Source organism: Synechococcus sp. H55.7, from assembly GCF_047462395.1.
In the GTDB taxonomy this organism is placed as follows: domain Bacteria; phylum Cyanobacteriota; class Cyanobacteriia; order Thermostichales; family Thermostichaceae; genus Thermostichus.
In genome coordinates this window covers 1-57,332 of sequence record NZ_JANSJD010000008.1, presented here as the reverse complement: position 1 = coordinate 57,332, position 57,332 = coordinate 1, and the positions used below count along the sequence as shown (strand labels likewise).

The 57,332-nt window shown below is 61.1% G+C and carries 46 protein-coding genes (1 of these 46 running past the window's edge); 17 read left to right on the top strand and 29 right to left on the bottom strand.

Annotated features, from left to right (window positions below; translation table 11 throughout):
- Positions 1-794 carry the final stretch of an alpha-D-glucose phosphate-specific phosphoglucomutase gene (locus tag NW851_RS05555; protein WP_414333096.1) on the top strand. Its footprint begins 838 nt before the window's first position, so 794 of the gene's 1,632 nt are visible here — the last part of the coding sequence; its start codon lies beyond the left edge, outside the window; it ends in the stop codon at positions 792-794.
- 23 nt (positions 795-817) lie between these two features.
- Here the strand turns inward: NW851_RS05555 and NW851_RS05550 are convergent, their stop codons facing one another.
- The 4 genes from NW851_RS05550 to menA all read right to left on the bottom strand — a co-directional run bounded on the left by NW851_RS05550 (position 818) and on the right by menA (position 8,202).
- Positions 818-4,075, bottom strand: a complete 3,258-nt coding sequence (locus tag NW851_RS05550) for a hypothetical protein (RefSeq protein ID WP_414337248.1) — start codon at positions 4,073-4,075, stop codon at positions 818-820.
- Positions 4,076-4,155: 80 nt separating this feature from the next.
- Positions 4,156-5,334, bottom strand: a complete 1,179-nt coding sequence (locus NW851_RS05545; protein WP_414337247.1) for an LptF/LptG family permease — start codon at positions 5,332-5,334, stop codon at positions 4,156-4,158.
- 77 nt (positions 5,335-5,411) lie between these two features.
- A complete protein-coding gene (locus tag NW851_RS05540) occupies positions 5,412-7,205 on the bottom strand; it encodes an LptA/OstA family protein (protein ID WP_414333089.1) in 1,794 nt (597 codons plus the stop codon).
- Positions 7,206-7,335: 130 nt separating this feature from the next.
- Positions 7,336-8,202: a 2-carboxy-1,4-naphthoquinone phytyltransferase gene (gene menA, locus NW851_RS05535; RefSeq protein WP_414333088.1), complete on the bottom strand. Its 867-nt coding sequence runs from the start codon at positions 8,200-8,202 to the stop codon at positions 7,336-7,338.
- A 375-nt stretch (positions 8,203-8,577) separates the two neighbouring features.
- Between menA and NW851_RS05530 the strand changes: the two genes are divergently transcribed.
- Positions 8,578-10,131, top strand: a complete 1,554-nt coding sequence (locus NW851_RS05530) for an isochorismate synthase (RefSeq protein ID WP_414337246.1) — start codon at positions 8,578-8,580, stop codon at positions 10,129-10,131.
- Positions 10,132-10,262: 131 nt separating this feature from the next.
- On the top strand, positions 10,263-11,342 hold the full coding sequence (thrC, locus tag NW851_RS05525) for a threonine synthase (RefSeq protein WP_414333101.1): 1,080 nt from the start codon (positions 10,263-10,265) through the stop codon (positions 11,340-11,342).
- A gap of 17 nt (positions 11,343-11,359) precedes the next feature.
- Here the strand turns inward: thrC and NW851_RS05520 are convergent, their stop codons facing one another.
- The 5 genes from NW851_RS05520 to NW851_RS05500 all read right to left on the bottom strand — a co-directional run bounded on the left by NW851_RS05520 (position 11,360) and on the right by NW851_RS05500 (position 15,831).
- Positions 11,360-12,244 (bottom strand): hypothetical protein, encoded by an 885-nt coding sequence (locus NW851_RS05520; RefSeq protein WP_414333086.1) that lies wholly within the window; start codon positions 12,242-12,244, stop codon positions 11,360-11,362.
- Positions 12,245-12,554: 310 nt separating this feature from the next.
- On the bottom strand, positions 12,555-13,955 hold the full coding sequence (locus tag NW851_RS05515) for an AtzE family amidohydrolase (RefSeq protein ID WP_414337245.1): 1,401 nt from the start codon (positions 13,953-13,955) through the stop codon (positions 12,555-12,557).
- Positions 13,952-14,140: a DUF4089 domain-containing protein gene (locus tag NW851_RS05510; protein ID WP_414333082.1), complete on the bottom strand. Its 189-nt coding sequence runs from the start codon at positions 14,138-14,140 to the stop codon at positions 13,952-13,954. Before NW851_RS05510 ends, NW851_RS05515 begins: the two co-directional genes overlap by 4 nt.
- Positions 14,141-14,240: 100 nt before the next feature.
- The gene (locus NW851_RS05505) at positions 14,241-14,822 is read right to left on the bottom strand and encodes a hemerythrin domain-containing protein (protein WP_414337244.1); all 582 of its coding nucleotides are present in this window, start codon (positions 14,820-14,822) and stop codon (positions 14,241-14,243) included.
- 136 nt (positions 14,823-14,958) lie between these two features.
- Positions 14,959-15,831 carry a tRNA (5-methylaminomethyl-2-thiouridine)(34)-methyltransferase MnmD gene (locus tag NW851_RS05500; RefSeq protein ID WP_414337243.1) on the bottom strand — a complete coding sequence of 291 codons (873 nt, stop codon included), beginning with the start codon at positions 15,829-15,831 and terminating at the stop codon, positions 14,959-14,961.
- 136 nt (positions 15,832-15,967) lie between these two features.
- Here NW851_RS05500 and accD point away from each other — a divergent pair, with 136 nt between their 5' ends.
- The 3 genes from accD to NW851_RS05485 all read left to right on the top strand — a co-directional run bounded on the left by accD (position 15,968) and on the right by NW851_RS05485 (position 18,395).
- Entirely contained in the window at positions 15,968-16,912 is a 945-nt protein-coding gene (gene accD, locus NW851_RS05495; protein WP_414333078.1) for an acetyl-CoA carboxylase, carboxyltransferase subunit beta, read from the top strand.
- A 332-nt stretch (positions 16,913-17,244) separates the two neighbouring features.
- Positions 17,245-17,619 (top strand): STAS domain-containing protein, encoded by a 375-nt coding sequence (locus NW851_RS05490; protein ID WP_414333076.1) that lies wholly within the window; start codon positions 17,245-17,247, stop codon positions 17,617-17,619.
- Between the two features lie 77 nt (positions 17,620-17,696).
- Positions 17,697-18,395 carry a class I SAM-dependent methyltransferase gene (locus NW851_RS05485; RefSeq protein ID WP_414333075.1) on the top strand — a complete coding sequence of 233 codons (699 nt, stop codon included), beginning with the start codon at positions 17,697-17,699 and terminating at the stop codon, positions 18,393-18,395.
- Here NW851_RS05485 and NW851_RS05480 read toward each other — a convergent pair.
- On the bottom strand, positions 18,392-20,581 hold the full coding sequence (locus NW851_RS05480) for an NAD-binding protein (protein ID WP_414333074.1): 2,190 nt from the start codon (positions 20,579-20,581) through the stop codon (positions 18,392-18,394). The two genes, NW851_RS05485 and NW851_RS05480, sit on opposite strands and share 4 nt — an antisense overlap.
- Before the next feature lie 401 nt (positions 20,582-20,982).
- Between NW851_RS05480 and NW851_RS05475 the strand changes: the two genes are divergently transcribed.
- A complete protein-coding gene (locus tag NW851_RS05475) occupies positions 20,983-22,035 on the top strand; it encodes a Fe(3+) ABC transporter substrate-binding protein (protein ID WP_414337242.1) in 1,053 nt (350 codons plus the stop codon).
- Between the two features lie 187 nt (positions 22,036-22,222).
- The gene (locus NW851_RS05470) at positions 22,223-23,941 is read left to right on the top strand and encodes an ABC transporter permease (RefSeq protein ID WP_414337241.1); all 1,719 of its coding nucleotides are present in this window, start codon (positions 22,223-22,225) and stop codon (positions 23,939-23,941) included.
- A 50-nt stretch (positions 23,942-23,991) separates the two neighbouring features.
- On the opposite strand, the gene NW851_RS05465 is transcribed toward NW851_RS05470, so the two are convergent.
- From NW851_RS05465 to NW851_RS05430, 8 genes are all read right to left on the bottom strand, one after another.
- Positions 23,992-24,936, bottom strand: coding sequence for a F0F1 ATP synthase subunit gamma (locus NW851_RS05465; protein ID WP_414333069.1), 945 nt, complete (start codon positions 24,934-24,936; stop codon positions 23,992-23,994).
- 60 nt (positions 24,937-24,996) lie between these two features.
- A complete protein-coding gene (gene atpA, locus NW851_RS05460; protein ID WP_414333068.1) occupies positions 24,997-26,517 on the bottom strand; it encodes a F0F1 ATP synthase subunit alpha in 1,521 nt (506 codons plus the stop codon).
- Positions 26,518-26,581: 64 nt separating this feature from the next.
- On the bottom strand, positions 26,582-27,130 hold the full coding sequence (gene atpH / locus NW851_RS05455; protein WP_414337240.1) for an ATP synthase F1 subunit delta: 549 nt from the start codon (positions 27,128-27,130) through the stop codon (positions 26,582-26,584).
- Between the two features lie 19 nt (positions 27,131-27,149).
- Positions 27,150-27,698, bottom strand: coding sequence for a F0F1 ATP synthase subunit B (locus NW851_RS05450; RefSeq protein WP_414337239.1), 549 nt, complete (start codon positions 27,696-27,698; stop codon positions 27,150-27,152).
- Positions 27,699-27,733: 35 nt separating this feature from the next.
- The gene (locus tag NW851_RS05445; RefSeq protein ID WP_414333062.1) at positions 27,734-28,207 is read right to left on the bottom strand and encodes a F0F1 ATP synthase subunit B'; all 474 of its coding nucleotides are present in this window, start codon (positions 28,205-28,207) and stop codon (positions 27,734-27,736) included.
- 88 nt (positions 28,208-28,295) lie between these two features.
- Positions 28,296-28,541, bottom strand: a complete 246-nt coding sequence (atpE, locus tag NW851_RS05440; RefSeq protein WP_011430931.1) for an ATP synthase F0 subunit C — start codon at positions 28,539-28,541, stop codon at positions 28,296-28,298.
- A gap of 216 nt (positions 28,542-28,757) precedes the next feature.
- Positions 28,758-29,504, bottom strand: coding sequence for a F0F1 ATP synthase subunit A (atpB, locus tag NW851_RS05435; RefSeq protein WP_414337278.1), 747 nt, complete (start codon positions 29,502-29,504; stop codon positions 28,758-28,760).
- A gap of 5 nt (positions 29,505-29,509) precedes the next feature.
- Positions 29,510-29,872, bottom strand: a complete 363-nt coding sequence (locus NW851_RS05430) for a hypothetical protein (protein WP_414333058.1) — start codon at positions 29,870-29,872, stop codon at positions 29,510-29,512.
- Positions 29,873-30,406: 534 nt separating this feature from the next.
- Between NW851_RS05430 and NW851_RS05425 the strand changes: the two genes are divergently transcribed.
- A complete protein-coding gene (locus NW851_RS05425) occupies positions 30,407-30,991 on the top strand; it encodes a DUF3177 family protein (protein WP_414333057.1) in 585 nt (194 codons plus the stop codon).
- Positions 30,988-31,302 carry a hypothetical protein gene (locus NW851_RS05420; protein WP_414333055.1) on the top strand — a complete coding sequence of 105 codons (315 nt, stop codon included), beginning with the start codon at positions 30,988-30,990 and terminating at the stop codon, positions 31,300-31,302. The genes NW851_RS05425 and NW851_RS05420 overlap by 4 nt, the downstream gene beginning before the upstream one ends.
- Positions 31,303-31,315: 13 nt before the next feature.
- Here NW851_RS05420 and gpmI read toward each other — a convergent pair whose 3' ends face one another.
- From gpmI to mnmE, 4 genes are all read right to left on the bottom strand, one after another.
- Positions 31,316-32,908, bottom strand: coding sequence for a 2,3-bisphosphoglycerate-independent phosphoglycerate mutase (gene gpmI, locus NW851_RS05415; protein WP_414337238.1), 1,593 nt, complete (start codon positions 32,906-32,908; stop codon positions 31,316-31,318).
- A gap of 222 nt (positions 32,909-33,130) precedes the next feature.
- Complete coding sequence (locus NW851_RS05410) at positions 33,131-33,637, bottom strand: tetratricopeptide repeat protein (RefSeq protein WP_414333052.1); 507 nt, start codon at positions 33,635-33,637, stop codon at positions 33,131-33,133.
- Positions 33,638-33,680: 43 nt separating this feature from the next.
- Entirely contained in the window at positions 33,681-34,181 is a 501-nt protein-coding gene (dps, locus tag NW851_RS05405; RefSeq protein ID WP_414337237.1) for a DNA starvation/stationary phase protection protein Dps, read from the bottom strand.
- 105 nt (positions 34,182-34,286) lie between these two features.
- Positions 34,287-35,666 carry a tRNA uridine-5-carboxymethylaminomethyl(34) synthesis GTPase MnmE gene (mnmE, locus tag NW851_RS05400; protein WP_414333048.1) on the bottom strand — a complete coding sequence of 460 codons (1,380 nt, stop codon included), beginning with the start codon at positions 35,664-35,666 and terminating at the stop codon, positions 34,287-34,289.
- Positions 35,667-35,822: 156 nt separating this feature from the next.
- On the opposite strand from mnmE, the gene glgP reads away from it, so the two are divergent.
- Positions 35,823-38,423 (top strand): alpha-glucan family phosphorylase, encoded by a 2,601-nt coding sequence (glgP, locus tag NW851_RS05395; protein ID WP_414337236.1) that lies wholly within the window; start codon positions 35,823-35,825, stop codon positions 38,421-38,423.
- A 334-nt stretch (positions 38,424-38,757) separates the two neighbouring features.
- Entirely contained in the window at positions 38,758-39,822 is a 1,065-nt protein-coding gene (locus NW851_RS05390; RefSeq protein ID WP_414337235.1) for a tetratricopeptide repeat protein, read from the top strand.
- Here NW851_RS05390 and NW851_RS05385 read toward each other — a convergent pair.
- Positions 39,722-40,561 carry a response regulator transcription factor gene (locus tag NW851_RS05385; RefSeq protein WP_414333043.1) on the bottom strand — a complete coding sequence of 280 codons (840 nt, stop codon included), beginning with the start codon at positions 40,559-40,561 and terminating at the stop codon, positions 39,722-39,724. The genes NW851_RS05390 and NW851_RS05385 overlap by 101 nt on opposite strands.
- 109 nt (positions 40,562-40,670) lie before the next feature.
- On the opposite strand from NW851_RS05385, the gene fni reads away from it, so the two are divergent.
- The gene (gene fni / locus NW851_RS05380) at positions 40,671-41,726 is read left to right on the top strand and encodes a type 2 isopentenyl-diphosphate Delta-isomerase (RefSeq protein WP_414337234.1); all 1,056 of its coding nucleotides are present in this window, start codon (positions 40,671-40,673) and stop codon (positions 41,724-41,726) included.
- Positions 41,727-41,788: 62 nt separating this feature from the next.
- Here the strand turns inward: fni and glyS are convergent, their stop codons facing one another.
- Positions 41,789-43,981, bottom strand: a complete 2,193-nt coding sequence (gene glyS, locus NW851_RS05375) for a glycine--tRNA ligase subunit beta (RefSeq protein WP_414337233.1) — start codon at positions 43,979-43,981, stop codon at positions 41,789-41,791.
- Between the two features lie 89 nt (positions 43,982-44,070).
- Positions 44,071-46,107 (bottom strand): cation:proton antiporter, encoded by a 2,037-nt coding sequence (locus NW851_RS05370; protein ID WP_414337232.1) that lies wholly within the window; start codon positions 46,105-46,107, stop codon positions 44,071-44,073.
- A 303-nt stretch (positions 46,108-46,410) separates the two neighbouring features.
- On the opposite strand from NW851_RS05370, the gene NW851_RS05365 reads away from it, so the two are divergent.
- Complete coding sequence (locus NW851_RS05365; protein WP_414337231.1) at positions 46,411-47,940, top strand: serine/threonine-protein kinase; 1,530 nt, start codon at positions 46,411-46,413, stop codon at positions 47,938-47,940.
- A 98-nt stretch (positions 47,941-48,038) separates the two neighbouring features.
- On the opposite strand, the gene NW851_RS05360 is transcribed toward NW851_RS05365, so the two are convergent.
- The 3 genes from NW851_RS05360 to NW851_RS05350 form a co-directional block, all read right to left on the bottom strand.
- Positions 48,039-48,638: a superoxide dismutase gene (locus NW851_RS05360; RefSeq protein ID WP_414335503.1), complete on the bottom strand. Its 600-nt coding sequence runs from the start codon at positions 48,636-48,638 to the stop codon at positions 48,039-48,041.
- A gap of 156 nt (positions 48,639-48,794) precedes the next feature.
- The gene (locus tag NW851_RS05355) at positions 48,795-49,154 is read right to left on the bottom strand and encodes a hypothetical protein (RefSeq protein WP_414337230.1); all 360 of its coding nucleotides are present in this window, start codon (positions 49,152-49,154) and stop codon (positions 48,795-48,797) included.
- Positions 49,151-51,115, bottom strand: a complete 1,965-nt coding sequence (locus tag NW851_RS05350) for a transglycosylase domain-containing protein (RefSeq protein ID WP_414335507.1) — start codon at positions 51,113-51,115, stop codon at positions 49,151-49,153. Before NW851_RS05350 ends, NW851_RS05355 begins: the two co-directional genes overlap by 4 nt.
- Before the next feature lie 157 nt (positions 51,116-51,272).
- Between NW851_RS05350 and tyrS the strand changes: the two genes are divergently transcribed.
- Positions 51,273-52,526, top strand: coding sequence for a tyrosine--tRNA ligase (gene tyrS / locus NW851_RS05345; RefSeq protein ID WP_414335509.1), 1,254 nt, complete (start codon positions 51,273-51,275; stop codon positions 52,524-52,526).
- A 51-nt stretch (positions 52,527-52,577) separates the two neighbouring features.
- On the opposite strand, the gene NW851_RS05340 is transcribed toward tyrS, so the two are convergent.
- Entirely contained in the window at positions 52,578-53,294 is a 717-nt protein-coding gene (locus tag NW851_RS05340) for a hypothetical protein (protein ID WP_414337229.1), read from the bottom strand.
- A 328-nt stretch (positions 53,295-53,622) separates the two neighbouring features.
- Here NW851_RS05340 and NW851_RS05335 point away from each other — a divergent pair, with 328 nt between their 5' ends.
- Together NW851_RS05335 and NW851_RS05330 are read left to right on the top strand one after the other, a co-directional pair.
- Complete coding sequence (locus NW851_RS05335; RefSeq protein ID WP_414335512.1) at positions 53,623-54,738, top strand: vWA domain-containing protein; 1,116 nt, start codon at positions 53,623-53,625, stop codon at positions 54,736-54,738.
- Positions 54,739-55,851: 1,113 nt separating this feature from the next.
- On the top strand, positions 55,852-57,332 hold a 1,481-nt coding region (locus NW851_RS05330), incomplete at its 3' end, for a DUF4347 domain-containing protein (RefSeq protein WP_414337228.1).

The following is a 57,332-nucleotide window of genomic DNA, read 5'->3' as shown; positions in this document are numbered from 1 at the left end:
GGGATCGCAACCTCATCCTGGGCCGCCAATTCTACGTCACCCCCAGCGACAGCTTGGCCGTGCTGGCAGCCAATGCCCACCTGGTGCCCGGCTACCGGGAGGGCTTGGTGGGAATTGCCCGCTCCATGCCCACCAGCCAAGCGGCGGATCGGGTGGCAGCCAAGTTGGGGATCCCTTGCTACGAAACCCCCACCGGCTGGAAATTCTTCGGCAACCTATTGGATGCCGGCAAAGTGACCCTCTGCGGGGAAGAGAGCTTCGGCACCGGATCCCACCACATCCGCGAAAAAGATGGGCTCTGGGCCGTCCTGTTTTGGCTGAACATTCTGGCCGTCCGACGGCAGCCGGTGCGGCAGATCGTGGAGGAACATTGGCACATCTACGGACGCAACGTCTACTCCCGCCACGACTACGAGGGCCTGCCGGTGGAAGTGGCCGAGGCCCTTATGGAAAACCTGCAGCGCTCCCTGCCCGGGTGGGTGGGCCAGCGTTTGGGATCCCACAGGGTGACCTATGCCGACAACTTCAGCTATACCGATCCCGTGGACGGCAGCACCACCCGTAACCAAGGGATCCGCATCGGCTTTGAAGATGGATCCCGTGTTATTTACCGTCTCTCGGGAACGGGCACCCAAGGAGCCACTCTGCGGGTATACCTAGAGCGACTGGAGCTGGATCCCGCCCGGCATGGCTTGGATCCCCAGGTGGCCCTGGCTGAGCAGATTCAACTGGCCGATCACCTTGCCCAGATTCGCGCCCGCACGGGTCGGCAGCAGCCAGACGTCGTTACCTAGTCCTTACCTAAGAGAACTCCGGATCAGCGGGCCAGACTATCCAGGCTGAATGCACCCACCGGAGAGGTCAGTTGAAACTCCCCCCGCTCCTGGGTCAGGCCCACCGGACGGCTGGGGAAAGCCACCAGGATCCCCTCCAGGCGCAGCGACTCCGCCAGCGGATCGTAGGCCAAGCGCAGCTCGAAATCCCGCAGGTCGCGGCGCACCTCAATGCGGCGGATCCCTGCCTCCGTCAGGCCCAGGCGGAGCCGCCAGTGGTTTTGCCACTGCGTGCCGAGGGTGGCATCCAACTCCAGTCCATAGGTAGAGATCTGGCCTAGCCGCGGATCGTAAACCGCCTGCAGCGCGTAGCTGATCCCCGGCTCATAGCTATCTAGACCCGAGCGCTGCTCCCGGTTGAAGGTGGTGCTGCTGCGCCCTCGATATTCCAGACGGATCGGTTGTAACTGCCCCTCGTTGAGGTCGTAGGAGGTTTGGACCTGGATGTTGAATAGCTCAGGGGTGGTGTTCCAGGTAAAGTTGGCGTTGAGGGTGTCCCACCTTTGGGCGACAAAGTCGTAGCCAAGGGTGGTGTCGAAGCGCAACAGGTTTTTTACTTCCGCCTGCAGCTCCTGCAAGTTGCGGGAGGCAATCGCTTCCAAGTCCTCCGGGGTGTCGTCCGGGAAGGTCAGAGCTATGGGCAGCTCGCCGGGCAGGTCATCTTCAAAGGCAATGTAGCCGGGGGGCACGTTGGGCAGGAAGTCGCGCGGCGTAAAGAAGCTGATGTTAGCGTTGAGGCGATCGACATCCTTGGGGCTGACGGAAAGGGTTTGAAAAGGAGCGGAATTGTTGCCGTAAAAGGTGCGGCTGTAGCGCAGGTCGATGGTGTTCCAGTCGGCGGGCTTGAGGCTGAGGCGGGGGTTGAGGCTGACGGTGGATTCCTGGTCGGGGGTTGAGTACAGGACTTGGGTGTAGTCGATCGAGCCGGGCATGAAGGTGATCCAGGGAGCCGGTTGAATGTCGTTGAATTGAAGGCTGGAGCGCAGCTCGTAGCGATTGAAAAAGTTAAGGCCGGATCCCACTTCTCGATCTGGCTGTTGCTCTTGGGTCAGGGTGAGGGCGTTGCTGAGGAAGATATCGGGAGTGATGCGGAGGAGATCGGGATTGAAGGCCAGCTCGAAGTTGCGGCGCGGCTCGGTGTCGCCGTTGGAGCTGCTGTAGGCGCGGTAGTTGAGGCGGTAGGTGCCTCCCCAGCCGGGTGGGGTGAGTTGGGCACCCAGCGTCAGCCGCGCATCAGCGAAATCCGGCCCATCTTTGACGCTCACCCGCTGGTTGTAGTCCAGGCGCAGATCCGATTGCAGCCAAGGCACGCCCCCGTAGCGCTGGATGTGGCTGAGGGTGAGGGGAAAGCTATAGGTGCCGTTTTCCTGGGATCCACTGCGGCTGATGTTGAGGGTGGTGGTGGAGAGATCCCCCTGAAAGGTGGTGTTGAGGCGCAGGTCGGCGTTGTCGTTACGCCCGCCGGCAGGGCGGTAGGTGTTGTCCAGGTTGAGGTTGAGCTGGCCCCGCAGTTGGCCCTCTTGGCCGAGGAGGTTGGCGGCGTAGAAGTCGAAGTTGTGGTCGAGGCGGAAGCGGCTGGAGAAGCGCCGCTGGTCGGCCTCGGTTACCAGGTAAAACTGGGCCCGCCCGTAGTTGACGCTGTCGGGGATGGGGAGGATGTAGTCGTGTAGAAAGCCGATGCCCAGGCCTTTCTTCTGCAGGACATCCAGCCGCAGGCCACCGAAGTTGTACTCGTCGAAGCGATAGGCCCAACTGGATTTGACAAACACCCCTTCCGCCTCACTGCGCCCCGGCAGCACCCACTGGTGATCCCGCAGGCTGTAAATGAAAAGAGGCAAGTAGGCAATCTGCAGCCCCGCCCGCAGATCGCCCTCTTCGCTGAGCTCGCCGCCGGCAAAGACGCGGGCGTCGTAAACGATGACCCGGTCATCGGGAAACACCTCCACCCGATCCCCTTGCACGTAGTGGGTGATGGGCGGCTTCGGCGAGGTGGTGACGGTGGCCTTCTCAAAAAAAATCTGATCCCCCAACAGGGCGGTGGTCTCTTGGCTGCGCACAAAAACCTGGGTGCCCGGCTCCTCCCCCGGCAGGATCACCAGCGAGTTTTCAAATTGGGCAGACCGCCTGGGGATGTCCAGATCCAAGTTGCGCCCCTCGATTTGCCGGATGCCGCGACCCTGGGGGCCAGGGGGCTGTTCCATCCGGAAGGGGCCCTCGCTGCGCAGGCGCCGTTCCCGCCGGTAAAACAACAGCCGCTCGCCAGTGATGCGGGTGCCGTCCGCCAGTTGGATCTGGGCGTTTCCCTCGGCAATGCCCAGGTCTTGTTCGGCGATGTAGCTGAGCACATCCCCACTGACGTTGATCTGATCCGGGTCGAGGGGGATCTGCCGTTGGCTGGTGGCGGTGGCCGCCAGCTGCTGGCGAATCTGGGATCCCCCCACTCGGCCTAGGTCAACGTTCCCCGCCGTCTCGGTGCTCAGATCCCGTAGAAGCGGGAACTGCTCCAGCAGTTGAGGGGCCAGGGGGGAACCGACAGTAGGAACAAAAGCTTCTGTTCCGGTTTCGCTTCCCCCTTGAGTGGTTCCCGTCCCTCCCGACGCAGGGATCGCCAAGCTCCCACCGGCTTGCGAGATCAAGGAAGGAACGGTCTGGGGGAAAGGCGGGATCCGGTTGGTTGGCGACAGCGGGCCGGAGGCCTCACCCAGCTCCGCTTGCCCTTGAGCAGTGGCCGGGCTCTCGACAGTGGATCCTAGGGCGCGCGTAGCCTCGGTGGGACGCAGCCGGAGTTCTTCTTCCATCCGCAGGGCAGCAGCTTGGGAACGGGGGGAGCCGAGGGAGTCCAGAGTCGGAACGGTTGCAGGGGGCGTCGCTGCTGAAGCGGGCCGGGAAGACGGCGTTGCCTGGGCCTGTTGTGCCTGCCGCCGGGCGTGGGCCGCCGCCCCTTCGGCCAAAAGCCGTTGCAGCCGCTGCCGGTTTAGCTCTTCTGGCGTGAGGGCCTTTTCAGGAGGGGTGCTGGGTGGCAGGGATCCAGAAGCTCCAGGATCAGAACCAGAGGCCGCAGGAGATCCAGTTGCCGTCGTCAAGGGCACAGCAGGCGGGGAGGATTGGGCCTCGGCCAAGGTGATGGGATCCCCCAATCGGCTGGCACCGGGATCCCGCCTTTGCTGGGCCGCCCAAAAGCGCTGGTAGCCCTCCAGATCGGTGGGCAGGGGATCCAACTGGGCAAAGACCGCCTCCCCCATCCCCACCCACAGGGAGCTGCCCCAGCAAAGGGCTAGCCACCTTGCCCAAGGGCTGAAGCCATGTGGGAAGTTGCCGAATCTCACCGTAAAAACCGCCACAGTAGAGAGAAGCCCACCCCGCCGAAAATCATATTCGGCAACCAGGCGGCCAGCCAGGGATCGATCTGCTCAACTCGACCCATCGCGCGTCCCAGGCTCATCAGTACATAGTAAATAAACACCAGGACAATCGCCAGCGCCACACTACCATAGCGCCCGGTCTGCCGCACCGTTTGCAGGCCCAAGGGCGCAGCCACCAAGATGGCGAAAAAGCTGGCCAAGGGAATGGCGAACTTGAGGTGGTACTCCGTCAGGCAGCGGGCTACATCGGCAGAAGGACGTTGCTCCGCTCGATATCGCTGGCATTGCTCCCACAGCTCTGCCGCCCGTTGCTCCTGGGGCACCTTTTCGGCGTACACCAGGCCCACCAACTTGTTGACGATGTTCAGCTCCATCTCCGCCACCTGGCCCTCGTAGTAGGTGCTCCCCCGCTCGTCGTAGCGACGGATCACCACGTCTTGCAGGTGCCACGCTTGGCCCACCTGCTGCGCAGTTTGGGCCGAGATCACCTGCGGGTAGCGTAGGTGGCCGGTCTCGGCCTTGCGATCCAAAATCAGCAGATCGTGCATCAAGCCGGTCTTCGGGTCAATGGATCCCACATGAAACCAAAGGTCGTCGTCCACCCGCACAATTTCTTCGGAGTCAAACGGAAGGGCATCCTGAGCCAGGATGAGGTTGGTGTTCAGGGTTTTCACCTTTTGGTTGGTTTGGGGCACGATCACTTCATTGGTCAACAGCGCCAGGCCGCTGATCAGTAGACCGATGCAGAGCACCGGAATCAGCACCTTGCGATAGGGGATCCCGGCGGCCCGCAGAGCCGTGATCTCGCTGTCGGCCCCCATCCTGCCCAGGGTGAGCAGGGTGGCAAAGAGGCCGGCAATGGGGAAGGTGACCACCAAAATGGCGGGCAAGTTGAGAAGGAGAATGTGCAAAATCGTGAGGGGAGGGGCGCCTTTTTTCACCAGCAAATCGGCGTAGATAAAAAGCTGGTTGCCCAGCATCATCACCGTGCCCCCCGCCACGCCCAAAAAGAAGGGGCGGATCATCTCTTTGCAGAGATAAAACTCCAAAAAAAAGCCCCCCAACTTCAGGGATCCCCAAAAGCTTCCCGTCTGGGCAGAAGTTCCGCGCCGTTGACCCTTGGCCAGTGGGGTGGTCATTTGGCTCTGTTACCTCAGGTGCACAACCTCAGCCAGCTTTCGAGATCTAGACGACCCCCAGCCAGGATGGGATCCCGTCAGAGAGCATCGGTGATGCGAAATTGAAACATCCCCTGCTGCTGCTCGTCCCCCTCGACAGTGTACTCATCCTGTTCCAAGTTCAGGGTGACCAGCCTGCCGCTGAGGCGGTTGGCGCCCCGGCACATCTGATCCAGAGCATCGCGACCGGGCAGCGGTGCGCCGCTCTCGCGGGGAATCGGATTGATCTCGCCGCGATCGCAGAGGAGGACGGGAGCCTGGTCGGCGGTGATCCTGAAAATCTGCCCTTGGTCAGAGTAGTCGGCGCGATCCCCTTCGATGGCGCGGTTGGCCTGCACGATGACCACATTGCCGAAGAAGCGGGCATCGCTGCTGGCCTGGTCGATCTCCACCCGGTCGGCGTAGATCACGGTCGGCTGGTCCACATCGGCCTGGGTCTGCGGGTTTTGCAGACGCCGCGCCAGCCAGTCCCCCTCGATCTGCTCAATCACCACCTCCCCCCGCAGCTCCACCTTTTCAGGGGTGATGGTGGCCTGGTTGGCCTTGGCCTTGCGCCCCCGCTGGATGAACTCGACGGCCTCGCTGAACTCCGAGGTGCCGGTGCGGGAGTTGTAAACCAGGCGGGCGGCCCGCACTTCCGTTTCGGCTTGGCGCAGCTCCTCCGTCAGGGATCCGCCGCCGGCGGCTGGGGTAGAGGCGGCCATCTGCCGGTAGAGAACGTTTTCCTCGAAGAAGAAGATCTTGTCGCGGTGGTTGCCCTCCAGGCGGGCGGAGGTGAGCACCCGCCCCGGCTCGCGCAGGGTAACTCCCCCCGTCAGCAGGCTTTGGGATTCGCGACGGCGGTAGGTGCCCTGGGCCGACTGGATGACGGTTTCCCCCTGGCGGATTTCCAGGTTGCCTTCCCCGCGGGCAACTTGCGTGTTGCGGTCGTAGGTGAGGCGGTCGGCGATGATGGTGACCTCCTGATCCGGTTGGTTGGAAGTAGCCTGTGGGCCAGCCTGGGCCAAGCGCAGATCCGCCAAGAGGGGATCCCGGCTGCCAGGGTCGGCCACCTCCTGCAACACGACGCCGCCGGAGAGAATGCTCTGGGCCTGTCGGCGCAGGTAGGTGCCCTGAGGGGCGCGGATCTCGAGGCCGCCTTCGCGGATGCGCAGGTTCCCTTTCCCTTCGGCCACCTGTTGGGTGCGGTCGTAGGTGATCTGGTCGGCGGTGATGGTGGTGGAAGCGGGATCCGCCGCCGCCGAATCCAAGGGCAGCACAGTTAGCTTGCCCTGCTGGGCGCTGAGGAGGGCAAATTGGAAGTTAAACGAGCCGGAGCGGCCCTCTAGGATCATTTCTTGCCCTTTGAGGGTGAAGGCCTCCGGCACCTCGATGCGCTCTTCGGGGGTGATTCGCAGAGCGCGGGTCAGGAGCAGGCTGCCATCCTCGCTCCTCACCTCCACCCCCTCATCCAGATACAGCGCGTCGGCGCTGGCATCGTAGCGGGCACGCTTGGCCTGCCAAGTCATCTGCTCGCTGCTGGCAAAAAACGGATCCGGCACTCCTTCCAGCTGATCGGCACTTTCTCCGTAGAAGTAGCCGTGCGCCCCCTGCTCAAACACCTGTTGTCCAGTGGCCAGCTCCACCTGCTCGGCGATCAGCCGCCAACGCCGATAGCCCCCCCGCCGCCCCACAATATCCACCCTGCGGCTGACCGAAAGGGGCTGATCCGGGGGGGGAGACTCCACCTTCACTTCTTCGATATCGATGGACAAGGCCCAACCGACCAAAGCAGCTAAGAGGCTGCTCCCCAAGAGCGTCACCCCCAGATTGGAATTGAAAAATCGCCGCATCCTGTTCTCGCTGCTTCTCCACGTCGATCCTTAGCCCACGACCGGTAGCGGGGCCCGGCAACCTAGGCTGTAGCTTACCGCAATTTACAGGCCGCCGCGGCGGGATCTGGAGCATTTCTAAGGTTCTGGTTTATCCCAGACGGCTGAGGATAAAGCCCAACCCCAGAAACAGCCCCAGCCAAAAATGGAGGTTGACGGCGATGAACTTGGAGTGGCTGATCCGCTGCGGCTGGTCGTGGTAAGCCCACAGCAGGCGGGAAAGCTGCACCGCAAACGGGATCCCGGCCAAGCTCAGCAGCGTCCAGGCCGGAAAAGCCCCCAGCCCCACAAACAGCAGCATCAGGCCGAACAGACTGCCGCAGATCCAAGGGATGAGGCGGGCGGAGCGCAAGGTGCCCAGGCGGGCCACCGGCGAGCGCTTGCCGGCAGCCAGATCGTCCTCCACCTGATGGAAATGGGAGCAAAACAAAATCAAACTGGTTACCATCCCCACCACCAGTGAGGCCGCCAGCCCCGGCAGCGACCAGCTTCGGCTTTGGCTGTAGTGGGCGGCCAAAACCGCCAGCGGCCCGAAGCTCAAAAAACAGAGGAGCTCCCCCAGGCCCTGGTAGCCCAGGCGCAGGGGCGGCCCCTGGTAGGCGTAGCCCAGCCCGCAGGCCAGCAGCACCAATAGCAGCACCGTCGGATCCGATTGCCGCCAGCTCAGCCACAGGATCCCTGCCAGCCCCAAGGCCAAAAAGGCATTCCCCACCCAAAATACCTGCCCCGGCTTGCCCGTCAGGTTGACCAGCGAGTGGAGCTTGTTTTTGTCCACCCCTGTCTGGGCATCGAACACGTCGTTGCTGAGGTTGACCCAAGCCAAAAGACAGATGGCTGCTCCCAGAAATACGGCCAAAACTCCTACATCCATCGCCCCTGCCTGGGCATAGGCGATGGCGGATCCCACCCAGATGGGCATGATCGCCACGCTGTACATGGGGGGCTTAAGGGCGGCCATCCACAATTGCCGCCGCGAGGGACGATCCCAAGTGCTCTTTTCGGCAAGCTGTACTGGGCTGGCCTCTGGACTCCTGCGCGTTCTCTTGGACGGTTCCGGCTGTGCGAGCATGTTGGCCCTGGCTCTCTCTGGTTCTGTGTATGCTCTGTATTTGTTAGGTTAGGATGCTTCCGTTCCCATCCCCAGGGATGCTAAGAAACTTTGCAATCCGTGAAGAAGTTCCTCAGGTTTTGCCCCTGAAGGCCCAAGCAACCGGCCTGTCTCCTGATCTCGTATAATTTTGTATCCTGAAGTACCCTGCTGGCGGTTCCCCTCCGGGTCGACGCTCGTCCTGTTTTCGGCCAAGGTGGGATCGGCTTCTGTACTCTTTTTTGCATGACCTCCTCTCTTTTTTCTTGGAATGCCCCCAGTGCGGAGCGGCCGAGAGCCTGGCCGTCGATCACTTCCGCCTCTGTTGGGACAGACCAGGAGGGGGAGCGGCTCTGCTGGCATTCCCTTCTGGCCGCCTGCCAAGAGAGGGCGCGGGCGCAGGGGATCCCTCAAATCCTCAGCCTGTCGCGGCCTGTCCCAGGGCTAGATCCGCTGGCGGCGCTGGCCCGGCAGTTGAGCTGGCTTCCCCCAAACCGCTTCTCCCACCATTGCTATCTCTCCCACCAGACCCAGGGAGAAAGGGTGCGGGTGCTGGGGTGGGGATCCCTGCGGCAGGTGGATCTTTCGGGGGAGGAGCGATTTCAGACGGCACGGGCTTTTGTACAAGCGTTGCAGCCTCATGTCCATGTCGCTCCCGTCAGCGGCAGCGAGTCTCCGCCAAGGGGTGGCAGCCGACAAGAACGCCCCTTGTGCTTCTGCCGCTTTGGCTTCGGCCCCGGGAGCGGTGGCGCAGCGGCGTTGGTTCTGCCCCGCTGGCAACTGTTGCAGGTGGGGGGGGAGCTGACGGTGGCGCGGCTCAATCTGGAAATCGGTCCCGACAGTGACCCGGCGGCCTTGGCCGGCCAGATCGCCGCTTTTTTTGCCCACATGCAGCGCCTTTCCCAAGCGCCCTTGCCCCGCTGGGAGCTGCAGCCCCCTCTGGAGGTGGCGGTGGCGGAAGCAGCCCTCTTGGCGCGGATTCAAAAAGCCCTGCAGGCCATTGAGGCGGGATCCCTGCAAAAAGTGGTGCTGGCGGAAGCCGTGGATCTGGCGTTGCCCTCCCCTCCCCCGCTCCCCTCCCTGTTGGCCTATCTGGAGGCCCATCACCCCGATTGCAGCGTCTTCGCCTTTGCCTCAGAGAGCCAAGGGATCCCAGAGGAGTCCCCGCTTCCCGCTCAGGTTTTCGTGGGGGCCAGCCCGGAGCGGCTGCTTTCGGTGTGGCAAGGCCGGGTGCAGATCGATGCGCTGGCTGGCTCCATCGCCCGCGGCGCCAACGGCCACCAGGATCGGATGTTGGCCGAGCAATTGCTCCGCAGCGCCAAAGACCGCCGCGAACACCAGTGGGTGGTGCGCTCGATTCAAGAGGCTTTGGGCCGGCTGGGGATGGATCCTCAGATCTCCCCGCAACCGCGGCTGCTCCGCCTGGCCAACATCCAGCATCTGCAAACGGTCATCGAGGTGGAGCTCCCCGCCGACGTGCATCTGTTCGACCTGTTGGCCCAACTGCACCCGACGGCAGCCGTGGGAGGCTATCCCCAACAGGCGGCGCTGCAGTGGCTGGAGCAGGTGGAGCCCTTCGATCGCGCCAGCTATGCCGCCCCGCTAGGCTGGGTGGACTTGCAGGGCAATGGCGAGCTGGTGGTCGGGATCCGCTCGGCCCTGATCGAGGGGGAGCGGGCCCGCCTGTATGCTGGTGCCGGCATCGTGGCCGATTCCAACCCCGTCCAGGAGTTGGCCGAGATCCGCCTCAAGCTGCACGCCCTGGCCCAAGCCCTGGCCCTGCAGCCCTTGCCCGGATAGGCTCCCCCCTGCCGGCATGGGGCAGAGCCGATACAAGCGCTCCCCAAACAGTTACAGTTAAAAAGCCAGTTCTTCGATGGCCTCGACTTCTCGGCAGCATGGTCACCCTCAATTCCACCCATCCCTCCCGTATGGCCGGATCCCGCGCCCAAGTGGGGCTCTGGCCCGGCCTCATCGAGTACTACCGGGAGTGGCTCCCCGTCGGCCCCGGCACCCCTGTAATTACGCTGCACGAGGGCAACACCCCTCTAGTCCCCTCTCCCGCGCTGAGCCGACGGCTGGGGCGGGGCTGCCAGGTTTACCTGAAGCTGGAGGGCCTCAACCCCACCGGCAGCTTCAAGGATCGCGGCATGACCATGGCTGTATCCAAGGCCAAAGAGGCGGGGGCGGAAGCCGTCATCTGCGCCAGCACCGGCAACACCTCGGCGGCAGCCGCCGCCTATGCGGCCAAAGGGGGCCTGCGGGCCTACGTGCTGATCCCAGATGGCTATGTGGCCAAGGGCAAGTTGGCCCAAACCCTGATGTACGGGGCCGAGATCATCGCCATCCAGGGCAACTTCGACCGAGCACTGGCCATGGTGCGGCAACTGGCGGAAACCTACCCGGTGGCGCTGGTCAATTCTGTCAACCGCTTCCGGCTGGAGGGGCAAAAAACCGCTGCCTTCGAGGTGGTGGATGCGTTGGGGGATGCCCCCGACTGGCTCTGCATCCCCGTGGGCAATGCCGGCAACATCACCGCCTACTGGATGGGCTTTTGCCAGTACCGCCAACAGGGCAAGGCCAGCCGCCGCCCGCGCCTCTACGGCTTTGAGGCGGCCGGCGCCGCCCCCATCGTCCTCGATCGCGTGGTGGAACATCCGGAAACGGTGGCCACGGCCATTCGCATCGGCAACCCTGCCAGTTGGGCGAAGGCCAAGGCGGCAGTCCAGGTCAGCGGTGGCCGGGTGGACAGCGTGACCGACGAAGAGATCTTGGCGGCCTATCGTCTGCTGGCGGCAGAGGAAGGGATCTTCTGCGAGCCGGCCAGTGCCGCCTCGGTGGCCGGGTTGCTGAAATGGCGGGAGCAGGTGCCCGCCGGCGCCCAGGTGGTATGCGTTCTCACCGGCAACGGCCTCAAGGATCCCGACACGGCCACCCAACAGGGAGCCGCTCCCGTCCACACGGGGGTTGCCCCCGAGCTGGCCGCTGTTGCCCGTCTGATGGGTTTTTAGCTAATCCGCTTGCCCGCTCAGGCAGCCTGCGACTGCAGGGGCCCTGAACAAGCCAAAATGAACTGGTCGATCTCCAGCAGAATGCCTTCCGCCTCGGCCAAAGCCTCCGGCAGGGTTGCCAGCACCTGGGCATCCGCTTGTGCAGCCTGCTCTGCTTCTTGCAAAAGATTGATCGAATTATGGTCGAGCAAGAGCTCTAGCTCGTTTAGGGCCACCACTGCCAGTTGCTGTTCGGCTTGATGGAGCTTGTTTCGTAAAGTCTGAACTTGGTCGGTTTGCGCTTTCAGCCCGGCTTCCGCCTGCTCAGCGCGAGCGATGGCCTCATCCCGTTGAGCTTTCAACAAGGCCATCTCTTGCTCCAGTTGGGCCAGTTGCTTTTGCAGGCTGTAAATGTGCTGATCCCGATCTCCCAAAGCTCGTTCCAGCTCGCGGTTTTGAACTTCCATCTGCTGACGAGCTGCGTTCGCTTGGGCTAGCTGTTCTGCCAAGTTTGCCATTTCCTCTTCCATGCGGGTCAGCCGACTCAAGCGTTCCAAAACCTGAGTGTTTTCCGCCTCGAGTTTTTCGATCAACGCTTGAGCGCCCAACAGCTCTGCTTTGGTAGAGTCCAGCTCACCACAAACTTGGTCATAGTTGGCGATCAGCTCGCTCAGCCGAGCCTCTTTGGCCTGTAGCTCTTCCCGCAGGGAATGAAGCCGGCGGTCGCTCTGCTCGATGCGCTGCTGCAAGAGCGGCAGTTGAACCAAAGCCTGCTGAGCGGCGCTGAAATAGCCGAACAGTTGTTTGAAGTGGCGCTGCAGACGGCTGTGGGATTGATCCAATTTGTCGAAGGCTTCGTTGAGAGAAAGATAAGCCTCGCACAGTTTCATGTAGCGCTGGGCCACAGAATCAAGGTGCTTCATAGCGACTAAGATCCAGGTGGGGGTGCCGTGTCTATTTTATGCCGTTCATTCTATCGACCCAACCCGGAAAAGAGGTTATTCGCTACAACAACTGGGGGATTAATTTTACTTTAAGATTTTCCTCTCTCTAGGCAAGCAGCTCACGTCCTGCCCCAACCAGATTCAAACTCTCTGGCAAAAACGGCCCTTAAGAGTAGCACATTTTTACCCCCATTGAGGGGATCACACATTTAGCGTCTGGAGCGGAGCATTTAAAATTAAAAAACACTAGATATGGTTCAAACGCGCCTGAAAGGGGGCCTCTGCTGGCTCAGGCAGGCCGCGCCTCCGGGATCCCCAGCGCTTCCAGATGGGCGGCGGCCCGCAACAGGTTGGCCTCTTGGTAGGGGGCAGCCACCAGTTGGACGCCAAAGGGCAGGGATCCGCTCTCGCGCAGCGGCACCGACAGCACCGGCAGGCCGACAAACGAGAGGGGCTGGGTGTAGAGACCCAGGTTGGGCCGGGTGAGGACTTCCACCCCAGCGATCACCATCTTCTCTTGGCCAAGCAAGGGGGCAGAGCAGGGGGTGGTGGGGGCGATGAACAGGTCGATCTCTTGAAAGAGGGCCTGAAGCTGCTGGCGATACCAGCGGCGCAAGCGCTGCGCCTGCACGATCCAACTGGCGGGCAGCAGAGCGCCAGCCAAAAGGCGATCCCGGGTCGCCGGGTCGAAGTCGTGGGGACGAGTTCGCAGGTGATGCAGGTGCAGGTTGGCTCCCTCGGCAGCCGTGATCAGGAAGGCAGCGGCGCGGGCGCGCTCGGCCTCCGGGATCCGCACCGTTTGCTGGGCTCCCAGGGCCTGGGCCACTTTTTCCACGCCGGCCAGGATGTGGGGCTCTGCTCCCCGCAGGAAGTAGTCGTCGGCCACGGCAATGCGCAAGCCTTGGATCCCTTGCCCCAATTGCCCAAAGGTGGGATCCGCAGGGCGGCGAGCGCAGACGGGATCCTGGGGATCCGGCCCTTGCATGGCATCGAAGCTGAGGGCGAGATCGGCCACCGAACGGGCCAAGGGGCCCACGTGGTCGAAACTGGGAGCCAACAGGGCCACCCCTGCCCGCGACAGACGGCCATAGGTGGGCTTGAGGCCGTAGATGCCGCACAAGGCGGCGGGCACCCGAATCGAGCCGTTGGTGTCGCTGCCCAGGCTGAGGGGTACCAAGCCCCCGGCCACGGCTGCTGCCGAGCCACCCGAAGAGCCGCCGGCACTGCGGCTGAGATCGTGGGGGTTGCGGGTGGGGCCGTAGTGGCTATTTTCGGTTACAAAGCCGTAGGCGTACTCGTCCATGTTGAGGGTGCCCACCAGGATTGCCCCTGCCTGCTTGAGGCGGGCCACCACCGTGGCATCTTGGGTGGCCGGGGGGTTCTCGCGGTTGATCGCCGAACCGGCTAGGGTGGTGAGGCCAGCCACGTCGAAGAGGTTCTTGACGGCAAAAGGCACCCCCGCCAGGGGGCCCACCGGGATCCCTTTGGCCACCTGTCGATCCAGCCGCTCCGCCGCCTGCAGGGCCGATGCTTCCAGCACGGCTGTAAAGGCATTGAGCTGGGGATCCCGCTGGCGAATCCGCTCCAGACAGGCGGCCACCACTGACTGGGCGCTCACGGATCCCCGGCGGACGGCCCTGGAAATCGCGAACCCGTCGGCGCTGCCGAGAAGAGGGGGATCCGGGGTCATGGCTGGGGGTTGAAGGTAGGATCTGGCTCAACCGTCGGTGGCAGCGGAAACTCCAGTACCTGTTGAGCAAGGGGCAAAAAGCGGGCGAAGTTTGCGATCACCCCCGCTCGATGGTCGGGATGCAGGGGCAGTTGCAGCAGTTGGGCCATCGAGTCGACGTAGGTTTCGGGATCCCAGGGTTGCATCGGTTCGAGGGGTCGTCTGGGGAAAAAATACCACAGGCCAGCTTGCCAAAACCAGCAGAAAGTTACCCAAGGCAGAATCCAAAGACAAGACCGTCCTCGGTTAAGGGGTGGCCGTCGACGCCGTGCTACCTGGCGGGGGCCAAAGGCGTTCGCGGGGCAAGACAGGGCGAGTCACGGCCTGCCGCTCCCATTCCTCTAAATTGAGGCGACGACCGGCAGAACTGGGGGCACTGGCCTGCAGGCGCTTGCGGAACAGGCGCAACTGCTGCTGCTCGGCGGCGGGAGAAACACGCTGGGCAAAGAGGGAGGGCAAGAGCTGCTCTTCCTGCGCAAACTGGGCCCGCAACTGCCGATAAAAGTGAAGGGCAGCAGAGGGATCCAACTGCTGCGGCTCACGCTCCGCCTGGTGCAAAAAGCGGGTCAGCTCCGGGATCTGATCCCGCAACTGTTGCTCCAGCCCATTGACCTGGCTGCTGAGCTGGGGATCCGCTGCCAGAGCCGTCCTGAGCAGCGGGTAGAGGACATGGCGCTCCAATTGAATGTGGCGGGAGAGGCGCTGCCGCAACCTTTGCACCCAGAGACGCCGCTGCTCCAGATCCAACTCCGAGGCCCGAGAGAGACGAGCCAAGAACTGCAGGATAACCCGGTGCTGTTCGGCACAAAGGGCAACCAGTGTAGACATAGCAGTTCCCTGGAGAAAAAGTTTTATCTTAGCTTAACTTTGTCAAGAGACAGCAGCGTGCGTAAGGGTACGGGACTGGTGCAGGTGTCTTGGCTACACCCCGACAGCAACCCCGGCAAAAGCTGCCCTCCGGTTGCTAGGCTTGCACAAGCCAGCGGCGTTTCCAGGCGGAAGTGGGCTCAAGGGGTGAAGTTTGCTGTTCCTGCTGGCGCTGCAGCCGAATCTGGGCTCTGTCTCCCTGCAAGGTGGGATCCCGGTAGGGCACAGCGGCGCGGGTTTTCAGGTGCTCCCGCTCCATGGGGGAGAGGGGCGGCAGGTGATCCGGTTGAGGTGAGGCCACCGTGCCCGGCCAAGGGCGACCCACCGGCGGCGTCGAGCCAATGAAAAGCCCCGCCTCCAGCAAGGCTGCTCGCACCGCCGCCGCACAGGAATAGGTGGCCAGGATCCCGCCGGGGCGCATTCGCGCCGCCACTGCCCGCAAAAAGTCCACCGTCCACAGCTCCGGGCAGACGGAAGGGGAGAAGGGATCCAAAAACACCGCATCCGCCCATCCCAGCGTCACCTGGAGCAGGGTTTGGCGGGCATCTCCCCACAGCAGCCTTCCGCGCCAGCGCGGCGATTGCCAGGATCCCTCGTTGATAAAGTGTTGCCACTCCTGGCTAAAGCTCCAAGTGGATCCCACCCCCACCTGCCAGGCCTGCCGGGGCACCTGCGGGGAGCGCTCTAGGCCAATGACTTCTACAGGGCAGTCGGGCCGCACCTGCCAGATTGTCTCCAAGGCCAGGCCAGAGTTGTAGCCAAGGCCAAAGCAAATATCCAAAAGACAAATGGGATCCTCCGGATCCCGCTCCAACGGCAGCCGATCCAGCCGGCAAGGGCGGACGAACTTCTCCAGTGCTTCCTGAGCGGCGCCGCTGACGTTGTGAAAAGCCTGCCCAAACTCCTGGGAGAAAAAGGTCAGGGATCCATCCCCTGTGGTCAACACCTGCCACTGGGTTTCTGCGGTCATGGCTACTGCAAGTTTCTATTTCCAGCTTGGCGATTCTTTGATAGCTTGAGAACGTTAAGATGAGTTTCGCAGCTCACCGGCAGGGCTTGTAGATTCAGCTCTGGCCATCCCTAGCTAGGGGGGTACCTCAGCGGCTATGTCTTTACTGGATTGGTTTGCCGAGCGGCGCAAACAGACTTCCCTCAACTTGACAGGCAGCAGCCCCTTCGACAAAGAGCGGCAAGTGCGAGAGATTGCCGACGGCCTCTGGCAGAAGTGTCCAGCTTGCGACGCTCTCACCTACAGCAAAGATCTGCAGCAGAACTGGCAGGTTTGTCCAAGCTGTGGCTACCACCATCGCATCACAGCCCCGCAGCGGCTGGAGCAGCTTTTGGATCCCGGCTCCTGGCAGCCCCTCGACGAGCACCTGGCCCCCACCGATCCGCTGCACTTTTTCGACCAAAAGCCCTACGCCGAGCGCCTGGCCGCCTACCAGGAGCGCACCCAGCTCAAGGATGCCGTCCTGACCGGGTTGGGCACTCTGGAAGGGATCCCGGTGGCGATGGGCGTGATGGATTTTCGCTTTATGGGCGGCAGCATGGGCTCGGTCGTAGGCGAGAAGATTACCCGTCTCACCGAACGCGCCACCTGCGATCACCTACCCCTGATCCTTTTTTCGGCCTCTGGGGGAGCCCGCATGCAGGAAGGGATCCTCAGCCTGATGCAGATGGCCAAAACGGCAGCCGCTCTGCAAAGGCACCGCGAAGCCGGCCAGTTGTTTATCTCCGTGCTTACCCATCCCACCTATGGGGGGGTGACCGCCAGCTTTGCCATGCTGGGAGACTTGATCCTGGCCGAGCCAGGCGCCCAGGTGGGGTTTGCCGGGCCCAATGTTATTGAGCAAACCATCGGCAAGGGCAAGCTTCCCGAAGGCTTCCAGACTGCCGAGTACCTGCTGGCCCAGGGGCTTATCGACGCAATTGTGCCGCGAACCGAGCTGCGCAAGCGCTTGGCCCAGTTGCTGGCCATGCACCGACCCCGCTTGCACATGTCCCTTGCCGCGTTCGATTCGACTTACGCCCTCGATCCCGCCAGGATCTGAGACGGGAAGTAAAGGTTGGATCCCTCTGTCTGCAGGCGGAGCAGTTAGCTCCCCTCTCCCTTTGGGAGAGGGGCTGGGGGTGAGGGATTGCTCCCCTCTCCCTTTGGGAGAGGGGCCGGGGGTGAGGGACTGCTCCCTGGCTGAAGAGGAAGGGAGGGTAGCTGCCTCAACGGCACAGCGCGCCTAGATCCGGCAGACAATCTCAACCAGTGGGAAGTTGCCATGGCAAAGAAGGATACCCTCTCTGTCTGCAGAAGAGGGATTTTCTGCCGAGGGGGTCATAGCAGCAACCGATGGTGCTAAGGTGGGGCATGAGGTCTTGACTGGAAGCAATGGATTTTAAGCTGCGCATCCGTACCGCCGAAACTCCGCAAGGGCAACAACTGGCGATTGTGCCGTTGGAAGGTCGCTTTGACGCCAAGGTCGCTTCCGAAGTGCGGCAGTTGCTGCAGCAGGTTTTGGATTTTGGTTACCACAACCTGTTGATCGACATGTCGGCGGTTACTTTTATGGACAGCTCCGGCCTGGGGGTGCTGATCTCGGCCTTGCGCAAGTGCCGGACTGCCGGCGGCAACCTCAGCCTCTGTTGCGTTCCGGAAAGCGTCGCCCTCGTCCTCAGCCTCACCTCGATGGAGAAGGTCTTGACCTGTTTTGACGACCTGGAGACGGCCATCGCCAACTTCTCCACCGCTTCCTCTGCTCGCTAGGCCGACATTTTGAGTTGCTGCGATGCCCTGCCTACGCCTCTGACTTTGTTCCCAGGATCTGTTGAGGATGCTCAGCCATGACCCAAGCTGGCCTCGATACCTTTCAGCTCCTTTACCAGCACCACCGTGGCCCCAGCTTTTGCGAGCGCATGCTGGCTACTGCTCCTGGCCGCTTCAATGAGACCTTTTGGCAGTTTTGGCAGCAGCATGTTGAGCCCTGCTTGCCCGCTGCGCCCTGCCTGCTGGATCTGGGAACGGGGCCGGGGTATGTCCTCCGGCAGTGGGCCCAGCGCTACCCCGGCGGACATTTCATTGGCGTAGATCTAATGCCCTACATGTTGGAGCGGGCAGCGGCAGACTTGAAAGGCGTCCCTGGCCTTCAACTGCTGCAGGCCGATCTCCACGATCCCCATTTGCCCCTGCCAGATTGCAGCGTTGACGCGGCTCAGGCGGTGGTGGTGATCCACGAGATGGTGCAGCCGGTGCGCCTGTTGCAAGCGGTGCGGCGTCTGCTCAAGCCAGGGGGGCGGTTTTTGCTGGTGGACTGGGTGCGCGCCCCACTTAGCCTCTACTTCGATGCGGCCACAGAAGCCCAACTGTTTCAGATGGAAACATCCCTAGACACCTTGGTGGATCAGTTTACCCACTTCTACGAGCACAACCGCTTCAGCGCTGAGGATCTAGCCTGGCTGTTGGAGAAGGTTGGCTTGAGAGTGGTGGCGCAAGAGCTCTACGGGCAAAATCGCTTTGTGCGCCTTGTGGCGGAAAAGCCCTAGAGGACTTCAGGGATCCGCCGCTCGGCCTGCACCTGGGCAAACACCTGCACCTCGGTGCTCATTTTGCGCAGTTGGCGGGCCAACTTAATGGCCTTGTCGCGGGGGAGAGGGGGGCTCACCACCGCCGGCAGGCAGCGCAACAGCGGCTTCAGGGCCGTCTTGGGCAGCCGCGCATAAAACGCCAAGGTGGAGAGGATCTCGTCTTCAAAGTAGGGGTTGCGGTATTCCAAAAGCCGCACTTGATAGAGTTCCGGCGGCAGAGGGCGTCCCTGGGCCAGGCGAATCAGGGATCCCACCGTCCCCATCACGTATAGACGATCCCCCCGCTTCAACAGGGTCTCGCCCTCTTTCTGCCAGATCTTGGGAAAAACACAGGGCCGGCCCGGTCGGGAGTGATGCAGCAAGATCGCCAGGTCGTAATCCTGGGCCAGTTGCCGTAGGGATAGCCCCAGGTAAGGGTCATGGGCCGAGACCTCCAGCAGCGTCACCAGCAGCGTTTCCCCGTCCCAAGTCAAGGTGCCGTAAACGGATCCCACCAACGCTGCCGTAGCAAAAGCCCGCGCCCCCAGGGCCGTGGTGCTGTAGCTGGTTCCCAGCGTCTGCAGATGCCGCTGCATCCGCGCCGCCAGCTCAGGATCCGTGACCCGCAAAATGGTGCGGATCCCAGGTTGCAGGCTGTGGGCGGTCAGGGCGGTCTCGAGGTTGGTGAGATCGTCAGGCGTCGTGCAGATCAAAGAGCGGCTGCTTTGGATGCGAGCCTGTTGCAGCGTGCTGGCCAAGGCGTAGTTGCCCCGGATCACCACCGCCCCCTCCCGTTCCGTCGCCGCCAGCAGGGGATTGTCGCTGTCGGGCTCCACAACCACCACCTCATAGCCCATTTGCCGCAACAACTGCAGCACCAAGTAGCTCAGCCGTCCCAACCCCGCGATCACCACGTGATCCGCTTTGGGCATACGGGCGGCCCGGCCCAAGCCAAAGCGGCTGCTCACCAACTTGTCGGTCACCAATCCGTAGATCAACCCCACCAGGGCAGCCCCCACCAAGGTCATGACCACCGCCACCACCTTCACCCCTAGAGGGGTCTCCGCCTGCTGAAAAGCCTCGATGTCCCCATACCCCCCCGTCAACACCACGATGGTCAGCAACAGCCCGTCAACCACGGATTTGCCGATAGCTCTAAAGTTAAGGATCCCCAGCACCAGCATGGCTCCCAAGGTGAAGGTGAGGGTGCGCACGATGGGCTTGACCTGCAGCAGTCCCTGCAGGCTTCTGCGCAGCCAAGATAGGAGCTGCCTGAACGAGTTGCCTCGCTGTTGTTGTCGTTTGTCTTGCACCTGTCCGCTGGCCCAGCGTTGTGCCCGCGAAGAGCCGCGCCGCCCGTTGCGCTCCAACAGGTGCAGATAGGATCTGGGGTCGCAGATCACCAAAATGCGATCCCCCTCCAGCAGCTCTGCCTCGTGGTCGAAATCGTCGAAAACCCGAGACTCGGAAAAGTCGGACAGCCCGTCCACCGGGTAGTGAAACAGCACCCGCGCCCGAAAGGTTTCCTCCAGTTCCGAGAGGGGCATGTGCAGCAGACGGGAGTTGTAGCCGATGGTCAGCTCCACCACGTTCCAGAGGGTGGTCTCTTGGGGAGCGCCAAAATAAAGCGGATTCGCCAGCTCCGGCGGCAGCGTGGCCAGCTGAGCCTCTAACTGGGGCAGCTCGAAGTAGCCGACAAATTCGTCCGAGACAGCTTTCAGAGCAAAGGCCGGCGCAGCCAAGGCAGCCACCGACAGGGAAAAATGCTGCGGCAAAATCGAGTCCAGGTAGCGGGCAAGGCCGGTGTTAAACAGACGAGAGACAATGCGCACCTGCGGGTTGAGATCCCGAATCAAGAGAGCCAGCTCGAAGTTGGCTTGGTCGTTGTCCTCCACAAGCAATGCCACCTTGATCCGCTCGATCCCAGCCCGGCGCAACACCTCCGGCTGATGGGGATCCCCCTCTAGGTATTGCCACTGCTCTTTTAATAAAGAAGGCCGCGGGCCGGGAGCCACCACCACCGCGCGCTGTCCAAAGTCTTCCAGAATCTGCAGCGTCAACGCTGCCAAGTCGTTGTAGCCACAGACCAGGATGAAAACACCCGGATCCCGGCCATTGTCCTGCAGTTGCTCATCCAGCCATTGATGAGAAAGGGATCCCACCATACTCCACCACCTACCCTGCTCCCTTTATACCCAAGGCAGGTCTAGAACCCCGCCCTACCCAAAATATTCCGGTAAGGGATCCCCTTGCCCGGCCAGCCGCGATGAGAAGCGACCTTGGCTCTTGTTTCCAGCGAGAGTTGGCGGATCTTGGGCCAAACGGTTCAAAGATGAGAACGACTCCCAACAGCTTGACTCGGTACTCAGGATCCTCTATCATTGCCCCAGAGCAAAGTTCTTGAATAAAAATCTCAATAAGCTTGGCCTAGAGAAGGGTCAAAAGGCCGGCATTTGAGGGAACTGCCCTGATTCAGGGAGGGGGTTTTCAAGTGCTTTCTCGGGTAAAGGCATTGCTGACTGGGTCAATGCAGCAGCCTTTCTTGAAATGTTTTTGAGTTTAGGAGTTGGGTATGCGCTTATCGCGACGGCAACTGGTCAGCGGAGCCGCGCTGGGCTCTGTAGCCTTGGCGGCAGGCTTGCTGGGGCGTCCGGCCCGCGGCGCCAACCGGGAGGTGAACCTCTACACCTCTCGGCACTACGGCACCGATGAAAAATTGTACGACCTCTTCAAACAGAAAACGGGCATTACTGTCAATTGGGTGCAGGGCAACGCCGACGAGATCGCCCAGCGCATCCGCAGCGAGGGATCCAACAGCCCTGCCGATATCTTTATGACCGTAGATATTGCCCGGCTGTGGCGCGCCCAGAACGAAGGCCTGTTTCAGCCCATCCAGTCCGAGACGCTCTCTAAGAACATCCCGGAATCGCTGCGGGATCCGGAAGGCTACTGGTTTGGCCTAACCAAGCGGGCCAGGGTGATCATGTACAACAAAGACAAGGTGGATCCCAAGGAGCTCTCCACCTACGAAGATCTGGCCAACCCCAAGTGGCGGGGCAAGGTGCTCACCCGCTCCTCCAGCAATGTGTACAGCCAATCTCTGACGGCTTCCATCATCTTGGCGCACGGGATCCCAGAAACCGAACAGTGGGCGCGGGGCTTGGTGGCCAACTTTGCCCGCCCGCCGGAAGGGGGAGACATTGATCAAATCAAAGCCGTGGCTGCCGGAGTGGGGGATGTGGCGCTGTCCAACACCTACTATTTGCCGCGTTTGATCAAATCCGACAATCCTGAAGATCGGGCCGTAGCCGAAAAGATCGGCGTCTTCTTTCCCAACCAACAGGATCGCGGCACCCACGTCAACATCAGCGGCGCCGGCATTCTGAAAACAGCTCCCAACAAAGAGGCCGCCATCCAGTTTCTGGAGTTCCTCTCCGGCCCAGAGGCGCAGGCCATCTTTGCCCAGAGCAACAACGAATACCCGGTGCTGCCGGGGGCGGAGATCGACTCGGTGGTGGCCAGCCTTGGCACCTTCAAGGAAGACACGATCAACGCCGCCAGCATTGGCCGCGTTACCCCCGATGCCCTGAAAGTGATGGATCGGGCCGGTTGGCGATGAAAAGCGCCGGGGTTGCCGAGAGCTTTCTTCTTGGCTCCCCGGTTGCAGCCCCAAAGCAGAACCAAGTCCCAAGTTTGAGTCTTGAGACTTAGCTTCTTTGTTTTTTCCTAAGATTTGCCTGACAATTGGGAAACAGTACGGTGAAGAAAAAGTTTTTGCCAGCTCTCAGGGATTTCAATTGCAATTGATGGAAAAGTTAGCTTGGCTAAATCTGGGTAAACGCTTTGACCATTCTCTCAAGAGAGCTTGGACGCGCTGGTTCAGCGGTTGGACGTTGCTGACCTTAGCCCTGACGGGCTTAATTTTGATTCCCACTCTGACGGTTCTCCTCAGCCTTTTTGCTGATGAGCGGCAGGTTTGGGAGCACCTGGCCGACACGGTCTTGGGGCTGTACGTGCGCAACAGCCTGCTGATGATGGTGGGGGTGGCGCTGGGAGTCATCCTGGTGGGCAGCGGCACTGCCTGGCTGGTGACAATGTGCGAATTCTGGGGGCGGGCCTGGCTAGAGTGGATGCTGGTGTTGCCCCTGGCGGCTCCCACTTATGTGTTGGCCTACGCTTACACCGATTTTTTGCAAGTAACCGGCGGCTTCCAGACCTGGCTGCGGCGGGTTGCCGGCTGGGGGATCGGCGACTACTGGTTCCCCAACATTCGCTCCTTGTGGGGGGCGATCCTGCTGCTCGTCCTCACCCTCTACCCCTATGTGTATCTCTCGGCGCGGCTGGCCTTCCAGGAACAGTCGGTGGTCTGTTTGGAGGTGAGCCGCTCCTTGGGCTACGGGCCGTGGGCTAGCTTTTTCCGGGTGGCCTTGCCCTTGGCCCGGCCGGGGATCGTGGCCGGCTGTCTGCTGGCTTTGATGGAGACCCTGAACGATTTCGGCACCGTCAGCTATTTTGGGGTCGATACCTTTACTACCGGCATCTACCGCACCTGGACAGCTCTGGGCAATCCGGTGGCAGCAGCTCAGCTTTCAGCGCTGCTGTTGCTGTTGGTGTTGCTACTGATGGCCCTGGAGCAATTTTCCCGCCGGCGGGCGCGCTACTATCGCCAAGGATTCAAGCCAAACCCAAGTCGTTATCCCTTGCACGGGATCCGGGGGGTGGGGGCGTGGCTAGCCTGTGGGATCCCGATTGGGCTGGGCTTCGTTATCCCTGCCCTGATCCTGCTCCATATGACCCTGCGCCAGGGGGAATTGGGCCGCCGCTTTTGGAGCTACGCCCAGAACAGCTTTCTCCTCTCGACGATCACGGCGGTGATCGCCGTCTTGGTGGCGGTGGTGGTGCTGTACGGTTTGCGGCTGCAGCGGGCCTGGGGCCTGCGGCTGGCGGTGCGGCTATCTTCCCTGGGCTACGCGCTACCGGGCGTGGTGATTGCAGTAGGAGTTCTGATTCCCCTGGGGCAACTGGATCGACTGCTGAGCTACTTGCGGCAGGCGCTCTTTCAACAGCCGCCCGGTCTGGTGATCAGCGGCACTATTTTAGCGTTGGTGTTTGGCTATCTGGTGCGCTTTTTGGCGGTGGCTCTGTCCACCGTCGAGGCGACGCTAGCGCGCATTCCTCCCAGTCTGGATGAGGCAGCCCGCAGCTTGGGGCAGGGATCCCTGGGCACCCTGTGGCGGGTGCACCTGCCCCTGATGGGGGGCGGGATCCTGGGAGCGATGCTGCTGGTGTTTGTAGATGTGATGAAGGAGCTGCCGGCCACGATGGTGTTGCGGCCCTTTAACTTCGATACCTTGGCCGTCCACACCTACCGCATGGCTGCTGACGAACGCCTGGCCGAGGCCGGCGCCCCCGCCTTGGCGATTGTCCTGGTGGGGATTTTGCCGGTGATCCTGCTCAACGCCCAGATAGCCCAGCGACGCAATCTAGGCTCCTCAAATAAAACGTCTCCCTACGTCGTTCCCTAACTCCCCTCTCCCTCTGGGAGAGGGGTTGGGGGTGAGGGTGGGAGAGAAGTTTATAGGGCCTCAGCTCCGGCAACTACCTCCAGGATCTCCTGGGTGATAGCCGCCTGCCGAGCTTTGTTGTAGGCAAGGCCCAGTGTGCGGATGAGTTCGCTGGCGTTGTCGCTGGCATTGTTCATGGCCGTCATGCGGGCCGCCAACTCGCTGGCCGCTGCTTCCTGCAAAGCCCGCAACAACTGGTTGTTCAAGTACAGCGGCAGCAGCGCGTCCAAAATCTGCACCGGATCCTGCTCGAAGATCATGTCTGGCGGCGGGGCTGAGACAGGAGCAACGATCTTGCTGCGCTCGACCGTGAACTCTCCCCCCCGCACCAGCAGGTTAAAAATCTCGTCGTCGCGGGCAGCCAGGCGCGTGGGATCCAGAGGTAGCAGCGATTGCACCACCGGACGGGAGCTGATCAGCGAGACAAAGCGGGTGTAGATCAGCTCCACCTTGTCTACTTTCTCGGACAGGAAAGCGGAGAGGAGCTGATCCCCTATTTGCGCAGCTTCCGCCGCCGTAGGAATCTGCGACAAGTTCACGTAGGTCTTGGCAATGGGAGCGGAGCGGCGCTGAAAATACTGCACCACCTTGCGGCCCACCAGGTAAAGCTGCACCTGCAGCCCCGTCTCCTGCAGCTCGCGCACCCGCTCCTCGGTGCGCTTGATAACGTTGGCATTGTAAGCACCGCACAGGCCCCGATCCCCAGCCACCACCAACAGGCCCACCGTTTCAATGGGCCGCTGCTTCAGCAGAGGCAACTCGACATTTTCCAGCCGCAACCGCGTTTGCAGCCGATAGAAAACCTGGGCCAGGCGGTCGGCGAAGGGACGGGTGGCCATCACCTGCTCCTGGGCCCGTCGCACCCGCGCTGCCGCCACCAGGCGCATGGCCTCTGTAATCTTGCGGGTGTTTTTCACCGCCTTGATGCGATCGCGAATCCGCTTTAGGTTTGCCATAACCAATCCCCTCTGCTGTGGTTACTGGATGGGGATCCCCAAAGCAGGGATCCCCGGCAACTAAGCCGCCTTGGCCAGGAAGCTCTGTTTGAACTCCGTGATGGCGGTTTTCAAGATCTCTTCCGCCTCTTCAGTGAGTTGCTTGGTGGAGAGGACGATCTCGCCATACTTGGGATGGGTGGTGCCCAAGTAGGACAGCAGGCCCTGTTTGAAGCTGGAGACTTTCTCCACCGGAATGTCGTCCAAATACCCCCGCGTCCCGGCGTAGATAATTGCCACCTGCTGATCCAAAGACAGGGGCGAATATTGCGGCTGCTTGAGGATCTCCTGCAGCCGTTGGCCGCGGGCCAATTGCTTCTGGGTGGCCTCGTCCAGATCAGAGGCAAATTGGGCAAAGGCTTCCAGATCGCGAAATTGCGCCAGTTCCACCTTGATCGAGCCGGCCACTTTCTTCATCGCCTTGGTCTGGGCCGCCGAGCCGACGCGGCTGACAGAGATGCCAACGTTGATGGCCGGGCGAATGCCGGCGTTGAACAGATCCGACTCCAAGAAGATCTGACCATCGGTGATGGAGATAACGTTGGTGGGAATATAGGCCGACACGTCGTTGGCCTGGGTTTCCACAATCGGCAGCGCCGTCATGGATCCCTCGCCCAGCCGGCTGTTCAGCTTGGCCGCCCGCTCCAGCAGCCGCGAGTGCAGATAGAATACATCCCCTGGGTAGGCTTCCCGACCGGGCGGACGCCGCAACAGCAGCGACATCTGCCGGTAGGCCACCGCCTGCTTGGAGAGGTCGTCATAGACCACCAAAGTGTGCTTACCCTGGTACATAAAGTACTCGGCAATGGTGGCGCCACAATAGGGGGCCAACCACTGCAGCGGTGCCGGGCTGTCAGCGCCGGCAGCCACCACAATGCTGTAGTCCATCGCCCCTCGCTCGGTCAGGATGCCCACCACCTGGGCGATGGTGCTCTGCTTCTGGCCAATGGCTACGTAGATGCAGATCACATCCTGCCCTTTCTGGTTCAGGATCGTGTCCACGGCAACGGTGGTCTTGCCGGTTTGGCGGTCGCCGATGATCAGCTCCCGCTGCCCCCGCCCGATGGGGATTAGAGCGTCAATGGCGGTGATGCCGGTTTGCAGAGGCTCGTACACGGAGCGGCGATCGATAATGCCGGGGGCCGGGGACTCAATGAGGCGCGTCTCGGTGCAGTGAATCGGCCCTTTGCCGTCGATGGGATTGCACAGGGGATCCACTACGCGGCCCAGCAGGGCTTCCCCTACAGGGATGCTGGCAATTCTGCCCGTGGCTTTGACGGTGGATCCTTCTTGGATGTTGCGCCCGGAGCCGATCAACACTGCGCCGACGTTGTCTTCTTCTAGGTTAAGGGCAATACCGGTGGTGCCATCCTCAAATTCCAACAGTTCGCTGGCCATCACCTTCTCCAGGCCGTAGATGCGGGCAATGCCGTCTCCCACCTGCAGGACGGTACCGACATTGGAGATCTGCATCTCCTGGTTATACTGTTCGATCTGCTGCTTGATGATGGTACTGATCTCGTCTGGGCGAATCGTAGGCATAGCAGTCCTCTCAACGGAATAGGAAGGGATCCAAAAAAATCATTGAGGAAAACGCTGGGCCAATTTAGGCCAACTGCAGCGCCAGCCGGCGCAACTGGCCGCGCAAGCTGAGGTCGATCACCTGGGATCCGATCTTGATGATCACCCCACCCAGCAACGTGGGATCTTGGGCAATCTGGAGCTCCACACCCCTGGTCTGCGTGAAGTCTCTTACCCGCTCGCGGATCGACTGCTGTTGCGCCTCGGTCAGAGGTACCGCCGTGGTCACCTCGGCCAGGACGATATCTTGCAGCTTCCGCTGCAGCTCCAAGAACCGCCGGCAGACGGCCTCGAGGAACATGATACGGCGACGGTCGCACAACAGCTTAAGAGCATTCAGCAGCAGGGGGTGGATCTGGTCGGCAAACACCTGCTGCAGCAGGTTTTTCTTGGCTTCCGCCTTGATCAGGGGGCTGGCGAGGAATTGGCCCAGCTCCGGCGTGGCCTGCAGAACCGCGGCCATAAAACGGATGTCGGCCTCAAAGGTATCCATTAGCCCCTGAGCAGAGGCAAGAGAAACCAGGGCTTCGGCGTAGGGATCGACCACCTTGGCGGCCATGGTGCGGCTGATCATGCTTTTCCCTTCCTCCTCCTTAGCGGGCAATCATCTGGATCCCTTGTTCGATCAGGCGCTGGTGAACCTGCTCGCTGAGGTGCTGCGGCAGCTCCTGCTCCACCTTGCGCAGGGCTTGGCGCACGATCTGGCGGCGCAGCTCCTGGACAATTTGCTCTTGTTCAGCAGAGAGATCCCTTTCGGCGTTGGCGCGCAGCCGCTCGATCTCCCGCTCCGCCTGCTGCAACAGCTCCTGCCGGCGGGCTTCCGCATTGGCCTCCGCCTGTTTGCGAATGCGCTCCGCCTCTTGCTGGGCCTGCGCCAGCTTTTGTTGTTCTTCCGCCAGCCTCTCGATCGCCTCCTGCTTGCGCTGCTCCGCCTGGCGCAGCTCCTCGAGGATGCCTTCTCGCCGCTTGGCCAGAGCTTCCCCCACCACCCGGCGCCCCAAAATGTACAGCAAGGTGAGGATGATGGCGATGTTGATTAAGTTGCTTTCCAGAATCGCATCCAAGAGCCCCTTTTCTGGGGATACTTCCGCGGCTTCTGCCATGGCCAAAAGCCAAGCGGGCATCAGGCTCCACACCAGCATCACGCGCTACTCCCAAGGAATGTTCAACCGGCCACTTAACGGGCGCTGCCCAACAGCTTCTCGGTGATCTGGGCGGCAATGGCATCCACTTGCTGCTGCAGTTGTTCGAGCGCCGTCTGCTTTTCCTGCTCAACTTGCCGCCGCGCCGCCTCCAGCTTGGCTTGGATCTCCGTCTGGGCTGCCGCCAGCTTCTCCGCACGGATGCGGGCTGCAGCCGCTTCCGCCTCGGCGATCACCTGCTGCGCCTGTAGGCGGGCCTTGCCGATCTCAGCCTCGTACTGGCGGGTCAGAGCCATCGCCTTGTCCAACCGCTCCTGGGCCTCCGCCTGGGTGGTGCGGATGTAGTCGTTGCGGCTGTCGATGACCCGAGTAACCGGCTCGTAGAAAAGGGAGTTGAGCACGGCCACCAGCAGCAGAAATTGGACGGCAATGATGGGCAAGGTGGCATCCAGATCGAAGAGGCCATTTTTCTCGGCAGCTTCGACGGCCAACAAAGTTGAACAAATCATGAGGCCGCACCAACAGAAACAGGATCTGAGATCGAGCAGGGAAGGGGGGCAAGACCCCAGCTCTCGGCCTGGGCCGCCCCCAGAGGCATTAGGCGAAGGGGTTGGCAAACAAAAGTACCAGTGCCACCACCAAGCCGTAGATGGTCAACGCTTCCATGAAGGCCAGGCTGACCAGCAGGTTGCCGCGGATTTTATCTTCTGCTTCCGGCTGACGGGCCAGCCCTTCCATAGCGGCGGCGGCAGCATTCCCCTGGCCCAGCCCCGGGCCCAGGGATCCCAGGCCAATTGCCAGAGCGGCAGACAAAACAGAAGCAGCAGAGGTTAACGGATCCATAGTGAGATGCTCCTTGTCAGTACAAAACAGAGGGTTGACACGAACGCAACAGCGCTTTGAGCGTCGAGGTGATCTGGCTTTATTTAACCGATCGCCTCTTTGTCGGCGGCCTCTCGGCCCCAACAAACCTTACCAGAGAAGGGATCCCTTGCAACGACCCATTGGAGAGGTTTTGAGAGCTGGGCCCTGAACTCGGCGGCTGGCTCAACTCCTGGGTCAATCGTGGTGATCCCCACCCCCATGACCTTCCAGCGCCTCTCCAATGTAAGCTGCCGAGAGCGTCGCGAAGATCAAAGCCTGAATGGCCCCTGTAAACAGGAACAGGATCATCACCGGCACCGGGATCAACAACGGCACCAGCAACACCAACACCGCGATCACCAGCTCCTCTGCCAAGATGTTGCCGAGCAGACGGAAGCTCAGCGAGAGAGGTTTGGTGAAATCTTCCAGGACGTTGATGGGCAACAGAACCGGCGTGGGCTCGATGTACTTTTTAAAGTAGGACAGCCCTCGCTTGCTAATACCGGCTACAAAATACATGACGCTGGTGAGCAGCGCCAAGCCGGCGGTGGTGTTGATGTCGTTGGTGGGAGAGGCCAGCTCTCCTTCCGGCAGGGGAATCAACTTCCAAGGGAAGAGGTTGCCCATCCAGTTGGAGACAAAGATGAACAAGAACAAGGTGCCAACATAGGGCACCCAGGGCCGGAAGTTGCGCTCGCCAATCTGGGCGCGGGCAATGCTTTGCACAAATTCCAGGGCATACTCAACGAAGTTTTGCAGGCCAGACGGCTCCCGCTGCAGTTGACGAGTCCCCAACAGCACCACGGCCAAGATCAGGGCGATGGCGATCCAACTGGCAATCAAAACCTGCCCGTGAACGGTGAATTTGCCCAGGTGCCAATAGAGGTGATGGCCGACCTCAAGTTCTGCTAGAAGAGGAGGAGAGGAGAAGAACAGGTTCATGGGCATCACGCAGAAGAGGATAAACGAGTCAGCGTCTGGACAAGATGAATGAGCAGGGCGACCTTGTAGGTCATGAACCCCAAAAAAATAGGCAAAATCTGTAAAGACTTCACCTGAGTGGCCAGGACGATCAGCCCGACAAACAGAGCCAAGCGCGTCACGCCCAGCCGGCTGCGACTTTTGCCCAGCTCCGCAACACCACGGCCCAGCATGCGCAGATAGACTACGCCAACGATTGCTCCGAGCAAGTAGTTGGCCGCCACCCCTGGGGAGTAGACCAGGGCCACTCCCACAGCGATGGCCAGACTCACGCCCAAGGTAACCACCACCAGCCATAGCTGCAGCGCTTCATAGCTCCTGCCAGCCATTGTCGCCTTCTCCCCCGAACCCGCTTCGCCCGGAGCAAGCGACGGCTGCGACGCACTCTGGCAGCCTAAATCCTCCTCCTGCTGGGACGGAGGCGGCGCCTCCTCTAGGGGAGGCAAAGGCTTGGGCTTCCACGGGGTCGCCTTCCAACGGGCAGGACTGTGGGAGAGAAGTCGGGAAGAACGTGCCATGGGAATGAGGTCACCACCTGTGAGGATCTGGCCTTAACCCAAAATAACACGACTAAGTAACAATACTTAACGAGTTGGGCCGGGCCAGGACGGGATGGAACCTTACAATCATCGCCTCGAAAGACGACTAGCCCTTCGACAGACGGAGATGTTCCTCTAAGAATCTACCACCTTCGCGGATCGGCAACGGCAAAAATGGAAAACTTTCTGAAAGCCCTCGGATGTAAAGTTTTGCCTAAGGTGGCCGAGAAGCTGCAATATTCTGTTACCTCCTGTTGTTTTGAGGTGGATCCCGCCGACCCTGCCGCTCTATATACTATGGGGCAGTGAGAAGAAAGGGCGAGGATGATCCCCGTGAGTTGGCTGGTCAAGGCGATCTGGGTGGACTACAGCTTGGCCGTGGCGCTGACGGTGGTGCTGCCGTTGGCTCTCCTAATTTGGGCTTTTGCGGTGGGGTTACGTCCTCTGATTCAGCTCTTGATCGTTTACTGGCGGGTGTCCAGCCTCTTGGCGGTGACGGTGTATTTGATGATTGGTGGCCTGCCCATCAGCTTCTTGAGCGGGGCGATGGCGCGGCTCTTGATCCCGGTCTGCCTGTGGTTCTGGCGAGATTGGAGCACTGCTCTCAGGCAGTCGAGAAGCTGGGCGGCACGAGCTTTTTTGCTCTGGCGGTGGGCTGTAACCGGTTACATGGGGGCCGGGATCCTCTTTTCGGGGGCCTTCGTGCCCTGCGCCTTCCGGGCTTCTCTATCGGCGGAGTGTCGAGCTTGGCTTGAGCCGCCGCTGGGGTTTCGAGAGATTTTCCATCCCAATGTGCCGCCGGAGCTGCTGGGGAGCGTGGGGGCGTGGGGCTTGGTGGCCTACCTGCTCTATAGCGTTTACTTTGTCTGGCGGCTGCGGCCCGGTGCAGACAAGGGGGAGCTGGCATGAGTGCTTTGCCCTGGCCGCTGGCCTTGGAGCGCTACAGCCAGGCTCACCCCCAGGAGGTGCTGCGGGTGGAGGTAGAAAGCGAGGGGGAAGTTGATTTGGTGCTGATCTACCGCGGCTACAGCAGCTCCCTGCGCCGGCCCACACCCCCCGATCCGGAAGTGGCGGTGATCCCTCCCCAGGCTCGCTTTTTGCAGTTGGAGCGCCTGAGCGCCCCCTATCACCCTGAGCGCTCGCAGGTTTTGGCCCTCTACCGCAACTGGGAAGAGCTGAGAGCTTGGCTGGCCCAGGCTGGGATCCCAGTGGCCGAGTGAGCAATTCCCGGTCTCAGCGCCCCACTGGGCTGGGTTGCCGCTGCAGGATGGTGTATTCTGCCGGCTGCAAGAGCGAGCGCCCTGTCATCTCGGCAGGTTGAGGCAGACCTAAGATCTCCAGAAGGGTGGGGGCCACGTCGGCCAGGGTGCCGTCGGAGCGCAGCTTGACGTTGCCGCCGCGACTGGGGATTTTGCGCTTTTCCCCCTCCACCAGGATGCAGGGGACGGGGTTGGTGGTGTGGGCGGTCCAAGGGTTGCCCTGCTCGTCCCACATCAGCTCGGCGTTGCCGTGATCCGCCAAGATTAAGGTGGTACCCCCCGCATCCACCACCGCCGCCAGCAGACGGCCCAGGCAGCGATCCACCGTCTCCAGCGCCCGCACGGTGGCCTCGAAGTTGCCGGTGTGGCCCACCATGTCGGGATTGGCATAGTTGAGCACCACGAGGCTGTATTCGCGGCGGGCGATAGCTTCGATAGCCTTGTCGGTCACCTCCACCGCCGACATCTCCGGCATCTGGTCGTAGGTGGCCACCAGCGGGCTTGGCACCAAGATGCGATCTTCGCCGGGAAAGGGCTGCTCGATGCCGCCGTTGAAGAAGTAGGTGACGTGGGCGTACTTTTCCGTCTCGGCAATGCGCAACTGCTTGAGGCCGGCCTCGCTCACCACTTGGCCCAGCAGGTGATCCAGGTTCTGGGGCTTAAAGAGCACCTGCACCGGCAAGGTTGGATCGTACTGCGTCATGGTGATAAAGGTGAGATCCGGAATCAGACGGCGCTGGAAACCGGAAAAGTCAGGGCAGACGAAGGCTTGGGTGAGCTGGCGGGCGCGATCCGGTCGGAAGTTGAAGAAGATGACTGCATCTCCCGGCTGCACCGCCCCCGGAGCCAAGCGAGTGGGGGGAATGAACTCGTCGGTAACATCCTGGGCGTAAAAGTCTTCCATGACCTCAGCAGCGCTGCGGCCACAGCCAGGGCCGTCTTCCGTCAGGATCTCGTAGGCCTTCTGGGTGCGCTCCCACCGCCGATCCCGATCCATGGCGTAGTAGCGGCCACTCAGGGTGGCGATGACGCCATTGCCCAGCCGTTGCAGCTCTTTTTCCAGGGCGGCCAGAACCCTGGCCCCGTCGCGAGGCAAGGTATCGCGGCCATCGGTGATGGCGTGGACATAGGCCGGGATCCCAGCCTGGGTCGCCAACTTAAGCAAGCCATAGAGATGGTCGATGTGGGAGTGAACCCCGCCTTCGGAGCAGAGGCCGATGAAATGAAAACGGCCCCCTCGCTCTTTGAGTTGGCAACACACCTCCAGCAAGAGGGGCTCCTGGAAGAGGGATCCCGTCTCGATGGCGTCGCTGATACGCACCAATTCTTGCGGTACCACCCGCCCTGCCCCCAACGTCAGATGCCCGACTTCAGAGTTGCCCATCTGTCCTGCCGGCAGGCCCACAGCTCGACCTGAGGCTTGCAGCAGAGCATGGGGATAGGCAGCCCAAAGGCTATCCAGGACAGGGGTTTGGGCAGCCAGCACCGCGTTGCCATCGAGAGCGTCCCGATAACCCCAGCCGTCCAGGATTACCAGAACCACAGGTGCTACCGATTGCGAATCCATGAAATGGCCTCTCGTTTTTAAGACATAATACCAGCCCCGGCAACACGATACCGGATCTTACATGTGTGCTCAAGATTTCCATATTTCAATCTTCTTTTGAGAGGATAAGGAAAGGCTTATAGAGGCATGATGAGCTTTTAAGCCCAACCCATCTGAACAACTGTGCCTCAGTCAAGAGTATTTCTGCGGATGGAATTGCAGAGGGAATCCCCAGGAGCTGGGCTACAAGCGTTTGCGCAGAGAATCCGAGCGGCGCTTGGCAATGGCATTTTGGGGATCCAACTTCAGGGCAGTTTCGTAAGCTTCCAGGCTTGGGCCATAGAGATTTTTCTTCTCATAGGCATGGGCCAGGTTGTTCCAAGCGGTCACATAGCCGGGATCCGCTGCCACTGCATCTTTGTAGTAGCGGATGGCCAGGTCGTATTGCCCCTGGCTGAAGTAGGCAAAACCGAGGGCGTTGCAGACGGGGGGAATGTTCTCCCCAGCCACCTCTAGAGCTTTTTTAAGCTGGACGATGGCCTGGTCGTAGAGACGCTTTTGCAGATAGACGCTGCCCAACTCGTAGTGCTCCTGTGGGGATCCCTTGCCTTTGCTCAGGCGAGGCTGGAGCTGCCGGATGACTTTTTCCTGGGCCCGCACCCGCAGCACCTCACGCAGGACGAAGTAGCCTGCCACGCTGAGGATACCGGCCAAAGCCACCAGGTACAGGAGGGGAGCGTTGACGCCCATTTTTGCCTACTCCACTTGCCTATCCAGATTTGGCTTGCCGACGTTACGCCTGCAGGTGAGCCTCGATGAACCAAAGATCTTTGTCGATCTGGCGGGAGATCTCGGTAAACAGGTCGGCGGTGTCGGCATCCCCCAGTTCGGTGGTGCGGTCGATGTTGCGGCGGACAGCAGCCGCATACTGGCCGTAGCGGGCCGCCAAAGCCTGCAGGTGAGTCCGCCCCTCCTCAGCCGTTAGGTCGTATTCGGGCAAGTTTGAGGTTTGGGCGACGATGCGAGCGGTACCGCGGGCAATGCCCCCCAGAGCCGTAACCCGCTCCGCCAGCATGTCTACGTAGTTCTCGAGGGTGCCGGCAAAGGTGTCGAACATCTCGTGCAGGGCGATGAAGTTCATGCCTTTGACGTTCCAATGGGCCTGCTTCACCTGGGTTTTCAGATCCAGCGTGTCCGCCAAGGACTGGTTGAGCAACTCCACCAGTTGCGCGCGGGCCTCGGCCGGCAAGTCGATCTGGGTGGGGTAGAGACGGGTTTTTGCGGCGGTAACCATAGCCAACCTCCTAAGTTGTGTCTCCATTATCCGGGATCCGCTGTGAGGATCCCCAACTCAGCCCATACTAACACAAACTCAGAATGAGTATGAGTTAGTGAGCACTTACTTGCCGATGCAGAAGCGGCTGAAGATCTGATCCAGCACCGCTTCGGAGATCTCCTCGCCGGTGATCTGGCCAAGGGCGTGCAGGGCGTCGCGCAGGTCGATGCTCCAGAAATCGAGGGGGAGCTGCGCCTGCATAGCCTGAACTACCTGTTCCAGGCTGGCTTGGGCCTGGCGGAGGGCGGCGGCCTGGCGCTGGTTAAGGCTCACCTCCAGGTTGGGCTGGGGCCGTCCCTGGGTGACAAGCTGCTCCAGGGCCTCTTCCAGCTCCGGGATCCCTTGGCCTTGGGCGGCGACGGCGGGGACGCGGTGGGTAATCTCGGCGGGGAGGGGGATCCCGTCAGGGGGGGCGAGGTCGGTTTTGTTGATGACCAAGATGAGAGGGCGGTGGCGAATGGACTCGTAGATGGCGGCGTCGGCATCCGTCCAGCCGGCTTGGGCGTCGATGACCAGCAGCAGCACATCGGCAGCCTGGGCCAGCCGTTGGGAGCGCTCCACCCCTAGCCGTTCCACTGGATCGTCGGTGGCGCGAATGCCGGCAGTATCCAAAAGCTGGACGGGGATCCCTCTCACCACCAACTGGGATTCCACCACGTCGCGGGTGGTGCCGGGCAGGTCGGTGACGATGGCGCGGTCTTGGCCCGACCAGGCGTTGAGCAGGCTGGACTTGCCGACATTGGGCCGTCCGACGATGGCCACTTTCACCCCGGTGCGCAGCAGTTGCCCCCGCTCGGCGGTGGCCAGCAGGGCCTGCATCTGGGCCTGGATGGCTTGCAGCCGGGCCTGCCAAGCGGGAACATCCAGAGGGGGCAGATCCTCTTCAAAGTCGATGCGCGCCTCGATCTCGGCCAATAAGCCCAGCAGCTCCTGGCGCAGGGCGCGGATGGACTGTCCCAATTTGCCCTGCAGCCCCGCCAGCGCCATCTGGGCTGCCTGCGGGGAGCGAGCCGCCACCAGATCGGCCACACTTTCGGCCTGGGTGAGGTCGATGCGTCCGTTCAAGAAAGCCCGCAGGCTGAACTCCCCCGGCTGCGCCAGCCGTGCTCCCTGGCGCAGGCACTGCTGCAGCGTGGACTGAACCACCATGATGCCGCCGTGGCAGTGCAGCTCCACCACGTCCTCATGGGTGTAGGAGCGGGGGGCCTGCATCCAGACAGCTAGGGCCTCATCCAACCGCTGGCCCTTCTCATCGTGGATCCAGCCGTAGAGGAGGCGATGGCTCTCCCAGGTGGCGTTGCGGCGAGCGGGGGTAAAGATGGCCTGGGCAATGGCCAAAGCCCGCGAGCCGGAAAGGCGTACAATGCCAATGCTGCCCTGCTCGGGCACCACAGCAGTGGCAATGGCAGCAATGGTGTCGGCCAGGGGTGCAGTTAGATCCATACGTAACAAGGAATGCGCTATGCCTTGGTTCCCTGGAAGCGGCAGGTGGTACCTAGGCAGGATCCCGGCCTTCAACTCGAAAGAAGCTGTAAAAAACTGTGCTCTCCCGCCGAGGTCAGGGTAGCTTGGCAGTGGCGACCTGCACGCGTCCTAACTATGAAGCCGTTACGCACGTTTAAGGTTACTCCCTACCTGCCGGCTGCTCTGGAAAGTCTGCGCTTGCTGGCCTATAACCTGCATTTTAGTTGGAACGTGGAAACCCGCAGCCTGTTCCAGCGCATGGATCCGGATCTCTGGGATGCCTGTGGCCACAACCCGGTGGCTTTGCTGGGGCAGATGCGGCAGGAGCGGCTGGACGAGCTGGCGGAGGATCCCGGCTTTTTGGCCCAGTTGGAACGGGCCAGCCAACAGCTCCAGAGCTACCTGCAGGAAGACACCTGGTACCGCAAGTATCGCTCGGCCCAAGCGGTGGAAGGGGAGTGCTACGCCTATTTTTCAGCCGAGTTTGGTCTGGCCGATTGTCTGCCCATCTACTCAGGGGGCCTGGGGGTTTTGGCCGGGGATCACCTCAAGGCGGCCAGCGACCTGGGCCTGCCGCTGGTGGGGGTGGGCCTGCTCTACCAAAAGGGATATTTTCGCCAGTACCTCAACCCCGACGGCTGGCAGCAGGAGCGCTACCCTGTGAACGATTTCTTCAACATGCCCCTGGAGCTGCAGCGGGATGCGGAGGGCCGCGAGATTCGCATTGAGGTGGACTACCCCAAGCGCAAGGTGTTTGCCCGCATCTGGAAGGCGATGGTGGGGCGGGTGCCTCTGTATCTTTTGGACACCAACATCGAGCCCAACAGCCAGTACGACCAAGACATCACCGATGAGCTGTACGGCGGCGACCAGGACGTGCGCATCCACCAGGAGATCATGCTGGGCATCGGCGGCGTGCGGGCTTTGCGCGCCCTTGGCATCCATCCCACCGTCTACCACATGAACGAGGGGCACTCGGCTTTTTTGGCCGTGGAGCGCATCCGCCTGTTGATGCTGGAGCAGGGGCTGAGCTTTGAAGAGGCTTGGCAGGTGGCCAAGTCCAGCCAGATGTTTACCACCCACACGCCGGTACCCGCCGGGATCGACCTCTTCCCGCCGGACAAAATCGACTACTACCTCGGCTTCTACTACAGCCAGATGGGCCTGAGCCGGGAGCGCTTTTTGGCCCTGGGCCGCGAAAACACCGGCGACTTCCAGTCCCCCTTCAGCATGGCGGTGCTGGCCATCAACATGGCCTCGTTTGTCAACGGCGTCAGCAAGCTGCACGGGGCGGTCTCGCGCAAGATGTTCAGCCGGCTATGGCCCGGGATCCCGCTGGAGGAGGTGCCGATTACCTCCATCACCAACGGGGTGCATGTCCGCACCTGGGTGGGGGAAGAGAACCAAGCCCTCTACGATCGCTACCTGGGGCCGGATTGGGCGGAGGCTCCCCCCACCGATCCTCTTTGGCAAAAGGTGGATCGGATCCCGGATGGGGAACTGTGGCGGGCCCACGAGCGCAGCCGCTCCCGCTTGATCACCTTCACCCGCGAGCGCCTGGTGGAACAACTGCAAAAGCGGGCCGCCTCGGCAGTGGAGATTCAGCGAGCCTCCGAGGCCCTCAACCCAGAGGTGCTCACCATTGGCTTTGCCCGCCGCTTTGCCACCTACAAGCGGGCCACCCTCTTGCTCCACAACCTGGAACGGCTCAAGGCCTTGCTCAACCATCCCCAGTACCCGATGCAGTTTATCTTTGCCGGCAAGGCCCACCCCCGCGATACAGCCGGCAAAGAGTTGATCCGCCAGATCGTGCAGGTGTCGCGCCAGCCGGAGTTTCGCCAGCACTTAGTTTTCATCGAGGACTACGACATGTACATCACCAGCCTGATGGTGGCCGGCGTGGATGTGTGGCTGAACAACCCCTTGCGCCCTCGCGAGGCCAGCGGCACCAGCGGCATGAAGGCGGCGGCCAACGGTGGACAGAACCTGAGCATTTTGGATGGCTGGTGGGATGAGGCCGATTACTACCAGACCGGCTGGCCCATTGGCCGCGGCGAGGAATACGAGGATCGCGCCTACCAAGATGAGGTGGAGTCGAATGCCCTCTACGACCTGCTGGAACAAGAGGTTGCCCCTCTCTTTTACCAGCGCGGCAGCGATGGCCTGCCCCACGCCTGGATTCAGCGCATGAAGCAGGCGATTCGGCTCAACTGCCCCCGCTTCAGCACGCAGCGCATGGTGCTGGAGTATGCCGAGCGGGCCTACATCCCCCTCAGCAACTACTTTGACCGCATGCGCCGCGACAATTTCGAGTCGGCTCGCCAGTTCACCCGCTGGCGCAATCATTTGCAGGAGAACTGGTACAACATTCGGGTCCTCAATGTCCAGATTGAAACCCCGAAGAAAGCTTCCGCCGCCGGCCTCCCCTCGGCGCAAGATGACCAAGTGGTGATGGCCCGGGATCCCCTTACGGTGACTGTCGAGGTGCGGCTGGGATCCCTGCAGCCGCAGGATGTGATCGTCCAGGCCTACCAGGGGCCGGTGGACGACAACGGCCAGATCCAGAACGGCCAGGCAACTCCCCTGCGCTACGTGGAGACGATGGAGGATCGCGCCATCTTCTCCGGCCAGATTCGCTACGAGGCCAGCGGCCTACAGGGGCTGGCCATCCGCTTGTTGCCCTTTCACCCCGATATGCACGATCCCTATGAGCTGCGGCTGATGCTCTGGGCCTAGAATTCCCATTCCACCCAATAAGGAAACAGCAGGGATCCCCTTCCTTCTTATCTCGATCCAGCCTGAACGAAGAGAGATCCCCTAGGTTCGTAAAGCCCTGAGGTTCTGCTGACTTTGCTAAGCAACGCCCCCACGCTCTGCACTGGTTGGGTCTTCCACAGTACTAGGTGCTTGCTAAGGCCTCCGGCTCCCTGGCGCGATGGGAGAGCAACTAAAGCTGCCTTCGGGCTCTTCCGCCCCGCAGTGCGGGGCCACCAAGCTATCCCCCTGTGTTTCTCGCTGCCCAATCAGGCAGAATCAGAAAAACAGATTCAAACGGCTCCGGGTTGATGCCATGCTCAAAGCCCACGACTCTGCCGGTTTGCGCCTGTTGGTCGCGGCTGCCCTGCTGTTGGGGGGCCTGGCCAGTTGGCGGCAGGATCGCCTCTTGGCGGTGATGGGTCTGGCCAGTGCGGCAGCCATTTCTGCCTTTACCCGCCCCGCCATCTTGGCCTACAACCGCGGTCGCGAGCGGTGGCTGAACCGGGATCTGATAGGGGCCGTCGAGCAGCTCAACCTGGCGCTGCAACAGGATCCCCATTTGACCAACGCCCACCTCCTGCGGGGCCAAGCTTACCTCGAACTCGGCCAGCTTCCCCAGGCGCTGGCGGACTTCGACCAGGCCACCCGGTTGGCCCCGCGCCGGCCAGAACCTTACCTTTACCGCGGCCTGATTCGCCAGTCGCAAGGGGATCTGCAGGGGGCAACGGCGGAGTTGACCGAGCTGGTGCGCCTACACCCCAACGCCCCCCACCACCTCCGCTTGGCCAACCTGCTTATGCAACAGGGATCCCTGTCTTCAGCTCTAACTCACCTGGACGAGGCCATTCGTCGGGATCCCACCTCGGCGCCCGCCTATGCCTGCCGCGCTACGGTGTACGGCTACCTGGGCGAATGGGAGGCGGCTTTGTCCGATTGGTCGCAGGCCATCCGCTGGGATCCCTCTCCGGCCCATTACTATCGGCGGGGCGTTGCCTATGCTTGGGCCGATCGCTATGGCGAGGCCGTTGCCGACCTCAGCCGCAGCCTAGAAATAGAACCGCAGCAGCCCAACGCCCTTTACAGCAGGGGCAACCTTCTCTATGCGCTGGGGGAGATCAAAGCGGCTTTGGACGACTACGAGCGGGCTTTTCGCCGGGAAGCGGACATAAACTGCATCGACCGCTCCGACGAGTACGGCCTGTACGAACGGGGGCTGGCCTACTGGAACATGGGGGATAGAGAGACAGCTCTCTTTGATTTGCAGGCGGCCCTGCAGCTCAGCCGTCAACGTCGCAATCTGGCTTTGGAGCAGCGGGTGCGCCGGTCTTTGCCGCGACTGAGCGATCCAGACGGGGATCCTGGCTCTCCTCGGACGTAGGGGCCAGCTCCGGAACCCCCGACAGCGGCTGGCCGGGTTTTCTGCTCCTGTAGCAGGGGGGGTTGAGGCCAAAGCAGTAGCCGACATTACGCACTGTCTGGATCAAGCTGGGCTGGCGCGGATCCCGTTCCAGCTTTTTGCGCAACGAGAGGATGTGGGTATCAACGGTGCGGGGGTTATCGGTGGAATCCGGCCACGCTCGCTCCAGCAGTTCCAGCCGAGAGACGGGATCCCCGTCTGCCTGCACCAGCACCATCAGCAGGCTGAACTCCTGAGGCGTGAGGTCGATCCCTTCCCCGGCCAAGGTGACGCGCCGTTGCACCAGGTCGATTTTGAGATCCCCATACTGCAGAAAAGTGGGAGGGATACGGCGACGCAGCCGGCGGGTCAGGGCCTGAATATGGGCGTCTAACAGGGGCAGGCTGAGGGGCTTGGTGAGGTAAGCGTCGGCCCCGGCTTCCAGCCCGGTGATGATGTCGGCTTCGGATCCCCGCTGGGAGAGCAGCAAAATCAGCAGATCGCACTGGCGATGAGCCCAGCGGCACAATTGCAGGCCGCCGCGGTTGGACAGCTCTGCATCCAAAATCAGCAGGTGGATGGGCTGCTGCTGCAGCAGGGTTTTAGCCTGGCGGATGGTCTCTGCTTGCCAAACTGGGTGCCCCGCCTGTTGCAAGTGCCAACCCAGCAAGCTGCGCAGATGGGGGTTGCCTTCTGCCAGCAAGATGTGCAAGGGTTGCATGGCTGTCCGGTTGGGATCCCGCCCACATCATAGACAACCGCGGGTCGTCTTCGGGCAATGCTGTTCTGGCATGTAGGGTATATAGATTGGACAATCTTCCACCCAGACCATGGTCGCTTCCCCACCTCCCATCTCCGAACGTAAGCAGGATCACCTGGACATTGTTCTGCAGCAGGACGTAGCCGCCAAAGGGATCCGCACCGGCTTTGAGCGGTTTTTCTTTGAGCATGTAGCTTTGCCGGAGCTGCTGTTGCCGGAGATCGATCTCAGTTGCCAGTTTCTGGGAAAACGCCTGCAGGCTCCCCTCCTCATCAGCAGCATGACTGGGGGGACGGACACAGCCCGCGAGCTCAACCTGCAACTGGCCAGCGCCGCTCAAGAATTGGGCATCGCCATGGGGGTGGGATCCCAGCGGGCCGCTTTGGAACACCCGGAGCTGGCCCGGACTTACCAGGTGCGCCAAGTGGCCCCGGATATTCTGCTGCTGGCCAACCTGGGTGCTGTTCAGCTCAACTATGGCTATGGGCTGGAGCAGGCGCGACGGGCGGTGGAGATGATCGAGGCGGATGCGCTGATTTTGCACCTCAATCCTCTCCAAGAGGCGGTTCAGCCCCAGGGGGATCCCGACTGGCGCGGGTTGTACGGCCGCATCGAACGCTTGGTGGCCCAACTGCCGGTGCCGGTGCTGGTCAAGGAAGTGGGCAATGGCCTCAGTGCCAAGGTGGCCCAGCGGCTGGCCGACTGCGGCGTGGCAGCCCTGGATGTGGCGGGGGCGGGCGGCACCAGTTGGAGCGAGGTGGAGGCCCATCGCCAAACAGAGGCCTTCAAGAAACGCATTGCCCACAGCTTCAGGGATTGGGGGATCCCAACTGCGTTGGCCCTGCTGGAAATTCGTCGCTTGCTGCCGGATTTACCCCTGGTGGCCAGCGGCGGCATCCGCAACGGCATCGACGTGGCCAAAGCCATCCGCCTGGGGGCCGATGTGGTGGGCATGGCCGCCCCCGCTTTACACGCCGTCTCCCAAGGACAAGCGCAGGCAGTGGTGGATACCTTTCGCGCCGTGATCGAGGAGCTGAGGATCGCAGCCTTCTGCACCGGATCCGCCAACTTGGCCCGGCTGCGGCAAGCGACCCTGCGGCGGCAGGATACTTGGGATCCCTTGTAGCGTTGACCAGAATCCCACCGATCCCCCGGCTCCTCTCCCAAACGGAGAGAGAAAGGAAGTTGCTAATGGGTTTTCTCCGGCGCCGATTCCCCTACCACGACCACCGCTCCCATGTCCCCCAGCAGGCGCGACTGGTTGCGCAATAGCCCCAGCAAGTTAAGCCGGTTGGCCCGCCGCAGGGGATCCGGATCCATCACCAAGACCGCCTCAAAAAACCGCGCTACCTGCGGAGCAGCCGCTTGCAGAGCTTCCACCAAGGGGACGAGGTCTCCCCGCAAGGCCGGCTCCACCCCTAGGTGGTAAACCCTCTGGCAGGCTTCGTACAGCTCCCGTTCTGCTGCCTCCTGCAACTGGCCGGGATCCACAGCGGCTGCCGGATCCACCACGGCGTAGTCTAAGTCCCCTTGGGCTGCCAGGCGGGCACAGCGATTGAGGGTGGGATAGAGATCCGCCAATTCTCCGGTAGCCCGCAAATGTTGCAGATACTCGGCCCGCAGCAAGGTCAAAGGCAGGTTGCTCAGGGCCCGCAAGGTCAGTTCCGATTTCTGCGGATCCTCTGTCTGCACGGATTCAGGATCCCCGACCACGGCTCTGACCAAGTCATAGTCGATTCGCTTTTCTTCCTGCAAAAGGGTTTGCAGCCGCTGGGCGAGAAACTCCTGCAACGCTTTTAAGGTCTTTTCATCTCCCGCTGCGTAGTCCTGCACCACCCTTTGCAGCAGGGAGTTGAAGTCAAAGCTCCAGCCGGCCTCCCAGGCAACCAGCACCAGGCTGTTGGCGGCCCGCCGCAGGGCAAAGCGATCCGAAGAACCACTGGGGATCCGCCCCAAGCGAAACATGCCCACCAGAGTGTCCAGGCGATCTGCCCAGCCCACCACCCGCCCGGTTAAAGAGGTGGGCAGAGCCTCCCCCGCCCCCAGAGGCCAGTAGTGTTGCTCGATCCCCTCAGCCACCGCCTCCGGTTCCCCATCCTGCCGGGCGTAGTCGGCCCCCATGATCCCCTGCAGCTCCGGGAACTCGTACACCATCTGGGTCACCAGATCCGCCTTGCACAGTTGGGCCGTGCGATCCACCAGCGCCTGCTCCTGGGGATCCAAATTCAAGGCAGCGGCGATGAGACGGCTGATGTGGCGGATGCGCTCCACCTTATCCCGCATCGATCCCAGCCCCTCGGCAAAGGCGACTGCCTGCAGCCGCTCCACCCGCTCCGCCAAGGGGATCCGCCGATCCTCTTCGTAGAAAAAGCGGGCATCGGCCAAGCGTGCCCGCACCACCCGGCTGTTGCCCGCCGCGATCCGCTCCGACTGCTCAGGATCACCATTGGAAATGGTGATGAAATAGGGCAGCAATTTCTGGGGATCCCGGCCATCCCGTACCGGGAAGTAGCGCTGGTGGGTGATCATCACCGTCTCGATCACCGCAGGGGGCAATCGCAAAAACTCCGGCTCAAAGCGCCCCAGAACTGCTGTTGGCCACTCCACCAACTGCACCACCTCTTGCAGCAGAGAAGGGGGGATCTGGGCGCGGCCGCTCACCTGCTTGGCCAGCTTGGTCACCTCCGCCTGGATATGGGCCGCCCGTGTTGCCGGATCGGGACTGACCCCGACCTCTTGCATTTGCCGGACATAGCTCTCGGCCCGCTCCAAAACAAGCCGCTGGGATCCCAAAATGCGGTGCCCCCGACTCACCCGCCCGGCCACTAAGCCTGGCAGAGGATTGCCCTCAGGGGTAGGCCAGAGCAAAGGCAGTACTTGATCGTCCCAGAGGGAAACCAGCCAGCGGATGGGACGGGGAAACTTCAAGTCTCCATAGCCCCAGCGCATCAGCCGTTCGCCGCTCAAGCTGGTGATCCAAGTGGGCGCCAATTCCTGGAGCACCGCTGCTGTCGGTCGACCCCGCACCCGCTGCACGGCAAAGACAAAGGATCCCTTGCCCACCTGCCGGATTTCCAGGCTACCGGGATCCACTCCTTGTTTTTGGGCAAACTTTTCCCCTGCCGGGGTGAGCCGGCCGTCTTGGTAGGCCACCTGAGCCGGCGGCCCCTTCACCTCTAGGACGCGATCCGGCTGCTGGGTGGGCAACCCCTGCAACAGAACCGCCAGGCGGCGTGGCGTGCCGAAAAGCTGCATCTCCTCGGCCTGCAGATGGGCTTCTGCCAAAGAGGCCGGGATCCCGGTTTTCCATTGCTCTAGGGCTGAATCCACAAAACTGGCCGGCAGCTCCTCACAGCCGACTTCTAGCAAATAGGCAACCATACCCCTATGCTCTTAGCGACATCCCCCCTGGGGATCCCAGTTTATCAGGGGAGCCGGGGCGGCGTTCACACAAGCGCTCTAACCCGCCATCAGTACCAAGTGGGATCCCCTGCTGCCAGAACGCCCTCCTGCGGACGTGCCGGGGAGGCAGCAGGCAGATGCACCACAAGGATGGAAAGGCTAGGCCGGTTGCGGGCAATGGTCTCCGGCTCTCGGCTCAGACGGGAGCGGCTGCGGGCTCCGCTGGGGATCAACATCAACACATCTCCCGGCTGCAGCGCTTTGAGCACCTCGGCCACCAGCCCTCCTTGCACCCGTTGGAGCGGCAGATGGGCGTAGCTTTCCGCCACCAGGGCCGGGGAGCGCTCCCGTGGCGGTCGGGTTTGCACCAAAAGAATCTGCAGCGCCGCCTTCAATTCCTCGGCCAGCGTCTGCGCCAGCCCAATCGTCTGCTGCAGGGATCCAGAAGACACTTCCAACTCTGGGGCTGCCAAAAGGATGCGCCGCGTCGTCTCAATCGGGACAGGAAACCGCGTAATCAACACCGGGATCCCCACCTGCCGCACCACTGCGTCGATGACACTGCCGAAGAAATTCTCCGCATAGGTGGAGTAGCCCTTCCAGCCCAGGATTACCAAGGTAGCCTGCCGTTCCGCTGCCGAGCGAACGATCCCTTTTTCCACCGAATCATCCACCCGGCGAATCGGCTCCACTCGGGCCACGGCGCTGTGGGCCAAAGCTTCGGCAAAGGACAGCAACTGTTCCTGCCGAGAAAGGGCCGCGGGCGAGATCCCAGCCCGGTCAGACAAAACGTGCAGCGGCAGCAACGTCCCCCCTTCTTTTTTGACCAAAATCAAAGCCAACTGCAGCAGGTTGCTTTCGGTATCGGGGTTGGCGACCGGCACCAGGACGCGGGATCCCCAGGCTGGCTGGGGCAGGTTACCAGCTTCTGCCGCCACCTCTGCAGGCTGGATTTGCTCGCCCCAGCGGGCCACGATCCAAGGCGAGGCAATGCAGGTGATCAGGATCATGGCGATGGTGCCGTTTACCGTCAGCTCATCCACCAACTCCACGTTAAAGGCCACCGTGATCGCCGCCAAAGTAGCCGCCGCCTGGGCCACCGACAGGCCGAACATGACCATGGCGCTGGCCAAGCGCCAGCCGAACAGTTGGGCCGGGATCCAAGCCGCCAAAAACTTGCTCACCACCTCCGCTGCGATCATCACCCCGCCCACCAGCAGCGTGCGCGGCTCGCCCAAGAGAATGCCGGGGTTGATCAGCATTCCCACCGAGATCAAGAAAAACGGCACAAACAACGTGTTGCCGATAAACTGAATCCGGTTCATGAGGGGGCTGAGCTGGGGGATGATGGGGGTGATGGCCGTCCCGGCCAAAAAGGCGCCCACCACCGGCTCAATGCCGATCAACCCTGCTCCGTAGGCCACCACAAACAGGGTAGCGATCACAAAAGTAAACTCTGCCCCCTCGTCGTGGCCGAAGCGCCGGAAAAACCAACCGCCCAGCTTGGGCACCCCCCAGAGAGTGGCAAAGGTGTAGAGGGCAATCGAGGGGATCAGCGTCAGCCAAAATTGCAGCGTCAGCCCGCCTTGGTGGGCGCGCACCACCACCGCCAGCACCAACAACGCCAAGACATTGGTAATTAGCGTCGCCCCCAAGGTGGCTGTCACCGTCTGCAGGCGCATCAGGCCCAACTTGGAGACGATCGGCAGGGCAATGAGGGTATGGGAGGCAAAACACGAAGCCACCAGCACCGCCGCCAGAAAGCCATACCCCAAAGCCAGCATGGCCGTCGTGCCGATCACCATTGGCAATAGAAAGGTGAGCACCCCAAAGACGCTGGCCTTCCAGGCATTCAGCTTCAGATCCTCCAGGCTGGTCTCCAGCCCGGCCATGAACATGAGAAACAGCAGCCCCACGGTGCCCAGCAGGACGATGGTCTCATCCCGCTGCAAGATGCCCAAGCCGTAGGGCCCCACCACCAAGCCGGCCAGGATCAGGCCGATGATCCCCGGCAGGCGCAGCCGCTCAAACAGCAACGGCGCCACCAGCATGATCGTCAGGATGATCAGGAACACCAGAACCGGGTTTTTTACCGGGCCGAGCATGGCCAGAGGGATCCCTGAAATTGGCAGCCAGTTAGCCAGCATAGATACCCGACAGACAGCAACCCGCAGACTCGGCAAAGCGCCCGCCTGAGTTTATCAGATTCATCCAGATCCAGATAGCTCTCCATGGCCCACAGCCTTCGTCCAGTCTTCAATCTCCGCCAGGGCGTTTAACAAGCATTCAAAATATATCAAGAACACGCTGGGAATGAAGACAGCCTGGCGGTGGCGCCCGCAAAGAGGCGAGAGAAACTTTCGAGAAACACACATTAAAATCGGAGGGTACATGCTCTTGGGCCGCTTATGAACCAGCTTGCTCCTGGAAAAGTGATCGGTCAGCGCTATCAACTGGTTCAGAACATTGCGGCAGGGGGCATGGGGCAGGTGTTCAAGGCTGTGGATACCCGCCTGTTCAATCGTCCGGTGGCGGTGAAGCTGTTGCACCAAAACTTGGCAGGCGATGAAAACACCTGCCGTCACTTGCTCAAGCGCTTTCAGCAGGAAATTCGCATCAGTACCCTGCTGGGGGAGCACCCGGCCATTGTCAAGGTGCTGGATTACGGTCTGGAGAACAACCAACCTTATTTGGTGATGGAATACCTGACGGGGCGCAGCTTGGGAGAACTGATGCTCAAGCACCCGCTGCTGCCCCCTCAGCAGGTGGTGAAGATCGCCCGCCAAGTGTGTGCCGGTCTCTACTATGCCCACAATTTGGAGACCGAGCAAGATGGCCACCTCATCAAAGGAGTGATCCATCGCGACATCAAGCCCAGCAATCTCTTTGTTTTGAAAGATGAGACCCTGGGAGAGACGGTCAAGATCCTGGATTTTGGCATCGCCAAGTTGCTCAGCGACGTTTCTTTGGCCCTCAGCACCCAAACCACCGGCTTTTTGGGGACGGTGCGCTACGCCTCTCCCGAGCAGGTGCGCGGCGAGGAATTGGATCCCCGCTCCGACATCTACTCGTTCGGCGTGGTGCTCTACCGCATGCTGACCGGGCAACACCCCCTACAGCCCAAGACCGATTCTTTTCCCGGTTGGTACGAGGCCCACAATTACCAACAGCCTCGGCCCTTCGACCGCTCCCAGTTGCCTCATGAGATCCCGCCGGCGCTGGAGGAAGTGGTGCTTGCTTGTCTGGCCAAAGACCCCGGCCAGCGGCCCCAGACCATGAGGCTCCTCAGCGACCAATTGGAGAGATCCCTGCAATCCCACAACAGCGCCGGATCTTCCCTCACGCCCCCTCCAACAACCTCGCCGTTTTCCGAGCGCACCCTGGCAGCCATCGATGATTGGGAAGGCGCCCAGCCGGACTCCAGGGACAGGCAGATCCCCCTCTGGGGAGGGATAGCTCTTTTTGCCGCCATTGCCGGGAGCACTTTTTGGGGCCTGCGTCTGCTTTTGAATCCGGGTACAGACATTCAGAGACCGCCTGCTGTTCCTTTGCCCTCTGACACCGATGAGCGGGAGGCCGGCCCAGATCCACTGCTGGACTGGCTGCTGCGGGATGGTGAGCCAGTGTTTGAAGATGATCCTGATCCGGTTCGGGAGAACCCTCAACCCGAACCCACGCCCACATCGCCACCCACCCCAGCACCCCAGCCCACTTCACCGCCACCCACCCCTGCGCCTCCGCCCGTTGCAGCGCCGGCCCCCCCGCCCACTCCCATTCCCAGCACCCCCCTGCCGCCCCAGCCGGTCAATCGCCCCCTCTTTCCCCCCATCAACCGGGCCGCTCCTCCTGCTGCTGCCTTTCCCACCCCTGCCCAAAACCCTACGCCCAGCTTCCTACAACGCCTGCGCGAAGAGCGGGAACGCTTGGGGAAGGACTAAGCCGAAAAAAAGGGATCCCTGAGGATCCCCTGGCAAAGAGCTGGGCAAGGCTAGTCCTCGATGGGATCCCCCGTCAGAGGATCCCAGAAGAGGGTCAGTCAGGCGGCTGCCAGCCGGGCATTGGCGGCATCCCAGTTCACCAGGTGTTCCAGGTAGGCGCTGATGAAGTCGGGACGCCGGTTTTGGTAGTCCAGGTAGTAGGCGTGCTCCCACACATCCAGGGTGAGCAAGGGCACTTGGCCGTGCACCAGCGGGTTTTCGGCGTTGGGGGTTTTGGTGACCTTGAGGGTGCCGTTGTCCAGCACTAGCCAAGCCCAGCCGCTGCCAAACTGGGTGGCCGCCGCCGTTTTGAAGGCTTCCACAAACTTGTCGTAGCCGCCCAGGTCGGCGTTGATCTTGTCGGCGATGGGCCCCGTCGGCGCGCCGCCCCCACCCGGCTTCATGGATTCCCAGAAGAAGGTGTGGTTCCAGACTTGGGCAGCATTGTTGAAGATGCCCACTTTGTCGGGATCCCCAAACGTGGTCTTGATAATTTCTTCCAGGGACTTATTGGCCAGATCGGTGCCCTCGATCAGCTTGTTCAGGTTGGCCACGTAGGCGGCGTGGTGCTTGCCGTGGTGGTAGGAGAAGGTTTCCGCCGACATATAGGGCTTGAGGGCGTCGGCAGGGTAGGGCAGAGCTGGGAGTTCAAAAGCCATAATCGTCTGTCCTCTGTGTCTTGTGCAAGGAATGCAAGAAAGAACGCGGCCAAGGCTAAGGGTAAACCAGACAAAGGCGTTACCTTTCTTTGCAGTCTTAGTGTAACTCAGAACGATTACGCTTTGGGATCCCCTGGGCCCTTCGATGACCGGGGGCTAACGGGATCCCTGCCGCAGCAACTCGATCAGCAGGGGGGCGACATCCCGCAGCAGCGGGATCAAAACCGCTGTGATGGCGGCGATGGTAACCACATTGCGGGTGAAGTTGAGGGTGTCGCGGCTGAGCTGGAAAAACCGCTCGTCCCAGCGTTTGACCTCGGCTTCCAGACGTTCTTCTGCCTTAGCGACGCGCTCCTCGGCGTTGGCGATGCGTTCCTCAGCTCTGGCGATGCGCTCTTCGGTGCCGGCAACGGTCTGCAGCAGCTCTTGGTTTTGCCGGGCCAGTTGGGCGATGGCTTGAGCGTTGGCCTCGACGGTGCGCTCGATGCGCGCCAGCCGCTCCTCGCTATTGCTCATGGTCTCCTTCTCGGGGGGAGAAATTGATGGGGGCTGGGGAAGTCTTGGGGTGGGATCCCTTGCAGGGCCTCGGCCATGAAGCGCTTCCAGGTGGGGGCGACAAAAGCGCCCCCTGCCGTGCCGGGCAGCATGGGGGAGTTGTTGTCGTTGCCGATCCAAATGGCGGTGGACAGTTGCGGCACATAGCCGATAAACCAGGCGTCGCGAAAGTCGGAGGTGGTGCCGGTTTTGCCTGCTACCGGTCGCCCATCGTCCAGACGGGCCGCGGTCCCGGTGCCCTGGGTCACCACCCCCTTGAGGATCTGGTTGAGGGTAGCCACCGCCCAGGGATCCAAAACCTGCTGCGGCTGGGGCTTGGCCTCGAAGAGAATCTGACCGTTGCGATCCACCACCTGGGCCAAGAAGGTTGGCTCCACCCGGTAGCCGCCATTGGCAAACACCGCATAGCTGGCCGCCATCTCCAGGGGGCTGATGCTGGCCGAGCCCAGGGCCGTGGCCAGGTTGGGGAACATCTCGGCGCTGATGCCCGTGGCCTGGGCTGCCGCGATGACGTTGCGGATCCCAACCTCATCTGCCAGCTTGACGGTGGGCACGTTGCGGGAGAGCTCCAAGGCGCGGGCAAAAGTGAGGGGGCCGTAAAAGGTGTTGTCGTAGTTTTTCGGGCTGTAGGGGGGCGAGCCGGGATAGGTGACAGGGGTGTCTTCCAGGATACTGCCAGGAGAATACCGCCCGCTGGCCAGGGCCGCGTAGTACACGTAGGGCTTGAAGGTGGATCCCGTTTGGCGAAAAGCCTGGGTGGCGCGGTTAAATTGGCCCCGCTGGGCGTTGATGCCGCCCACAAGGGCCTTGACATAGCCGGTACGGGGATCCACTGCCGCCAGGGCCATCTGGTCGGCTCGGCGAGCGGCTGCAATGCGGGGCCCATCTTCGTTGACAATGCGCTCTGCCAAGCGTTGCAGCCGCAGGTCGATGGTGGCCTGCACCCGCAGCCCCCCCTGGAGAATTGCCTGCTCGCCATAGCGACGCCGCAGCTCGGCTTCGATGACGTCGGTGACCGCCGGGGCGTTGCTCTGGAAGGAGGTGATGCGGCCCAAGGTCAATTCTTGCTCGCGGGCTGCCTGGGCTTCTTCCGGGGTAATCCACTTCAGCTCCACCAGGCGATCCAGCACCAGCCGCTGCCGGCGTTTGGCTCCCTCCAGGTTACGGAAGGGGCTGAGGGTCTCTGGAGCCGGCAGGATCCCGGCCAACATCGCCGCTTCCGCCAAGTTTAGCTCTGCCGCATCTTTGTTGAAGTAGCTGCGGGCCGCCGCCTGGATGCCGTAGAGGTTGTGCCCCCAGTACACCTGGTTGAGGTACATCTCCAGGATCTCGTCTTTGGTAAAGACCTGCTCCAGCCGCACCGCCAGCACGACCTCGGCTACTTTGCGGCTGAGGGTGCGCTCCGGCCTCAAAAACAGGTTCTTCACCAGTTGCATCGTCAGGGTGGAGCCGCCTCCCGCTGAGCCCAAGCCCCCCTCAACGCTGCCCAGAAGGGCCCGGCCCAAGCTGACCGGGTTGATGCCGGGGTGGGTGTAGAAGTGGCTATCTTCAATGGCCAGCAGCGCCTTTTTCATCTCCGGCGAGACCTCGTCCAGCGAGATCACCTCCCGGTTGGCTTCCCCATGCAAGCTGGCAATCGGCTCGCCGCGAATATCGACAATGTGGGTGGTGGCCACCGGCACGTAGTCCCGCAGTTGGTGTACATCCGGCAGGTTGCGGAAGCTGATGGCCAACCCCATCAAGCCGGCGGCCGTCGCCGTAGATCCCAACAGCAGGGATCCCAGCAACAGATTGCCCACCGTGGCGGCAACCTGAGCCCTCCAGGAGGGGCGGGTGGGTGGGGCCGCGCCGGCGTACTCACCATACCCCAAGCGGGGGGAGAGATGGCCGCGAGCCCCCGAGCGTCTGCGACCGTAGGTCACGTCAAAAACTCCGTCACTTCAGCGTTGCGGAGCGACCGCAAGTCTGACCCATTATAGGGCGGTGCTTCTTGGGCCGGCAGGGGATCCTTTCTGGGTGGGGCGAAGCCGGGTGGGTGGATAGGCTTAAAATGGCTCATGGTGCACCTCGATCCAAGGGATGGAATCAACTCTAGGGACATCGCCAACTGCCCTCTCGTCGGCCCCAAGGGATCCCTGCATCGCCGAGATCGCCCAGCGGGGGGTGGCCGAGATCTTCCCGGGGGGGGCGGCAGCTCTGGAAGAGCGCTTGGCCACAACGGATCGCCCTTTGCGGGTCAAGCTGGGCATCGATCCGACGCGGCCAGATCTGCACCTGGGCCACGCGGTGGTCTTGCGCAAGTTGCGGCAGTTTCAGGATGCCGGCCACGTGGCCATTTTGCTCATTGGGGATTTTACGGCGCTGGTGGGGGATCCCACTGGCCAGTCGGAGGCGCGTCCCCGCCTGACGCCGGCAGAAGTGGAAGAAAACGCCCGCACCTATCTGGAGCAGGCTGGCAAGATTTTGGACTTTGCGACCCCTGGCCGGCTGGAGGTGCGCCGCAACAGCGAGTGGCTGGCCCGCCTCACCCTCAGCGAGCTAATCGAGCTGCAGGCCCAGATGACGGTGGGGCAGATGTTGGCCAAAGAAGACTTTGCCCAGCGCTACCAAGCTGGAACACCGGTGTACTTGCACGAATTCCTCTACCCCCTCCTGCAGGGCTACGACTCGGTGGCCCTGGCAGCCGACGTGGAGCTGGGGGGAACCGACCAGCGCTTTAACCTCCTGGTTGGCCGAGAGCTGCAGCTTTGGAAAGGCCAAACCCCGCAGTTTTGCCTGACGGTGCCGCTTCTGGAGGGCTTGGATGGCTACCAGAAAATGTCCAAGTCCAAAAACAACTACGTGGGCCTGACCGAGGATCCCCTCACCATGTACTCCAAGCTGGAGAAGGTGCCGGATCACCTGGTGGAGCGGTATTTTGAGTTGCTCACGGCGGTGCCCCCCTCAGAGCTGCCGGCAGATCCCCGTCAGCGCCAGATTCTCCTAGCCAAAACTCTGGTGGCCCAATTTCACTCCCCTGAAGCGGCAGAAGAGGCGCAGCGCACCGCCCAAGCCCTGGTGTTGCAAGGCAATCTCGTCGAGACGGGATCCATCCCCACCTTTGCCGTCGAGGGCTTGTCTTACCCGGCAAAACTCAGCTACATCCTGCGCGAGTCCGGCCTGTGCAAGAGCGCCGCCGAGGCCCGTCGGCAAATCCAAGGAGGCGCCGTGCGGCTGGACGGACAAAAAGTGGAGGATCCCGACTTGGAGTTTGCCAACGCTTCTGACCTGGTCGGGCGGGTTCTCCAGGTGGGCAAGAAGGCCTTCCGCCGCTTGGTGGTGGGCCCAGAGTAGTCAGCCCCCAACCCCTCTCCCTTGATGAGACCGGGAAGGGGGGATCAACCATTAACGGGTGGGGGTGGGCTTGAAACCGAGCCCGGCTTTTTTCTGCTTGGTCTTGGCTGGGGGATTGAACAGCGGTGAAGCCAACAAGGTTTGCGGGAAAACGGGCTCCGCCTTGGGCCGGATCGATCTCGCCTCCGCCACAGCTTCAGCGAGCTTCTGCCGCACCAGCTCTTGGGTCTCCAAGATATTGGGATCCGCCGCCCATTCCGGGGCTTCCCTGACCGGATCGTCTTCGGAAGTAAATTCCAAGTCGTAAACCGCGTTGCGGTAATCGGGGCTGAAGCACTCCCAGGCGCGCAAACTGTAGAAGTAGGGGAATAGCCGCACCATGCGCTCGATATCTAGGTGTGCTGCAAAGCAACAAAAAGCCTCTTCTTCAGAGACCGGAAATGGCGCGTAGTGCTCGGAAACAAACCACTGCAAAAACTTGCGCGCCTCCGGAACAACCTGCTCTGGGGCCATGGATCCCAGCGCCGCCGCGTTGAAGCAGTTGACCAAAAGGTGCTCCAGCAGCACGGCGTTGTACTCGGCAAAGCAGGTTTGCTCGCGGCTTTCTACCGGCTGCCAGGGCATATTGCCGTTGGCGGCGATAAACAGATGCACCAAGTCATGCGAGGGATTGGTTTGAATGGCGCCGTGCCCCTCCAGCTTGGCCCCGTCACAGCTAAAGATTTGGTACTGCGGGCTCCAGTAGAACTTCAGTTGCTTGGCCGCCATGTCCGACCGTCCTCCTCACCCAGAGGGATCCCTCTAGAGCTTACAACCGCAGGCGGGCTACAGGCACCTCTGCAGGGACAATCGCCGTCGCCCCTGCCCTGCCCCAAATGGAGACAGAGAAGGTTTCCTAGCCAAGGTTAAAGGAGAGCAATTAGCTTGCAGAAACGTCGTCGATAGAAGCAATCGACCCGAAAACAAGCTTATAGTGTACTTTCTTATACACTTGGGTTCTTTTCTCCGCGATGCTCCTGAGTTCTTCTCATGGTAGGTTTACGCTGCTGTCCTCAAGCTTGTCTGTGTTATCGGCTATATTCTTCAGGTTTCAACAATGCAGCTTAGCAGACCCCAAAACCGAGAAACTGGCTGGGCAATTGTCTTGATCCTGCTGGGGATCTCCATAACCGGCTGTGGCTCTTCCAGTAGCACAGGGATCGACCCTGCTTCTTTGGGATCCCAAACGCGCTTGACCTTCAACGGGGCTCTGACGCGCAGTTTCAGCACCACCCAGGGGGAGATGGAGTTCAACATTGCCCTCTTGCAAGCAGGGGATCCGCCTCAGCCGGTCACCCAGCTTTCTCCTGCCCAGGTCAGCTTGCAAGTTAACCGCGTAACCGATCTGCAAGGGATCCCGCAGTCAGCCACAGTAACTCTAAGCCCCACCCGCATCGAGAACCCTCGAGCTGAGCTGGCCCGTCAGCCTTTGCTCATGGCCATCCTCATGGACGGCTCCGGCAGCCTGTTGGTTTTGGATCCCCAGTCCCGTCGCTTCTTAGCTGTTTTTGGGCTTTTGGATCAATTTCGCACCACACCCTTGGATCTGGGGGCGGTGCTCCGTTTTGATAACCGAGGGGCCGGTTTTGGCGCTACGGCTCTCGGCCAGCCTTTACGCACGGCCCAACTGCTGCAAGACTTCACCAGCGACAAGCAACTGCTTAGGCGAGGGGTATTGCGGGCAAATCCCGGTGGGAACACCGCCTTGTATGACGCCACGGTGGAAGCCGGGCGTTTCTTAAGTGACTTTCGCCCCAATGAGACCTTCAACCGCCGCCTGGTGGTGTTTACCGACGGCATCGACAACGAGAGCACCCGCTCCATTGACCAGACCATTCGGGAGCTCACAACTCTGGCCCAAGAGCGGGGGCAGAAGCTGACCGTGTATGTAGTTGGGCTGGGCGTTGACTTAAACCTGCTGGAGCTCCAGCGACTGGCGGCGGCCACAGAAGGCACGTTTGTGCTGGCGCGGTTTGCCGAGGCTCTGGAAGCTCCCTTTGCCAATCTATTCCCTGCTGCTATTGGAGAGCACCGCCTGCAGGTGCGGGTACAAAGTAATGTTCCCCTACCTGCTGGCTCTTATCTTCTCAGCGGCGAACTGCGGGTCGAAAGAGAGGGAAGCCGTTTTGTGACATCCTTTAGCGACGCCGTTCTCACGGTGGGATCCCGCTAGAGCCCTTCTGCAAACCAACAACATCCGCAATTGAGAGCGAGGCATAGGCATATGTTTCGACGACTGGGCACATCCAGCAGATTTTGGCGACCGGCTGCGCTTGTCCTGGCTGCTGTGGTTACAGGCTCCCTCACTGTTTTGCTGAAAAGTTGCGGTAGTGGCGGCTCTGGCAATCCTGCTGGGGCGGGGTTGCCGACAAGGGATCCCGCTGCCGGCTCCGCGGCTGCCATCCTGGGGCTAGTCGTTGATCCCTTTGGTCAGCTTTGTGGCCCGGGATCCACGGCTACTCTTTGTGCAGGCGGGCCAGTCTTTTCGGCAGGCAACTCAGTTCAGCTAGTCGGCTTGAGCTCACGGGGAGAGATTTTGTTTCCCCCCTTGGCCACTGCCACCCTGGATAGCAACTTGCGCTTTACGATTCCCTTTTCTGGCTCGATCACGCAGCCGCCGGGGAAATTGGTTTCGGTGCAATCGAACCTCGTTGGGCAGGGACGGCAGGCCAGCCAGCCTACACCGCTGCGGGGATTTGTTTTCAGTGCAGCCGTCGATGTCTCTCCTTGGAGCGAGGCTCTCTATCGCATCTTGCTGCGGGAACGGGAGCGAGTGCCCTTCTCGAACTTGGCCCCCCCCGAGCTTAGGGATTTGGAGAACATTTTGTTGATCAGTGTGCCCCTTTCCAGAACTGCCCGTAACCTAGAGGAAATTATTGGCGATATCATTCAGCAAGCGGATCGGCTGAGTTTTAATGGACTGCGTTTTGTAGAGGATCTGATTCGAGTTTGCTATGCCCCGGAAGGCAATCAATCCGATCAACCCTGTCGGCTGCGGATCCCGGTGCCTACTCCGCCTCCAGTGCCCATTGAACCGCCGGCAACTCGGCCACCAGCTTCTCCTCTTGCTCCCGGAACTCCTTTGCCGGCAGCAACACCTTCTCCTGAGGCTCCTACCCTACCCATCGTCATCACCAATAGAGCTTCAGTCCGTCTATCATCTGGAACCTTAGTATTCAGTAACCCAGTTACAGTGAGAGTGGACAATTTGTAGCTGCTTCGCTTGGAATTGAGTCCTGTTTCTTTCTTTTTTGAAGACATTCCCTGAAAAAGCGAGGAGTGTTAGATGTTGACCTCAAGACCGTCTCCGCCCAACTCTAAGCAACCCGCCGGGCTACTGCAGATTCTCAGCCGTACTTTGGGATCCGTTTCCACAGCTTTGCTCATTTTGCTTTTGAGAGTGGGGAATGCCGACTCCGCTACATCAGGGAATATACTTCTGCAACACTCTGCTCAAGATGAGCTGGTCTTTATCGACCAAGCTTTGCCCGATCTGTCGATCTTGCTAGCAGGGATCCGACCTGGAACAGAGATTATTCTTTTGGATCCTAACAAAGACGGGATCCAGCAGATCGCCGAGGCGCTGCGAGGTCGAAAAGGTGTTAGAGCTTTGCACATTCTATCTCACGGGCAGGCGGGCTCAATACAGTTGGGCAAAAGCCTTCTCAGCCTAGAAAACCTATCCGAGTATGCAAGCTTGCTCTCGCAGTGGAAATCTAGCCTGGCTGATGATGCAGAGATCTTGATCTATGGCTGCGAAGTGGCATCTGGCTTAGAGGGAGAGCTTCTCATCAAGCAGCTAGCTCATCTAATAGGAGCTGATATTGCCGCTTCTACCAACCTTACAGGTTATGCTGGATACGATGCAGATTGGGTTCTAGAGGCTGCGACCAGCTCCATTACTACCCCCACAATTTTTGTGGAAGGCTCAGTGGAGCATCGTTACCACCATACCTTACAGGTTGGTGCCACGCCCACTCTGGATGCCAACTTTCTTTTAACAAACATCCAAGTAGGCACTAACAAGCTTTCTCTCATCGGCGCAACTAACCAAGTTATTTTAAGAAGAGTTGATAACGCAAACGCAACAGGATCTTGCAACGTTGTCTGGGTCGTCCCTCCCGACACGCCTAGCAGTCTAGGGATCACAACTATGGAAGATGCCCTACTAATTGATCCCCTAAATCCAGTTATCAAAGCGGGCACAGATAATATCTTTACGAATAAAGGTAGTGTTAACCTCAATAATATAGAGAGGGTAGATTTCATTACCCCAGGCGGCATAACTGCCCCTTCTGCTGGCCTAGATAAAATTGGCTTCCTTCTCTTAGATAGAGGTGGAAACGATCTATTCAAGATTGCTGCTATCACCAAGCTTGATCCCAACCCCATAAATTACGTTTACGGATCAGTTATTTCGGTTGGAGCCGGTATTTGGTCGCCAGGCACAATCATTAACACCACAAATGTTCACAATGATCAATGTGGAAGCAAAAACCTAAATACAAATATTACAGCTACTGTAACAAATCAAAAGCTGGCGGGTGTTTTTGTCAGCTACCAGGTTCTGGGTATATCTCCCAGTCAGACATTCTACGGCTACTCAGTGGTTGGCAATGATGTGACCGGCTCAATTGCAAATTTCCCAACGTTTCCAACCAATACAACTGATACTAGCCCTAACAATGGTGGCTGGGATATGACGGCAGGGGGGGGAATTGTGGCTTACAACCCTCTTGCCAACAATGACGCTGCTACAACTCCCCA

What these genes read in the sequence shown, in the direction of transcription:
- NW851_RS05550 (WP_414337248.1), bottom strand. Translation starts at nt 4,075, where the DNA reads ATGGGGGAGGCGGTCTTTGCCCAGTTGGATCCCCTGCCCACCGATCTG.
- NW851_RS05545 (WP_414337247.1), bottom strand. Translation starts at nt 5,334, where the DNA reads ATGACCACCCCACTGGCCAAGGGTCAACGGCGCGGAACTTCTGCCCAG.
- NW851_RS05540 (WP_414333089.1), bottom strand. Translation starts at nt 7,205, where the DNA reads ATGCGGCGATTTTTCAATTCCAATCTGGGGGTGACGCTCTTGGGGAGC.
- menA (WP_414333088.1), bottom strand. Translation starts at nt 8,202, where the DNA reads ATGGCCGCCCTTAAGCCCCCCATGTACAGCGTGGCGATCATGCCCATC.
- NW851_RS05530 (WP_414337246.1), top strand. Translation starts at nt 8,578, where the DNA reads ATGACCTCCTCTCTTTTTTCTTGGAATGCCCCCAGTGCGGAGCGGCCG.
- thrC (WP_414333101.1), top strand. Translation starts at nt 10,263, where the DNA reads ATGGCCGGATCCCGCGCCCAAGTGGGGCTCTGGCCCGGCCTCATCGAG.
- NW851_RS05520 (WP_414333086.1), bottom strand. Translation starts at nt 12,244, where the DNA reads ATGAAGCACCTTGATTCTGTGGCCCAGCGCTACATGAAACTGTGCGAG.
- NW851_RS05515 (WP_414337245.1), bottom strand. Translation starts at nt 13,955, where the DNA reads ATGACCCCGGATCCCCCTCTTCTCGGCAGCGCCGACGGGTTCGCGATT.
- NW851_RS05510 (WP_414333082.1), bottom strand. Translation starts at nt 14,140, where the DNA reads ATGCAACCCTGGGATCCCGAAACCTACGTCGACTCGATGGCCCAACTG.
- NW851_RS05505 (WP_414337244.1), bottom strand. Translation starts at nt 14,822, where the DNA reads ATGTCTACACTGGTTGCCCTTTGTGCCGAACAGCACCGGGTTATCCTG.
- NW851_RS05500 (WP_414337243.1), bottom strand. Translation starts at nt 15,831, where the DNA reads ATGACCGCAGAAACCCAGTGGCAGGTGTTGACCACAGGGGATGGATCC.
- accD (WP_414333078.1), top strand. Translation starts at nt 15,968, where the DNA reads ATGTCTTTACTGGATTGGTTTGCCGAGCGGCGCAAACAGACTTCCCTC.
- NW851_RS05490 (WP_414333076.1), top strand. Translation starts at nt 17,245, where the DNA reads ATGGATTTTAAGCTGCGCATCCGTACCGCCGAAACTCCGCAAGGGCAA.
- NW851_RS05485 (WP_414333075.1), top strand. Translation starts at nt 17,697, where the DNA reads ATGACCCAAGCTGGCCTCGATACCTTTCAGCTCCTTTACCAGCACCAC.
- NW851_RS05480 (WP_414333074.1), bottom strand. Translation starts at nt 20,581, where the DNA reads ATGGTGGGATCCCTTTCTCATCAATGGCTGGATGAGCAACTGCAGGAC.
- NW851_RS05470 (WP_414337241.1), top strand. Translation starts at nt 22,223, where the DNA reads ATGGAAAAGTTAGCTTGGCTAAATCTGGGTAAACGCTTTGACCATTCT.
- NW851_RS05465 (WP_414333069.1), bottom strand. Translation starts at nt 24,936, where the DNA reads ATGGCAAACCTAAAGCGGATTCGCGATCGCATCAAGGCGGTGAAAAAC.
- atpA (WP_414333068.1), bottom strand. Translation starts at nt 26,517, where the DNA reads ATGCCTACGATTCGCCCAGACGAGATCAGTACCATCATCAAGCAGCAG.
- atpH (WP_414337240.1), bottom strand. Translation starts at nt 27,130, where the DNA reads ATGATCAGCCGCACCATGGCCGCCAAGGTGGTCGATCCCTACGCCGAA.
- NW851_RS05450 (WP_414337239.1), bottom strand. Translation starts at nt 27,698, where the DNA reads ATGCTGGTGTGGAGCCTGATGCCCGCTTGGCTTTTGGCCATGGCAGAA.
- NW851_RS05445 (WP_414333062.1), bottom strand. Translation starts at nt 28,207, where the DNA reads ATGATTTGTTCAACTTTGTTGGCCGTCGAAGCTGCCGAGAAAAATGGC.
- atpE (WP_011430931.1), bottom strand. Translation starts at nt 28,541, where the DNA reads ATGGATCCGTTAACCTCTGCTGCTTCTGTTTTGTCTGCCGCTCTGGCA.
- atpB (WP_414337278.1), bottom strand. Translation starts at nt 29,504, where the DNA reads ATGAACCTGTTCTTCTCCTCTCCTCCTCTTCTAGCAGAACTTGAGGTC.
- NW851_RS05430 (WP_414333058.1), bottom strand. Translation starts at nt 29,872, where the DNA reads ATGGCTGGCAGGAGCTATGAAGCGCTGCAGCTATGGCTGGTGGTGGTT.
- NW851_RS05425 (WP_414333057.1), top strand. Translation starts at nt 30,407, where the DNA reads ATGATCCCCGTGAGTTGGCTGGTCAAGGCGATCTGGGTGGACTACAGC.
- NW851_RS05420 (WP_414333055.1), top strand. Translation starts at nt 30,988, where the DNA reads ATGAGTGCTTTGCCCTGGCCGCTGGCCTTGGAGCGCTACAGCCAGGCT.
- gpmI (WP_414337238.1), bottom strand. Translation starts at nt 32,908, where the DNA reads ATGGATTCGCAATCGGTAGCACCTGTGGTTCTGGTAATCCTGGACGGC.
- NW851_RS05410 (WP_414333052.1), bottom strand. Translation starts at nt 33,637, where the DNA reads ATGGGCGTCAACGCTCCCCTCCTGTACCTGGTGGCTTTGGCCGGTATC.
- dps (WP_414337237.1), bottom strand. Translation starts at nt 34,181, where the DNA reads ATGGTTACCGCCGCAAAAACCCGTCTCTACCCCACCCAGATCGACTTG.
- mnmE (WP_414333048.1), bottom strand. Translation starts at nt 35,666, where the DNA reads ATGGATCTAACTGCACCCCTGGCCGACACCATTGCTGCCATTGCCACT.
- glgP (WP_414337236.1), top strand. Translation starts at nt 35,823, where the DNA reads ATGAAGCCGTTACGCACGTTTAAGGTTACTCCCTACCTGCCGGCTGCT.
- NW851_RS05390 (WP_414337235.1), top strand. Translation starts at nt 38,758, where the DNA reads ATGCTCAAAGCCCACGACTCTGCCGGTTTGCGCCTGTTGGTCGCGGCT.
- NW851_RS05385 (WP_414333043.1), bottom strand. Translation starts at nt 40,561, where the DNA reads ATGCAACCCTTGCACATCTTGCTGGCAGAAGGCAACCCCCATCTGCGC.
- fni (WP_414337234.1), top strand. Translation starts at nt 40,671, where the DNA reads ATGGTCGCTTCCCCACCTCCCATCTCCGAACGTAAGCAGGATCACCTG.
- glyS (WP_414337233.1), bottom strand. Translation starts at nt 43,981, where the DNA reads ATGGTTGCCTATTTGCTAGAAGTCGGCTGTGAGGAGCTGCCGGCCAGT.
- NW851_RS05370 (WP_414337232.1), bottom strand. Translation starts at nt 46,107, where the DNA reads ATGCTCGGCCCGGTAAAAAACCCGGTTCTGGTGTTCCTGATCATCCTG.
- NW851_RS05365 (WP_414337231.1), top strand. Translation starts at nt 46,411, where the DNA reads ATGAACCAGCTTGCTCCTGGAAAAGTGATCGGTCAGCGCTATCAACTG.
- NW851_RS05360 (WP_414335503.1), bottom strand. Translation starts at nt 48,638, where the DNA reads ATGGCTTTTGAACTCCCAGCTCTGCCCTACCCTGCCGACGCCCTCAAG.
- NW851_RS05355 (WP_414337230.1), bottom strand. Translation starts at nt 49,154, where the DNA reads ATGAGCAATAGCGAGGAGCGGCTGGCGCGCATCGAGCGCACCGTCGAG.
- tyrS (WP_414335509.1), top strand. Translation starts at nt 51,273, where the DNA reads ATGGAATCAACTCTAGGGACATCGCCAACTGCCCTCTCGTCGGCCCCA.
- NW851_RS05340 (WP_414337229.1), bottom strand. Translation starts at nt 53,294, where the DNA reads ATGGCGGCCAAGCAACTGAAGTTCTACTGGAGCCCGCAGTACCAAATC.
- NW851_RS05335 (WP_414335512.1), top strand. Translation starts at nt 53,623, where the DNA reads ATGCAGCTTAGCAGACCCCAAAACCGAGAAACTGGCTGGGCAATTGTC.